Source organism: Clostridium sp. (assembly GCF_029267215.1).
Classification (GTDB): domain Bacteria; phylum Bacillota; class Clostridia; order Clostridiales; family Clostridiaceae; genus Sarcina.
This window is the reverse complement of sequence record NZ_JARIDH010000038.1, coordinates 1-51,165: the sequence shown is the minus strand read 5'-3', so window position 1 is coordinate 51,165 and position 51,165 is coordinate 1. Positions and strand designations below refer to the sequence as shown.

Sequence of the window (51,165 nt, the reverse complement as noted above, 5' to 3'; positions counted from 1 at the left end):
GTTAATATTGGAGTATGAGTGTAAACAAATCCTTGATCTTGGAAGAATTTATGGATAGCGTAAGCTGCAACACTTCTTACTCTGAATGTAGCTGAGAAAGCATTACTTCTTGGTCTTAAGTGAGCTATTGTTCTTAAGTACTCAAAAGTATGTCTTTTCTTTTGTAGTGGGTAATCTGAATCAGACATACCTTCTACTATTATTTCTTCAGCTTGAATTTCAAATGGTTGTTTTGAATCAGGAGTCTCAACTAAAGTTCCTATAACTGATATTGAAGAGCTTATAGGTAATTTAGCTATTTCTTTGTAGTTAGCTATTTTTTCACTATCAAAAACTACTTGGATATTTTTAAAGAATGAACCATCGTTAACTTCTATGAAACCAAAAGCATTTGAGGCTCTTAATGTTCTTATCCAACCTGATACTTTTATTTTTTTATCACTATATTCACTAGTGTTTCTATAAAGACTTTTTACTAAAATTACATCTTTCATTATTGTATCCTCTCTTTCTTTAAATAAGTTTTATCCAAATAAAAAAGCCATTCATCCACATCTTTAATGGGACGAATGGCATTATTCGCGGTACCACCCAAATTGCTATTTTTAAAATAGCCGGCTTTATGAACACGTAATATGTTCTTCAAGTATAACGTCTTGAATACGTCTAAGTCTACTCTCCAAAGTGGATTTCGGTTAGAAACTCAGAGATGTTCTTCAGAATAGGCTTAACTACAGAACTCACACCATAATCTGCTCGCTAAAAGTTATTTCCTAAACTTACTCTTCTCATCACAGTAAATAAACTTTTTAATTTAGTTTGATTAATAATGATTTTACAATAAAACATTAACATTTGCAATATTAACCACATAGAAATATATAGATATATTATGTATTAGAGGAGTTTTTATGTGCAATTTTTTTGATGAAAAGTTTGAACAAATAAATAAATTAAAATATTTAATGACTTTGGCTAGGAATAATGAAAACTTAGATAATTATAAGAATAGGTTAAAGGAAGTTTTAGATAAAATAGAAGTATATAACTCAGAGGATAACAATAAAGATTTACTTATACTTACTAAAGAAGAATTAGCAAGTTTTAATGGAGAAGGAAATAAACCTTCGTATATAGCTTTAGATGGAATGATTTATGATGTAACAAACATAGAGTTATTTAAAAAGAATCCTCACAATGAATTGAAGCTAGGAAGTGATTTAACAGAAGAATTTAATGAATGCCATAAGGATAATACTAACTTATTATCTAAATTGCCTATAGTTGGCATGCTTGCAGAGCCAGAGGAAGTTGAATTTATAGAGGAAGTTGAACCTTATTATGAGGAAAAAAGATTAAGAATAATAGGAACAGAAGAGTTAAAAATATATGATGGAAAAGATGGAAGAAAGGCATATGTAGCCATAGATGGAACAGTATATGATTTAACAGGATCTTCTTTACTAAATGGAAAAATACCAAGTGAATTTGTTTTAGGTACTGATATAACTAGAACCTATAATGAATATTTTAAAGAGGATAAAGAAAAGTTAAAAAGTTTGCCTATAGTTGGTGTACTTTATGATTTCGAAGAGAGTATAAGAGGAAAACATACTTCAAATGATTTAAAAGAATTTAGCCTAGGAGAGTTAGAGATATACAATGGGTATAATGGAAAACCATCATATATTGCAGTTGATGGTTTAGTTTATGATGTTAGTAATATTGATTTATTTAGAAAAGGTTCTTATAATGAATTAAAGTCTGGAAAAGATATGACAAAGGAATTTAATGAGTATTATAAAGGCGATAAAAGCTTGCTTTTAGGAATTCCAGTAGTTGGAGTAGTAAAATATAATAATGATGAACTTGAACTATTAGAAAGTGGTTTAACAAGGGAATTTAGAGTAAATGATTTATCTCAATTTAATGGGAAAGATGGAAATCCTCCATATATAGCTGTATTTGGAACAGTATATGACTTAACAGATGTTGAAGAGTGGGAGAGTAAAGGCATTAAGGCTGGATGTGATTTAACAGGAGAATATAAAGAAGTCTATGGCAATGACAAATCTAATCTAAAAAATCTAAACATTGTAGGGGTTTTAACTTGTAGCTTAAATGATGTCTAATTAAACGAAAAATCACAGTTATATTAAGATGTACCCTTGTCAATGACAGTTTAAAAAAGTCTACACAACATTAAAAATATGATTTAAAAATACCCAATAGAAAATACAATTAAAAAAGTCTATTCTATTGGGTATTTTTAATTCTTTATCATAAATATATTTCTTAATATAAATTAATTATATTTTAATCATATTACAAAAAAATAAAATGTTTTAGTAATTCAAATCAATAATTTAAATTACTCTTTACCAGATTCATAAGAGTAGATTAATTTTTGAGGGAATTTTTTCATTTCCATATCTTTCATGGTTCTTTTATATTCATAAGGAACAGTTTTCATTTCAACTTTCAACTTATATTCAGTAGATATATCTAATATTACATAAGTTGCATGAGGTTTTCCATTTTTAGGTTTACCAACGCTACCATCATTTATAATAACCTTATCACCTATCTTTTTAGCATAAGGAATATGCGTATGAGCACATACTAAAACATCTTCATTTAATTCTCTCATAACTTCCTCAAGTTTATCATAATCCTCTCTTAAATACTCATTTATTTTTCTTTGGCTTCCGTGAACGAATTTAATTGATTTACCACAAATATCCATTGAAAGAGTGTTTGGAAGATTATCAAGATAATATCTGTTAGATGTTCTTAACTCTTCAACAGTCCAAGGAAGTGAGAATGAATTTATTTCAGTATCTCTAATGTATGTAAAATCATTATCAACTACAGATGCATCATAATTACCTTTTAAACACATTATATTTCTTCTTCTAATAAGAGCTATTACTTCATTAGGATGAGGTCCATAACCAACTAAATCTCCTAAACATATTATGGAATCAATATTGTTTCCATCTATATCTTCTAAAACTTCTCTTAAGGCATACAAATTTCCATGTATATCTGATATTACTGCAATTCTCAATTTTATGGCCTCCTTACAGTTATTATTGATTTTATTTACATAGAATATTATATAACAAAAGTTGGACAAAATATAAAAATAAATATTAAAAAAGTAAGTTATTTGTAAATTATTAGATACTTTGAAAATGTGATATAATTTATTTAAAGAATTTTAAATTTTGGAAGGAGTGATTAAGGTGAAAGAAAGAAGATTAGCTAGAATAATAGAGTCTATGAAAGAAAATAATATTCCTCAAATGTTAGTTTCTTCACCTGCATCAATATTTTATTTAACTGGTAAGTGGATAAATCCAGGCGAAAGAATGGTTACACTTTACATAAACATAAATGGAAATAATAAATTTATAGTAAATGAATTATTCCCAATAAACGAGGATTTAGGAATCGATATACTTTGGTATAATGATACAATGAATCCAATAGATAGTTTACATGAAGTAATAAATCATGATGAAACATTAGGAATAGATAAAGACTGGAAAGCTCATTTCTTACTAAGTTTATTAGAGAGAAAATCAGCAAAAAGCTTTGTAAATGGATCACCTATAGTTGATAGAGTAAGAATGAGAAAAGATGAAGAAGAGATTGCTTTAATGAAAGAAGCATCAAGAATAAACGATATAGCTGTAGAAAAAGCTATAAATAGCCTTAAAGAGGGTATGACAGAGAAAGAGGTTGTTGAAGTACTAGGAAAGTGTTATGCAGAGTATGGATGTCAAGGATACTCATTTACACCAATCGTTGCTTTCGCGGCTAATGCTGCTGATCCTCATGCAGAATCAGGAGAACAGAGATTAGAAAAAGGAATGGGTGTATTAATAGATACTGGCTGTAAGAAAGGTTTTTACTGTTCAGATATGACAAGATGTGTATTCTTTGGGGAGCCAACAGATCATCAAAAAGAAATATTCAATACAGTTTTAGAGGCTAATAAAAAAGCTATCTCAATAATAAAACCAGGTGTTAGATTCTGTGATATAGATAAGGCAGCTAGAGATGTTATAGAAGATGCTGGATATGGAAAATACTTTACTCATAGAACAGGACACTCAATAGGAATAGAAACTCATGATTTTGGTGATGTGGGATCAACCAATACTGATGAAGTTAAACCAGGAATGATTTTCTCTGTTGAACCAGGAATATATCTTCAAGGAGATATGGGAGTTAGAATAGAGGACTTAGTATTAGTTACTGAAGATGGATGTGAAAGATTAAATAGTTTAAACAAAGAATTAGCAATAGTAAAATAAATTGTTGATTTAGTGTTAAATTAGGTAAAATAAATAGTTAAAAATAAAAAAATTAGATTTATAAAAATAACAAAAATTATATAAATTAATTTATAAAAAATAAAAATACCATTTTATATTTAAAATGGTATTTTTATATTAATCAAATTTAAATCTTTTAAAAATTAAGCACTAAATAATATACCAGCGATTGTAGCTGTCATACAAGTAGCTAATACACCACCTAAAAGTGCTTTTAATCCTAACTTAGCTATAGTTGGTTTCTTTTCTGGAGCTAACCCACCAATACCGCCTAATTGTATTGCAACTGAACTTAAGTTAGCAAATCCACAAAGAGCATAAGTTAATATCATTATAGTTTTTGGTTCTAATGATCCTTTTGCGATATAAGTTGATAATTGAGAGTAAGCTAAGAATTCATTAACAGCTAATTTAATTCCTAATAAATCTCCAGCTACGAATACATCTTTAGCAGGAACTCCCATTATAAATGCTAATGGTGAGAATATTCTACCAAGAATCCAGTTTAAGCTTAACCAAGGAGCTCCGAAGATTCCGCCGATCGCACCGAATAATGCATTAATCATAGCTATAAGAGCAACGAATGCAAGAAGCATAGCACCAACATTTAATGCTAATCCTAAACCTTCTGCAGCCCCGTTAGCAGCTGCTTCTATAACATTTTCACTTTCAACTTTTAATTCAAGAGTTCCGCCACCTTTAGTTTCTGGTTCTTCGGTTTCAGGCACTAAAATCTTAGCAAGTATTAATCCAGCAGGTGCTGCCATTATTGAAGCTGCAAGTAAGCTACCAGCATTGATTCCCATAGCTACATAACCAGCCATAACACCACCAGCAACAGTGGCCATACCTCCTACCATGATTGCACATAACTCAGATTTAGTCATGTTTTTTATGTATGGTTTAACTAGAAGCGGAGCTTCTGTTTGACCTAAGAATATGTTACCAACAGCACTGAAAGTTTCAGCTCCACTTGTTCCTAATATTTTACAAACACCTTTAGCAATTACCTTGACTACTACTTGAACTATACCTAAATGATAAAGCACGCTCATTAATGATGAGAAGAAGATAATTGTTGGTAATACTTGTAATGCAAATATCATACCAATTTTATCGGTATCAAGTAGTGGACCAAATAAGAATTTACTACCTTCCTTAGTAAAATCTAAAAGCTTAGTTATTCCACCACTAACCCATTCAAATACTGCTCTACCTGCAGGTACTTTTAAGATTAGTAAAGCGAAAATTATTTGTAATAAAAGACCTGTTCCAACAAGTCTCCAGTTGATCTTCTTTCTGTTTTCAGAGAAAAGAACAGCTATACCAAGAATACATATAAGACCTATTACACCAATAATTCTATCCACTTTTATTCTCCTTTTCTTAAGTTTTTATTTCATTTTATACGATATTTACATTTATTAAAAGTTAATAAATGTAAATATCGTTGGCTTTATTAAATTTCTTTAATTATATTTGTCATTAGCTCTATGAAAGTTTTTCTAACTTTAGCTGAAGTTTCCATAACTTCTTCGTGATTAAGTGGCTGTTCTAATATTCCAGCTGCCATATTAGTCATACATGAAACACCTATAACTTTCATTTCGCTATGGTTAGCTATTATAACTTCTGGAACTGTTGACATACCTACAGCATCAGCTCCTAAAGTTCTTGCCATTCTTATCTCAGCAGGAGTTTCGTAAGTTGGGCCACTAAACATAGCATATACACCTTCTCTTACTTCTATTCCTAAGTTGTTAGCTATATTTTTAACTTCTTTTCTTAAATCCTTATCATAAGCATTTGACATATCAGGAAATCTAGTTCCAAATTCACTTAAGTTTTTACCGATTAGTGGATTTGCACCTGATAAATTTATATGGTCTGAAATTATCATTAAATCTCCAGGAACGTAATCTTTGTTTACAGCACCAGCTGCATTAGTAACAACTAATATTTCAACTCCTAATAATTTCATAACTCTTACTGGACAAGTAACTTCTTGCATTGCATATCCTTCATAGTAGTGAAATCTTCCTTGCATTGCTATAACTTCTTTATCTTGGAATTTTCCAATAACTAATCTTCCAGCATGACCTTCTACTGTAGAAACAGGGAAGTTTGGAATTTCGTTGTATGGGTAGTACTCAGCATCTTCAATTTGATCTGCAATAGCACCAAGTCCTGAACCTAATATTAATCCAATTGTAGGTTTATATTTGCTTTTTTCTTTAATATAATCAGCTGCTGTTTTAATTTTTGTTGATAAATCCATAATTATACACCTCTTAATTAAAAAATTTTTTGAAATATTATTATTATGTGGTAACGCTTACTTTAAAATGTATAAAATACTAAAATTAAATTTTTATTATTTAATTAACTTTTCAGAACCTTTTAATACAAGTTCTGGAGTTAGTATTATACTACTTAACTCTTTTTTTGATTTGTTATTTAATGAATTGATTAATAAATTCATTCCAAGAATACCAAGTTCTCTGCTTGGACCATTTATATGACTTATGTTTATGCCTAATGTGTCAAGTACAGGTATGCTATCGAAACATATTATTGAAATATCTTTTGATATTTCAAGATTTGCTTCTCTTAAAGCTTTTAAACATCCTAATGTCATAAGATTATTTGATACAAATATTGCTGTAGGTCTATTTTTAAGTGAAAGAATTTCTTTAGTAAGGATATAAGCAGATTCTTCTTCGTAATCCCCATAAAATATTAAATTAGAATCGACACTTATATTATTCATTATCAATGCTTTTTCATAACCTAACAATCTATCTTGTGCAGGTTTTGATGTCATACGACCTGTTATTATAGCAATTTTTTCATGTCCTTCTTTAATCAATACTTCAGTTGCATCAAAAGCCCCTTTGATATTATCCACGAAAACACCATCAAAATTATGATATTTAAGGCTTCCATCAACTAATATTACCGGTATACATAGGTTAGTTATTGCCTTTAAATACTCACTATTTAAATCATTCTCTACAGAGGTTGGACAGATAATAATTCCTCTAATTCTCTGCTCTTTTAAAGTTTTTATTGCTTTAATTTCTTTGCTTACACTTTCATCTGAGTCACAAAGAATTAAATTAAGATTATTTTTTTCTGCAATAGCATTTATTCCCTTTATTATTGAACCATAGAAAGGATTAGTAATATCGGGAACTATTACTCCTATTGTATTAGTTATATTTTTAGAAAGGCTTCTAGCAATGGCGCTAGGAGTATAGTTATATTTATTTATAACATTCATAACCTTATTGCGAGTTTCTTCTTTTACATAACCAGAATTGTTTATAACCCTTGATACTGTAGCAAGAGATACACCAGCTTCTTTTGCAATATTATTAATTGTTATAGACATAGTGCTTGCCTCCTTCTACAATATTATAGAGTAACTCAATGAATAATTAAACAAATATTTTCATATAGATGAAAATATAAATTGTTATTCTATGTGTTATCGCTTACATAAAATTGTAAGGGGAGATTTGATTAGTATCTATGTAAATGATAACATTGATTTGAATAAATTGCAAATAAAAAAGGCTACTTTATTAAAAAAATAGCCTTAAAATTCATTTACTTTAAGAAAAGGTCACCAACTTTAACCACATCACCAGCACCTACAGTTAAAAGTAAGTCATCTGTTGATATGATTTCCTTAACATATTTCAATGCTTCTTCATGAGAATGAACATTTTTACATTTTATTCCTCTAGCTCTTATAGCATCTCCTAATTGAACAGAGTTTATTTCCCCAAGATCTTTTTCTCTTGCAGCATATATATCCATTAAAATAAGTTCATCAGAATCATCAAAACACTTTGTAAAATCATCAAAAAGTGTTTTTGTTCTTGTGAAAGTGTGAGGTTGGAATACACATATTGTTTTATTATGTGGTATATTTTTAGCTGTACTAAGTGTAGCTTTGATTTCTACAGGATGATGAGCATAATCATCAATAACAGTTATTCCATCTTTCTTTCCTTTGAATTCAAATCTCTTATGAGCTCCACCAAAAGAAGAGAGTCCTGATATAGTTGTTTCAACAGGTACATCAAATATTTCAGCTAGGCATATTGCAGATAATGAATTTGATATGTTATGCATGCCAGGTACGTTTAATGTAAGTGTAAGAAGTTTTTCATCTCTTTTAAATACATCAAAAGTAGCACATCCATTCTTTCCAAATTCGATATTTTTAGCTTGAATATCTCCTGAGTTTATTCCATAAGTAATTACATTACATTTAGCATCCTTGATAACTTCAAGAACTTTTTCATCATCAGCATTTCCTATGATGTATCCATCCTTAGGGATTAAGTTAACAAATTTCTTGAATGTATCTTTTATATGATCTATATCTCTGTAAAAATCTAGATGGTCGGCATCTATATTTAGAATTATTCCAACGTAAGGGAAAAATTTTAAAAAGCTTTGTTTATATTCACAAGCTTCAGTAATAAAGTAATCACTATTACCAACTCTAAAATTTCCTTTTATTATATCTAAATCTCCACCAACTAGTATAGTAGGATCTAAATTTGCACTAAGTGCAACGTGAGAAATCATTGATGTAGTAGTAGTCTTTCCATGGGTACCAGATACAGCAACATTAAATTTATGACCTTTCATAATTTGTCCTAAAAATTCAGCTCTATCCATAAGAATAAGGTTTTCTTCTTTAGCTTTAACTATTTCAGGGTTATCATTAGGTATTGCCGCAGTATATACTACTATGTCAACGTTTTGTAAGTTATCTTTACTATGACCTATGTATATTTGGGCACCTTCTTTTTTTAATTTATTAGTAATTTCTGATTCTTTAGAATCTGATCCTGAAACCTTGTATCCAGCATTTAGTAGTACAGCAGCTAAACCGCTCATACTAACTCCACCGATTCCTATGAAATGAACTTTTTTATTAATATCTTTTAATAAATCGAAAGCCAAGATATCAACTCCTTTACTTATATACACTAATAATTATATACACTTTTTTTGAAAAGCACACAAAAAAATTATTTTTAAAAGTATTTTATGAAAATTTATTTAGTTAAATGATTTAATAGTATAAATTAATGTTAATTTAGTTTCTATATAAACTTAAAGATTAGATTTAAAAATATTATAAAATTCGCATCGTACAATAGATAAGCGGTTAACAGAGGTAATAAAGTTTGTTATAATGAGTTTAAATACAGAATAAAAAGAAAAAATGCATAAAAATATATGTGTTTTATTAATAATAAAACTATTAAATATACGTGGTAAATATATACTGGAAATTTATATAGGTCAGGTGATTAAGATGGAGAAATTAAGTAGAAATAGTAGAGTGTCGATTATAACTAAGGTTCTTATAGAAAATCCAAATAAAATAATAGGATTAAATAAATTCTCAGAACTTTTAAATGCGGCAAAATCAACAATAAGTGAAGATATAGTGATTGTAAGAGAAATATTGGGTAAATTTTCTATGGGAAAAGTTGAAACAATAGCTGGAGCAGCTGGTGGAATAAGATATATTCCTGAAATTGGAGAAGAGGAAAAGAAAAAATTCTTAGAAGAGTTATGTGAAATTGCTAGTGAAAGCGACAGGATTGTTCCAGGAAATTTTTTATATGTTACAGATATAATGTTTAATCCTAATATTATAACAAAGGCTTCAGTTATTTTAGCATCATATTTTCAAAATATGGATATAGATTATGTAATAACAGTTGAAACAAAAGGAGTTCCTTTAGCTTATGAAGTTGCAAAATGCCTAGGTGTTCAACTTATAACAGCTAGAAGAGATAGCAAGGTTACCGAAGGATCAACAGTTTCAATAAATTATGTTTCTGGAACTTCAGGTAAGATTCAGCAAATGTGTCTTTCAAGAAAGTCATTAAAACAAGGAAGCAAATGCATTTTTATTGATGACTTTATGAGAGGTGGTGGAACTGCTAAAGGGTTAGTTGATTTATTAAAAGAATTTGACTCAGAACTTATGGGAATAGGTGTTTTAATAGATAATAAATTATCAACTAATAAGATAACTAAGGATTATGTTTCATTAATTGATATAGTTGAAATAAATGAAGATGGTGTTAAAATGGTACCTTCAATTTAGTTGTATATAATTACTATGTATTAATAAATTTTACATAAAAACCTTAAAAAAGAGGAATTTAAAAATTTTTATAGAATACATATAATAACAACAACTGGAGGTGTATCAAGATGAATATTACAGATGTAAGAATTAGAAAAATATCTACAGAAAGTAAGATGAAAGCAATTGTTTCTGTAACTTTTGAGAATCAATTTGTTGTACATGATATTAAAGTTATTGAAGGGTTAAATGGTCTTTTTATAGCTATGCCTAGCAGAAAGACACCAGATGGAGAGTTTAAGGATATAGCTCATCCTATAAATACAGAAACCAGAGAACAAATTCAAAAGGCTATTCTTGATGAATATGAGAAAGTTAGAAATTTAGAAGTTCAAGAGTAATTGTTTTTAATAAAAGGAAGTAAGCTTCCTTTTATTTTTTTGTGAAAAATATAGTTTTTAGATGGGGTGTTTCTTAGTAAGTTACTGTTGAAATAAGGAAATTATTAAAATATAATTGAAAAAGAGAAAAATGAAGATTTTTAAACTAAAGAAGAGATTGAATTTAAATAGTATAGCTTATATAATAAAATGAGTATCACAAAGAGGTGTTTTTATGAATAAATGTGCTATAATATTAGCAGCAGGACAAGGGACTAGAATAAAATCAAGATTACCAAAAGTTTTACATAAAGCGTGTGGAAAAGAAATGGTTAATCATGTTATTGATGCAATGAGAAATGCAGAAGTAGAAGATGTTAATGTAATAATAGGAAAAGGGGCAGAATTAGTTAAAGATAGAACTGCTTTAAGACAAGTTAGCTATTCATTACAAGCTGAACAGTTAGGTACTGGTCATGCGGTTAAATGTGCTAAAGAATTTTTGGATGGAAAAACTGGAGTTGTTGCAATATTTACAGGTGATGCTCCTTTAATAAAATCAGAAACAGTTAAAAATTTAATTGAAACTCATGTTTCAGAAGGAAATTCAGCTACTTTATTAACATCAGTTATTGAAAACCCAACTGGCTATGGAAGAATAGTTAGAAATGGAGAGTCAGTAGAAAAAATAGTTGAACATAAGGACTGCAATGAAGAAGAAATAAAAATAAATGAAGTTAATGCAGGAATGTATTGTTTTGATATAGAAAGTTTATTATCTTCTTTAGAAAAACTTTCAAACGACAATGCACAAGGTGAGTATTATTTAACAGATGTTATAGAAATACTAAAGAAAGAAAGAAAAAAAATAGGTGCAATGATTACAGATTTTGAAGAAACATTAGGTGTTAATTCAAGAGCTGAACTTGCTAGAGTTGAAAGTATCATGAGAAATAGAATTAATAGAACACATTTAGATAATGGAGTTACTATTATTGACCCTCTAAATACATATATAGAACCAGAGGTAGTTATTGGTCAAGATACTATAATATATCCAGGTAACGTTTTAGAAGGAAAAACTGTTATAGGAGATGATTGTATTTTATATCCTAACTCAAGAATAAATAACAGTATAATAGGCGATGGAGTTGAAATACAAAGCTCAGTTATTTTAGATAGTAAAATAGGATCTGAAACAACTGTTGGACCATTTGCTTATGTTAGACCAGAAAGTAACATAGGAGATCATGTAAGAATTGGTGATTTTGTTGAAATTAAAAAGTCAACAATAGGAAATAATACTAAGGTATCACATTTAACTTATATTGGTGATGCTGAGGTAGGAGAAAGATGTAACTTTGGTTGTGGTACTGTAGTTGTTAACTATGATGGAAAGAAGAAACATAAAACTATTATAGGAAATGATTCGTTCATAGGATGTAATACTAACTTAGTTTCACCTGTTGAAGTTAAAGATAATACTTATATTGCAGCAGGATCAACAATAACTAATGAAGTTCCAGAAGGAAGCTTAGCAATAGCTAGAGCTAAACAAAAGAATATAGAGGGCTGGGTTGAAAAAAAGCTTAAATAAGCGTTAACATATGCTGAAAGCTAGGTTTAATTTTAAGGAGGTCTTCATTAAATGGAAAATCATTTAAAAAATATTAAAATATTTACTGGCAACTCACATCCAGAGTTAGCTAAAGAAATTTCAGAGGAATTAGGTGTACCATTAGGAAAAGCTGAGGTTACTACTTTTAGTGATGGAGAAATTTCAGTAAATATAAAAGAGTCTGTTAGAGGGTGTGATGTATTCATAGTTCAATCAACTTGCAGTCCTGTAAATAATAACTTAATGGAGTTGTTAATAATGATAGATGCATTTAAGAGAGCATCAGCAGGAAGAATAAATGCAGTTATACCTTACTATGGATATGCAAGACAAGACAGAAAAGCTAAATCAAGAGATCCAATAACAGCTAAGCTAGTAGCTGATTTACTGACAGCAGCAGGTGCTGACAGAGTCCTAACAATGGATTTACATGCTGCTCAAATACAAGGTTATTTCAATATACCAGTGGATCATTTATTAGGTTCGCCAATATTAGCAAATTATTTTGTAGAAAAAGGATTAGCTGATAAAGAAGATGTAGTTGTTGTATCACCAGATTTAGGATCAGTAACAAGAGCTAGAAAGTTTGCTGATAAACTTAATTCTCCTATAGCTATAATTGATAAGAGAAGACCAAAGGCAAATGTATCTGAAATAATGAACATCATTGGAGATGTTAAGGATAAGGTTTGTATATTAATAGATGACATGATAGATACTGCAGGAACAATAGCAAATGCAGCCAATGCATTAAAAGATTTAGGTGCAAAGAATGTATATGCATGTTGTACTCATGGTGTTTTATCAGGACCAGCTTTTGAAAGGATAAATAGTTGCGCAATTGAAGAATTAGTTATGTTAAATACAATAGCTCTTCCAAACATAGAAGGCTTAGAAAAATTTAATTCATTATCAGTAGCTCCTATTATGGCAGATGCAATAAGAAGAATTTATGATGATGAACCATTAAGTGGATTATTCCAAGACTAGGAAAAAGAGCGAGTATACGCTCTTTTTTTTATAAAATAATTAAAATTTGAAACTTTTTTTTAACAAAAACCTTTAAATTTGATTAAAATGTAAAAAAAAAATAATTTTGTTAATTATAAATTGATAAAATTGAATAAATGTTTTACACTTTATTTATATACATTAATAATTAGTGAAATGTAAATTTCACTAATTTAAAAGTATTAAAACACATAAAATAAGGATGAATGTACAAAGTTACAGAAAGGATTTTAAGAGGTGAATTTTATGGAAGGTTTATTAGGAAAAATCTTAATCGTAGATGATGATGAAAATATATGTGAAGTTATAAAAATGTATCTGGAAACTACTGGATATAATGTTAGAGTAGCTCATGATGGAAAGGCTGCTAAAGAGGAATTTGTAAACTTTAGCCCAAATCTAGTTGTATTAGATATGATGTTACCAGGAATAGATGGTATGGAAGTTTTAAAATGGATAAGAAAAGATAGCAATGTTCCAGTTATTATGTTAACTGCTAAAGGAGAAACTTTTGATAAAGTTTTAGCTTTAGAAATAGGTGCAGATGATTATGTTGTTAAACCATTTGAACCAAAAGAATTATTAGCTAGAGTAAAAGCTGTTATGAGAAGATATTCAGGAGAAGAACCAGATAATGTAGTATTAAACTTCCCAGGTTTAACTATAGATGCTAATTCATACAAAGTTATATACAACGGAGAAGAAGTTAAAACTCCGCCAAAAGAGTTTGAATTATTACACTATCTTGCAAGTAATAAAAATAAAGTATTTACAAGAGATCAATTATTATGTGAAGTTTGGGGATATGATTATCCAGGAGATTCAAGAACAGTTGATGTTCACATCAAGAGATTAAGAGAAAAATTAAATGGTGGAGAAGATTGGCAACTTGAAACTGTTTGGGGTGTAGGATATAAATTTGAGGTGAAATAATGAAGTATCGTGGCTTAGTACCAAAGTTAATTTTAACACTAAGCATAACAATATGTATTACCTTTTTTATTGTAGGTATTATTCTATCTAGTCTTTTTAAAGAGGAGTATTACCAAGAAAGATTAAAAAGTTTATCAGGGGAAGCTGAGGTAGTTGAACAAGTTGTTAATTCATATATGAAGAATGGATCTACTTTAGAAGAACTTAATAAATCTATAAAGTTTATAGCTAATTCTTTAAATGTAGATATTTATGTGATTGATGGATATGGATATATATATTCAATTTCTAATGATGAGTATGAATATTTGAAATACACTAAAGTTGATGATACAGAAATGAGTAGTTTGAGAGAGGGGAAAACTATTGAACAAAAGGATAAAAAAGAATTTGTTTATTCTAAACCTATATTCAATAAAGGTTTCTTTATAGGAGCAGTTTCTATTGTAACACCACTTAGTGTATTATCCTCTTCATTAGCTAGAATGAATCAAATCGTTTGGATATGTGTTGCTATTGCCATAATATTTTCTAGTTTAGCAATATACTTTATATCTAAGAGAATAATTATAAAACCTTTAAATGTAATAAATAATGCTGCTAAGAAAATTGCTAATGGAGAAATTGGAAATAGAGTTAATCTTTCTTATGATGATGAAGTAGGTGAGTTAGCAGAGTCATTTAATATAATGGCTACTTCATTAGAAGAGGCTGAACTTAATAGAAGAGAGTTTATATCAAATGTTTCCCATGAACTTAGGTCACCGATGACATCTATTAAAGGATTTATAACAGCTATTTTAGATGGGGTTATTCCAAGAGATAAAGAGGGATATTATCTTAATATAGTTAATGATGAGATTGGTAGACTAACTAGACTTATTAATGACTTGTTAGATTTATCTGCTATGCAAGCTGGTAAATTAGAGTTTAATATTTCAGAGTTAGAGTTAAATAGAATAATAGAAACAACTGTATTAAAGATGAAGCAAAAAGCTGCTGATAAAAATGTTAAAATAGAAGTGGTTTTAGAAAGTGATAAACAATATGTTTATGGAGATAATGATAGACTTATACAGGTTGTTACAAATTTAGTTGATAATGCTGTTAAATATTGTGTTGAAAATGGTAAAGTTAAAGTATCAACTAAAACAAAAGGAAGTAAAGTTATTGTTAGTATATTTAACACTAGTAATGGTATTTCTGAACATGATTTAGCTCATATTTGGGATAGATTCTATAAAGTTGATAAGGCTAGAAGTAATAAGACTAGCACGGGATTAGGATTATCAATAGTTAGAAATATAATTTTACAACTTGAAGAGAAGATTTGGGCTGAAAATGTTAAAGATAAAAATGGCGAAATAAAAGGTGTTAGATTTAATTTTACTTTAACTAAAGTTAAATAAAATATTGCATAGGAGGTCTTTATGGGGAAATTTTTAAAAGGCTCTAAAAAGGGGAAGGATCTCCATGACATTAAAGAAAATAACTATGACAATATAGTGATTAAAAAAGATAAAACAAAATTTTGGGTGAAAAGTATTTCAAAATTAATAGGATTTATTCTATTGATTATAGTTATATCATTTCTAGCTTTCAAACATTATACTAAAGATCTTAGTTTGGAACAGCAAAAAAATAGTATTTTGAATAAAATAAAAGATGGTAGATATGATATTACAAAATTAGTGAATCAATCAGCTGATAGTATAGTTACAATAGGTGATAATAAAGAGGGATTGTTTGCAGAAAAAAATAATGGAAATAATGTTTCTGGGATAGTTATAAGATCAGATGGATACATATTAACTAGTTATAGTTCAGTTAAGAATTTTAAAGAAATATATGTTAAATTATCAAGTAATGATGTAAAACCATTTAAAGCTACTAATATTGGATTTAATAAAGAAACTGATTTGGCGGTTTTAAAGATAGAATCTGGTGAGTTAAGAAGTATTTCTACTTCTCAGTTAGAGGCTTTAGAGGTTGGTGAGAGACTTGCAACCATTGGTAATGTTACATCAGAGGAACCTGTAGGTTTTGTAGCTAATGGAATACTTACATCACCAATTAAAAAGGTGACTTTAGGAGAAGAAAATCATTCAGGTTCTAAAGTTTTTGATGTTATCGAAACAACTTCTTTGATAAATGCGGAAAATAATGCAGGTATATTATGTGATTATAATGGAATAGTTGTTGGAATAAATAGTTTGTATTTTACAAATAAATTTCATAAGAATGGAGTATATTATGCATTAGAAATAAATGATGCTTTGAGAGTAGCCGATTCTATAATTAGAGAAGGTGAAGTTAAATTAGGTGTTACACTAGGCATTACAGGAACCACTGTTGATGATGAAGAGCATAATGTCTATGGTATTTATGTAGAAGATGTTGATAAAGGTGGTAATGCATTTAATGCTGAAATACATCCTACTGATATAATAACAGAAGTTGATGGAAAGAAAGTTAAGAACATTGAGGAATTAGCAGAGATTCTAAAGAAACATTCAGTAGGTAATATTATAAAGGTTAAAGTTATAAGAGGAGAAATTGTTAAAGAAATTTCTGTAACTTTACATTAGAGATTTATAGAAAATAATAGCCCTTCACAGTAAGTTTTTTGTGGAGGGTTTTTTATTGTTTTATAGTAATAGTAAAAGTATAATTAAAGAATGGTTTAATTAAAATAAATATAAATTTAATTTAAATATATGGAGGTCAATTATGATTTTAATAGTTGGATTAGGAAACCCTGGAAAACAGTATGAACATACTAGACATAATATTGGATTTGACGTGATTGATTATATGGCAGATAAGTATAAAATTGATGTAAATAGGGAAAAATTTAAAGGTCTTTGTGGTGAAGGATTTATAGAAAATAAAAAGGTTATTTTATTAAAACCTTTAACATATATGAACTTAAGTGGAGATAGTATAAGAGAGTTAGCTAAATTCTATAAGTTAGAGAATGATGAAATAATAGTGGTTTATGATGATATAAGTTTAGAGATTGGAAAATTAAGAATAAGAGAAAAAGGTAGTGCTGGCGGACATAATGGAATAAAGAGCATAATACAAAATCTTGGTGGAGATGTATTCCCAAGAGTTAAAGTTGGTGTAGGACAACCTAAAGATAATTTAGTTAATCATGTTTTAGGTAAATTTGTGAAAGAAGACAGAGAACTAATAGAAAAGGTGATTCCAGTAGTAAGTGATGCTATAGCTGAAATAGTTAAATATGATGCTAAAGAATCTATGAATAAGTTTAATGGAGTTACAGTAGAATAATTTATTTTATTTTTTAGAATGGTGGTGTTTAGATTGAGGTTACAGGGGTTAATGACTCCTTTATTAAATAGTGATTCTTTTGAAAAGGTTAAATCTTTTATAGAAAGAGAAAGTTATCCTTTAATGATAAGTGGATTATCAGATTCAGGTAAGAGTTATTTTATAAATGGAATATATGAAGCGACAAATAGACCAATGGTTATTGTTACTCATAATGATATTGAGGCTAGAAATATATATGAAGATTTATCTTTTTATTTACCTAACGTTTATTATCTTCCCTCAAGAGAGATTGTTTTTTATAACATAGATGCAATTTCTGGTGATTTAAGATGGGCTAGATTAAAAGTAATAAAAGAAATATTAAGAAGTAATAAAAAAATAATTGTCACTTCTATAGATGCTTTCGATGCAATATATACTCCTAAGGAATTATTTAAGAGTCATGTATTAAAGATTAAGCTTGGAGATGAATTAGATTTAAAAGAAATTTCTCAAAAGCTTGTTGAATCAGGATTCGAAAGATTAGAAACAGTTGAAGGTAAGGGAGAATTTTCATTAAGGGGAGGAATACTAGATGTATTTCCACCTAATGCAACAAATCCTTATAGAATAGAACTTTTTGGTGATGAAGTAGATTCTATTAGAACTTTTAATGTGGAATCACAAAGAAGTATTGAAAAGGTTAAGAAAGCAGAAATATTCCCAGCAAAAGAAATAATATTAGATAAAGAAACTATAGATTTTGCTATAGATAAAATGAAAAAAGAACTTAATGAATTTGAAGAAAAAGTTTCAGATAATGAAGTTAAAAGTAGACTAAGAAGTATTATTGAAAGAAATATTGAATCTTTAAAAGAAAATTGGAGTTTTGAAACAATTGATAGTTATCTTCCATTTTTCTTTGAAAAACCTGCGACTTTATTTGACTATTTTAAGAATTATGCTTTTATAATTGATGATGCAAAAAGATGTAAGGGAAAATTAGATAGTACAATTTTTGAATTTCATGAAAATTATGAAGCATTTTTGGAGAGAGGAAATATACTTCCTTCTCAAATAAACTTAAGCTTGAGCGCTGACTTTGTTAAGGAAGAGTTTAAGAGTAATAAATTAATAGCTTTAACTCCTTTTGGAGAAAGTGGTGGTCTTTTTGAAACAATAAATAATATTGAAATTAAGCAAAGTACTATGAGTGGATATCAAGGTCAGCTTGAAATGCTTATAGAGGATATAAGAAAAAAGAAAAAAGATGGGTTTAAAACTCTTATATTATCAGGAACAAGACCAAGAGGAGAAAGACTTGTTAATACCTTAAGAGATCTTGATATAGAAAGTGTTTACAAAGATGAAGTTGATGAAATTTTAGATGGAGAAGTTGTTATAACTTTTGGTGATCAAAATAAAGGATTTGAATATCCAGATTTGAAAATTTCTTTAATTTCAGACAAAGGTGTTTTTGGTGAGAGTAAAAAAAGCAAAAGAACTAAGAAAAAGAAAACTAAGGGTGTTTCTAAAATAAAGAGTTTTGCTGAACTTAAGCCTGGAGATTATGTTGTTCATGTAAATAGTGGAATAGGTGTTTATAAAGGGATTAAACAAATTGAAGTTCAAGGACATAAAAGAGATTACTTAGATATTGAGTATTCAAAGGGTGATAAGCTTTATGTTCCAGTTGAACAGTTAGACTTGGTTCAAAAATATATTGGGTCAGATAGTGCTTCTCCAAAGATAAGTAAACTTGGAGGTAATGAATGGCAAAAGGCTAAGGCTAAGGTTAGAAAATCTATTAATGATATAGCTGGTGATTTAGTTAAACTTTATGCAGAAAGATCAACTGTAAAAGGATATAAGTTTACTAAGGATACGCAGTGGCAAAAGCAATTTGAAGATGAATTTCCATATGAAGAAACTCCAGACCAATTATCAGCACTTGAAGATATAAAAGGTGATATGGAAACAAATAAAGTAATGGATAGATTACTTTGTGGAGATGTTGGATATGGAAAGACTGAAGTTGCAGTGAGGGCGGCATTTAAGGCTGTTATGGATGGAAAACAGGTTGCATTTCTTGTTCCTACAACAATACTTGCAGAACAACATTATAAAAATATGAAAAAGAGATTTGCTGGTTTCCCAATAACTATAGATATGATTAGTAGATTTAGAACTAAAAAACAACAAACAGAAACATTAAAATCCTTAAAAGAAGGAAATGTAGATATTCTAATAGGAACTCATAGATTGGTTTCTAAGGATATTAAATTTAAAGATTTAGGACTTCTTATAGTTGATGAAGAGCAAAGATTTGGAGTTGCTCAGAAAGAAAAAATTAAAAATTTCCAAAAAAATGTTGATGTTTTAACATTGAGTGCAACACCAATACCTAGAACACTTCATATGTCACTTACAGGGGTTAGGGATATTTCTGTAATAGAAACTCCGCCTGAAAATAGATATCCTATTCAGACATATGTTGTTGAACAAAATGATCAACTTATAAGAGATGCAATTTTAAGAGAAATAAATAGAGATGGTCAAGTATTTTTTGTTCATAATAGAGTAGAGAGCATACAGGAGGTAGCAAGTTATATTCAAGAACTTGTACCAGAATGTAAAGCTACTATTATACATGGACAAATGACTGAAAGACAGTTAGAAACTGAAATGATAGATTTTATGGAGAAAAAATATAATGTTTTAGTTTGTACTTCTATTATAGAAACAGGAATAGATATTCCAAATGTTAATACTATGATTGTTAATGATTCTGATAAGATGGGTCTTTCTCAGCTTTATCAACTTAGAGGAAGGGTTGGTAGAAGTAATAAGGTTGCATATGCTTACTTCCTATATCAAAGAGATAAGGTATTAACAGAGGTTGCAGAGAAGAGGCTTAAAGCTTTAAAAGATTTCACAGAACTAGGATCAGGATTTAAGATTGCAATGAGAGATCTTGAAATTAGAGGTGCTGGTAATATGATGGGTTCAGCTCAGCATGGACATATGGCATCAATAGGATATGATTTGTATTGTAGAATGTTAGAAGATACTATAAAAATTATAAAAGGTGAAATTGAAAGAGAACCTGTTGAAACAGTTGTTGATTTAAAGGTAGATGCATTTATTCCATCAAATTATATAAAAGATGAAATTCAAAAAATTGAAATTTATAAAAAGATTGCAGCCATAGAAAATGAAGAAGATTATGAATATGTAAGAGAAGAATTAGAGGATAGATTTGCTAATATTCCAGGTACGGTATTTAATCTTATGGATATAGCTTATATAAAAAGTAAAGCTAAACTTTTAAATATTGAAGAGATAAAAGAGAAGAATGAGGAAATACATTTTACATTTGAAAGTAGAGAAAGAACGGATAAGAATATATTTAAATTCTTAATGGAAAATTATAAGGATGATATATTAATTCAATTTGGTTCAAAACCTATGTTTATGTACAGAGGAAAAGAGAAAAAGAAAGAGGATATATTATCTACATTTAAGGAAATGTTAGATGGTATATTAGTCTTAAATAATTAAGAATTTATAAATTGAAATATTATTGTAACATTGATATACTAAAATGGAATCTGACTAGAATATTATGTAAATTAATAATCGGAGAAAGGCGAGGTATTAAAATGGTAAGTGTAAAAAAAGTAGTAGCATCTGCATTAGTTGGAGCTTTGATGTTCACAGCTGTTGGTTGTGGAATGGTGGAAAAGACTCAGGCAGCTATTGATAAGACTACTGTAGCTACAGTTAACGGAGAAAAGATTACAATAGGAGAGGTTGATACACATTTACAAGGAATGTTTAAGCAATTAGAAACTCAATATGGTAAGAATTATAAAGAAAATCCAGATGTTGCTCAACAAATCCTACAACAAAGAAAAAGTACTTTACAAGGTATGGTTAGTACAAAAGTTTTAGGTATAGAAGCTGAAAAATTAGGTGTCGCACCAAAAGGTGAAGAATTAACAAAACAAGTTGATGATCAATTTAATAACATAAAGAAAGCTTATGGAGATAATTTTGATAAAATATTAGAAAGCGAAGGCTTTACTCAAGATAGTTTTAAAGAGTTTATAAAAGAAAATACAATAGCTGAATCTGCTATTAATTATGCAAAAAAAGATATTAAAGTAACAGATGAAGAAGCTAAAAAATACTATGATGAAAATAAAGCTCAGTTTGTTGCAAAAGATAAAGGTATAATGATAAAACATTTATTATTTGAAAATGAGGCTGAGGCTCAAAAAGCATATGATGAAATAACATCAGGTAAAACAACATTTGAAAAATTATATGATGAGTATTCAAAAAATAAAGAAGAAAATAAAAAACCTATTGCTGAAGATTTAGGTTTAGTAACTTATGAAAATTCAGGAATGGTTAAAGAATTTGAGGATGCAGTGAAAACTTTAAAAACAGGAGAAGTTTCAAAACCTGTAAAAACTCAATTTGGATATCATATAATTAAAGCTGGAAATATATATGATAAAGGTGCTCAAGAATCATTTGATGATGTTAAACCTCAAATCATGAGAGTTTTAAAACAACAAAAAGAAAGTGTTGAATTACAAAAAACTATTAGTAAATGGGAAAAAGAGCTTAATGTTAAAACTTATGATGATAAATTAAGTGAAGGCTTAAAATTAAATAAATAATCTTTTTAGACCTGTAGAATTTTAATCTACAGGCTTTTTTTATTTTGTTTAAAACTTTTCATTAATTGGTTAGTAATATGAAATATAAGATAAATATAATCAATGTGTATAAAATTTCAAATAAATTAAATACTATTAATGTAGACAAAGATTAGTAATTAACATTTATATAGGGAGGTACATAACAAATGAAAGCCACTGGAATAGTAAGACGTATTGATGATTTAGGTAGAGTTGTAATACCTAAGGAAATTAGAAGGACTTTAAGAATAAGAGAGGGAGATCCTTTAGAGATTTTTACAGATAGGGAAGGTGGAGTGATACTTAAAAAATATTCACCTATAGGAGAGTTGACTGATTTTTCAAAAGAGTATGCTGAGGCGCTTCAGCAATCAACTGGGCATATTATTCTTATATCAGATAATGATGCTTTTATATCTGTAAGTGGAACTCCTAAAAAAGAATTTATAGAAAGAAAAATTAGTGACGAATTAGAGGATATAATGGAAAAAAGAAAATCTATTATACTAGGAGTTGACAATAAAAAGGTTATACCTATGTATGGCGATGATGAAGAAAGTAAGTATAGTAGCCAGGTTATAGCTCCTATTTTAGCAGAAGGAGATACTATTGGTTCTGTAACAATTCTTTCTAAAGAAGGTAAAGTATTAGGTGAAGTAGAACAGAAATTAGCAGAAACTGCGGCTTCATTCTTAGGAAAACAAATGGAACAATAATAAAAAATAGTTATTATAATGTAATATTTATATCTTAAACAGTAATAATACCTCTAAATTTACAATAATATAAATTAGTTTAGTTTTTAAATTTGGAGGTATTTTATGAAGAAACAATCCCTTATAAAAGGTAGTCTTGTTCTTGCTAGTGCGGGTATTTTAGCCAAGTTTCTTGGCATATTTTTTAGATGGCCTTTAATAATGCTTATAGGAGATGAAGGGCTTGGATATTATCAGATGACATATCCTTTATATATGTTATTTGTAGCTATTGCAGCGGGAATTCCAATAGCAGTTTCAAAATTAGTTTCAGAAAAGAATGCATTAGGAAGATATGAGGAAAGCTTTCAAGTGGTTAAGGAAGCCTTGAAAATTATGATTTTACTTGGGATTGGGACAAGTATCTTCTTAGCTATAGGTGGAAAGCTTTTATTACCATTTCTTAAATGGGATGATAAGGCTTATTATTCTATTTTAGGAATATGTTTAGCACCTATTTTTATAGGATTAATAACACCTATAAGAGGTTTTTTTCAAGGATTTCAAAATATGACACCAACTGCAATATCACAGATTTTAGAGCAAATAGGAAGAGTGGTTGTTGGAGTTGGACTAGCTTATATTTTACTTAAAAAAGGTATAGAATATTCATCAGGTGGGGCAGCTTTTGGTGCTGTTGCAGGGGCATTCATAGCTTCATTATATTTAGTTCCTAAATATTTGAAAGTAAAGAGAGAATATAATTTTAGAAATTTAAGTGGAAGTCATAAAATATTTATGGAAATAGTAAGTGTTGCATTACCTATTTCAGTTGGGGCAGCAGTAGGAAGTATTATGGGTGTAATAGATTCAGTTTTAGTTCCTCAAAAACTTTTAGAAGCTGGATTAAGTGGACAAGAAGCTACGATTTTATATGCCCAGTTAACAGGAAAAGCCACTGTATTTACTAATATTCCTATGACATTAGCAGTGGCATTAGCAGCTTCTATAATTCCTATAATATCTGAACTTTATGCACTTAAAAATAAAAGGCAGGTTGAAGAAAAGATTAATACAACTATGAAGCTTTGTATGATTGTTTCAATTCCTTGTTTTTTAGGTCTTTTTTTTATGGCAGAACCTATTTTAAATTTATTATTTCCAGGAAAAGCAGATGGATTTATGATCTTAAAATATCTATCTATAAGTGTTCCATTTTTAATAATAACTCATATAACAACTTCTATACTTCAAGGAATGGGCTATTATTATAGACCTATAATTCACTTGTTGATGGCTTGCTTTATAAAAATAATTTTAACTTTGAAACTTGTTCCTATTTCATCTTTAAATATCTATGGGGCTGTTATTGCGACAATAGTATCTTATTCAGTGGTTATGATATTAAATTTAATTTATATGGCTAGAAAATTTGGTTATTTTCCAAATTTAATAAATGTAGTAGTAAAACCATTCTTCGCTTCAGGACTTATGATATGGTGTGTTTTATATTTATATTCAAAAGGGTTAAAATATAGTGGAAATAACGGCATAGCTTGCTTAATAGCTATATTTGTGGGTATTATTATATATATGATATCATTGGTGGTGCTTAAAATATTTAGTATTGAAGAAATTAAAGGACGACTAAAGAATTAAGATTTATAAAGTGCGAAGGAGAATGGAAAATGCTTAAGATAATGGGTCTAGGACCAGGGGCTTATGAAGCCTTAACAATTGGTGCTTTAAAAGAATTAAAAAATAATAAAAACATATATTTTAGAACCGAAAAACATCCAACAGTAGATTTCCTTAAAGAAGAGGGTATAAAGTTTAAAACATATGATCATGCTTATGAAATGCATGATAGCTTTGATGATGTTTATAAATATATTGCAGAAGATTTAATGACAAAAATTAATAAGGATGAGGATTTAATATATGCAGTTCCAGGACATCCCTTGGTTGCTGAAAAATCAGTTTTAAACTTAATAAATCTTTGTAAAGAAAATGATGTTGAATATGAGATATTACCAGCTGTTAGCTTTGTTGATGCAATGATGGAAGCATTACAGGTCGATCCAATAGAAGGGGTTAAGATTGTTGATGCTTTTGATATGAAAAATCAAATTTTAGATAAGAGAGTTGGGACAATAATAACTCAGGTTTACAATAACTTTATAGCATCAGAGGTTAAGTTAAGACTTTTAGAGGGATATGATGAAGATACAGAGATAATATTCGTTAGAGCTGCTGGTATTGAGGGGTTAGAAAGTATAAGAAAAATACCTCTTTATGAATTAGATTGGCAAGAGGATATAGATTATTTAACTTCTATATATATTCCAAAGGATTTAGATAATAAAAAAGATTTTCAAGACTTATTAAATATAATAGAAGTTTTAAGAAGTCCAGAGGGTTGTCCTTGGGATAGAGAACAAACTCATGAAAGTTTAAAATCTGCACTTATTGAGGAGTGTTATGAGGTTTTAGATGCCATAGAAAGTGAGGATGATGATGCTTTAATAGAAGAATTAGGAGATGTATTACTTCAAGTAGTATTCCATGCTTCCATAGCTAAGGAAGATGGATATTTTGATATTATGGATGTAATAGGTGCTATCTCAAATAAAATGATAAATAGACATCCTCATGTTTTTTCTGATGGAAAAGCAGAAAATTCAGAAGAAGTTGTAGCGAATTGGGATGAAATTAAAAAAGAAGAAAAAGGAATTGAAACTTTGACTGAGGAAATGGAAAGCATAGCAAAATCACTTCCTGCAACAACTAGAGCTTACAAGGTTCAAAAGAAGGCTAAAAAAGTTGGATTTGATTGGGATGATGTAAAATCTGCTATGGATAAGGTTGAAGAAGAATTAAATGAAATAAAAGATGTTTATAATTCAGGAGATAAGTCAATAATAGAAGGTGAAGTTGGAGACCTACTTTTCGCTTGTATAAATGTAGCTAGATTCTTAGAAGTTGATGGGGAATTAGCTTTAGATAAAACAATTAAGAAGTTTATAAAAAGATTTTCTTTTATTGAGAGTGAAGCTTTAAAGAAAAATAAGGATTTAAATGATATGACTTTAGAAGAAATGGATGAATTATGGGAAGAAGCTAAAAAGAGAGAAAAACAATAGTTTTTATAAATTTGTAGTTTAGTAAATAATAAAAAAATATAAAAATTTTTTAAAATACAAAAATATCAGTATTTTAGGGTAAAAATTGAAAGTATTGACTATACAAAGAAATATGTATTATGATAATATAAGTTGATACTAGTTGAATTGTATAGCTAGTAAACAATTATTGCAGTAAAGAACTGGAATTTTAAGGAGGATGTAAAAGTGAATAAAGCAGAATTAATAACAAGCATGGCTGAAAAAAGCAACTTAACTAAAAAAGATGCTGAATTAGCTTTAAAAGCATTCATAGAAAGCGTTACTGAAACTTTAGAAGGCGGAGATAAGGTTCAATTAGTTGGATTCGGAACTTTCGAAACTAGAGTAAGAGCTGAGAGAGAAGGAAGAAACCCAAGAACTAAAGAAGTTATAAAAATACCTGCTTCAATAGCTCCAGTATTCAAGCCAGGTAAAGAATTAAAAGAAAGAGTTAACGCTTAATTTATAATAAATAAGTTGTGTTAATCTAACTTTAGAAAAGCCCGAGTCTTACTCGGGCTTTTTTAGCAATATAAAGAGTTTTTGTTTTAATTAAATAGGTTTAATTATATATTATTTTTAAGAAAGGGATGAATAAGATGAGATTAGATAAATATTTAAAAGTTTCAAGAATAATAAAAAGAAGAACTGTTGCCAAAGAAGCTTGTGAAAGTGGAAGAGTAATAATAAATGGAAAAGTTGCAAAACCTTCAAATGATATTAAAGAAGATGATATCATAGAAATTTTATTTGGTAATAGAACATTAAAAGCTAAGGTTGTAAATATAGCAGAGCATGTTAGAAAAGAAAATGCTAAAGATATGTATGTAATATTAGAAGGAGAAGAAGATACTGAATAGTATGGTATTCTTTAAGTTAGTATGGCTAATGACTAATGTAATTTAAGAATTATATTAGTCATTTTTTTTTGTAAAAATGAATAATCTTAAGAGAGGATAAATAATTTGTGCATAGGAGGTTTTCTTATGGCTGAAAAGAAAAATGAAGTTAAACCTATGGAAAGTAACAGTTGTATGTCTTTAGAAAATAGAAAGCTTTTATCAATTACTGGAGTGAATGAAGTTATAAATTTTGATGAGGAAAAAATAAGTTTAAAAACTGCATTGGGACCTCTTTTGATAAAGGGAACTGGACTTAAGATGAATAAGTTAGATGTTCAAAATGGGGAGGTAATAATAGGTGGATATATAACTAATATCAATTATATGAATAAGAAAAAAAAGTTTAAGAGAGGGAGAAATTTAATTTCAAAAATATTCAAATAGGTGGGGAGTATGCTTTTAGATATAAATATTCAATTTAGGATAGTTATTTTTGCAATAATATCTGGAATAATAATAGGATTTTTGTTTGATATATATAGGGAAGTTAGAGGAGCTTGTAAAAGTAAGGTACTAATTATAACAGAGGATATTTTATTTTGGGTTTGGTGTAGTTTATTTATTTTTGTTTTCTTACTTAAATTTAATTTCGCTTTTTTAGGAATGTATGTTTATATTTTTATGGGTTTAACATTAATAATATATTTAAAAACCATATCTAAATATTTTAGAAGAATACAACATAAAATTTTAGCTATACTATTAAAGTATATTAGAATAATATTCAAAAATATAAGATATACATTTAAAAATACATTCACAAGCTAAAAATGTTATGGAGTAAGGGAAAATTTGCTTGAATTAAGGTATAATAGTGTTTACAATAGACTTATACATACATTTAACGTATGGAGGATATAAGTGTGAAAAAAAGAATGACTTTAAAGAATGTGGTAGTAATCATATTGATTTCTATATTCGTTATATCTTATATTAGACAAGAAATTACTATGAATAAAATACAAAAAGATATACAAGCAAAACAAACTCAACTTAATGAGCTTAAAGATAAAAATAAAAAACTACAAAATGAAGTGAGCCAGTCTTCAACAGATGAATACATAGAAAAAATGGCTAGAGAAAGATTAGGTATGATCAAAGAGGGAGAAAAAGTTATAACAAATTCAGATTCACCTCAAGATAATAAAAGTAGTGATTAACAATAGAACAAGCAAAAGAAATAAGGTTATTAGTAAAAATAACATATATTTTATTTATAAATTTAAGGAGGAATCTTTTAAACATGACCTTAATGGCAGGAAACATATTAGAGGGTAGAATAATTAACATCACAAACTTTGGTGCGTTTGTTGAAGTGGAAGGAAAAACAGGTTTAGTTCATATATCTGAAGTAGCTGACACTTATGTTAAAGATATAAGAGAACATCTTAAAGAAGATGACAAAGTAAAAGTTAAAGTATTATCAGTTGATGATAAAGGTAAAATAAGCTTATCAATAAAGCAAGCTATGCCACCAAAGAAAAAATCTGTTAAACCAGCAGAAGTTGATTGGAAAAATGATAGAGAAAGAAAAGCTAAGCCAAAACAAAACTTTGAAGATATAATGTCAAGATTCTTAAAAGATAGTGAAGAAAGACTTCAAGACGTTAAGAAACATCAAGATATTAAACAAAGAAAAAGAAAATCAATATAGTTTTGATTTAAAAATCTCTTAGGTATCTAAGAGATTTTATTTTTTTGCATACATTTTTCAATAATTATAGGCAAAATTATTGTTATATTAAAAGTTGTTTTAGATTTTTATAAAAGTAAAACCTAGTATTTATAAGGGATAGAGAATGTTTAATATAATTTTTGAAAAAAACTTATAAAAATATGTTGACAGTACCTCTATGCTTATGTATAATAAATCTTGTCGTTGGGAAACACACCAACACAAAAATAAATGCCGAAGTGGCGGAACTGGCAGACGCACAGGACTTAAAATCCTGCGATGCTAACACATCGTACCGGTTCGATTCCGGTCTTCGGCACCAAATATCGCGGGGTGGAGCAGTTGGTAGCTCGTCGGGCTCATAACCCGAAGGTCGTAGGTTCAAGTCCTGCCCCCGCAACCACATGGCGGGATAGCTCAGCTGGCTAGAGCATTCGGTTCATACCCGAAGGGTCGCAAGTTCGAATCTTGTTCCCGCTACCATTTAAATTTAATATATGCCGAAGTGGCGGAACTGGCAGACGCACAGGACTTAAAATCCTGCGATGCTAACACATCGTACCGGTTCGATTCCGGTCTTCGGCACCAAAACTCATCTTATTTAAGATGAGTTTTTTTGTTATCAAAAGTAAAATTTTATTTTGATATAAAAATACTACTAACTGTTATAAATAATTCTTTATATAATAAATTTATATTTACTATTATAAGTAAATTCTATATAACTTGTCTAAAAATAATTTCAATATTTTAATAAAACAGAATTCATTTATTCAACAAATTTGAAAAGTAAAAACATAAATATCTTTTTATACGACAATAAGTTAGTTGATAAAATTGTAATTTCCATTAAATTGGTAATTAAATTATAAATTAAATCATAAATATATATAGTTTTAAAATTTATTTGTTTTATTATGTCTTAAAAAAATAAAATACTCCAACAGTAAATTACAAATATTTCCTTTTAATCTTGATATAATGTTGATAAAGATTGAAGGTTAGGAGGGTAAAGATGCAGTATGAGGTTAATTTTGATAATTACAAAAGAGTAAAGAATACGGAAAATGTAAAAAAAGGTGTAAATATAGAGCTTTCTAAGGTGGGATTAATAATAGCTTTAGTTGTAGGGGGGTTAATTAGTAGAGTTTATTTAGATATGAACTTTGGAGCAATACAAGGTTTGGCTCCATTTGGACTAGCTTATTTAATTGCTATATCAAATTATGAAAGAAAATATATAGTTATATCAAGTTTAGGGGTTATTTTAGGCTATGCAACTTTGTTTAGTAAATTAATAAACTTTCCAGCTTACATAATAACTACAGCTTTACTAACTATTTTTTCTATGACAAAAATGAAGAACAAAACAAGTAATTTATCAAATTTTATTTTGATTTTTTTTGTTTTATTTGTTTATGACTTTTTAATTGGAGAAGTTGATCTTGCTATTACATTAATAAGCGCAATCGCAGTTACTGCCTTAGTTTATCCTATTTTTTATATTATAAATTATACTTTAAAATGTGTTGAGGAGATAAACACTCAGCATTTCTTTTCAATGGATGAAATAGTAAGTATAGAATTATTTTTATGTTTAATAATAGTTGGGATTGGAACAATAGGAATTGGTGGTGTAAGCTTTAGAAATATAGTAGCTGTTTTATTTACAATAGTTGTAGCTTTTATTTCAGATACTAATATGGGTGCTGGTGCAGGAATAACTATGGGGATAATTCTTGGGTTTACTACTGGAAATTTGTTAGAGGAAATAGCTATATATGGAGCTTGTGGTCTTGTAGCAGGAATATTTAGAGAGTCAGGAAAGTTATTAACTGCTCTTTCATTTAACATAATTTTTGTAATCGTAACCTTATATTCTGGTTTATTTAATAGTGTTATATTCACTGAGGTTGTAATTGGAACAGTAGCATTTTTATTTGTTCCTAAAAAGATTTATAAAAAAATTGCTTTAGAAATAAATAAAGAAAGAAAAGAAGATCACTTTAATGAAGAGAGGTTTAATAAAATAAAAGATGAGTTAACATATAAATTAAGAGATTTTACGGAAGTTTTAGTGATGATGAGTAGATCATTAAATAGTCTTGTTGGAAATGAAAAACTATCAATAAAGAATAAAGGGCATGCTTTAGTTGAAAATTTATCTGATAGAACATGTAGTGATTGTGATATGAGATATATGTGTTGGAAGAGAGAGTTACATCAAACTTATAATTCTTTTGCAGATTTAATAAGTAATTATGAAAATAATATTGGGGTTTTCCCTAATGAACTTGAGAAGAAGTGTATTAAAAAATATGCTTTAATGAAAAATTTAGAAGATATAATGAATGTTTATATGATAAATGAAACTTTAAGAAGTAGAATGGGAGAGGGGAGAAAAATACTTTCTAACCACATAAATAATATGTCATTAACAATTGGAGAAATTGTTGATGAGTTTGGAAGTGAAATTCACTTATGTACTGACATTGAGAGAAATATTAAGAAATCTCTTTTAAAATATGGAATTCGTTTTGGAGATTTACTTTGTTATAACGATAAAAATGGAAGAATAAAAATAAAAATGCAAGCTGAAAATTGTATGGGGTCTCAAAGCTGTATAAAAACAATACTTCCTATTATAAGTGAAACCATTGGTAAAAAAATGAGTATAGGAAGTGATGGATGCAATATTAATGTTAAAACTAATATGTGTGAGTTTATCATAGAAGAAGCTCCAAAATATCATGTTAATTCTCATGCTGCTGTTGCAACTAAAGAGGGTGAGAAGTTTACAGGAGATTCTTATACTTGGGCTAGAACTAAGGATGGTAATTATATAACTGTAATATCAGATGGTATGGGATCAGGTCCAGAAGCAGGTCTTGAAAGTAAAATTTCCGTAGAGATAATAGAAAAGTTTATGGATGTTGGTTTTGATGAAAAGATAGCAATTGATGCTGTTAATGCAATTATGAGTATAAAATTTAGTGAGGATGAAAAATTCTCTACATTAGATATGAGTAAGATTGATTTATATACTGGTGATGTTAAATTTATGAAGGTTGGAGCCATAGAAAGTTTTATAAAAAGAGGAAACAAAGTAGAAGTTATAAATGCTAACACGCTTCCTTTTGGAGTATTAGAAGAACCAGATATAGATATTGTAGAAAAAAATGTTGGCAGTGGAGATTTCATTATAAATATAAGTGATGGAATATTAGATGTTAAGAATGATGGTAGTTTTGATACTACTTGGCTAATTAAGTTTTTAAAGGAGACTAGTTACAAACAGCCTAAAGAATTATCGGTAGCTATATTAGAAAAAGCTAAAGAATTAAGTGGTGGAAAAGCTAAGGATGATATGACGGTTGTTGTATCAAAGATTTTTGGTATAAATTAAATTGAGTGTTTAATATGTTTTTTGATAAAGTGCATACAACAGCGAGAATTTAATAAATCTTTTAAGTTTAGTTTTGTATGTACTTTATATTTATGTACAAACTAACAAAAGTTAAAAATAATAAATATTAATTAAGTAGAAAAAGGTAATTTTCTAAATACGAACTTTTTCGAAAACATAAGCTTTAATTTATGTGTTATAATATTAAGGCAAAATATAATATTTATGGAGTGAGTTACATGATAAAAAAAGTTAAAGAATTTATAAAGGATAACTCCATGATTCAAAGTGGAGATAAGGTTTTGGTAGCTTTATCTGGTGGACCAGACTCAGCATGTCTGTTACATATTTTAAGTGAATTGAGAGAGTTATTAAATATAGAGATTTATGCGGCACATGTTAATCATTGTTTAAGAGGTGAGAGTGCTTTAGGTGATGAGGAGTATGTTCAAGAATTATGCCAAAAGTTAAATATTAAATGCTTTGTTAGAAGAGTGGATATAAATAAGATAAGTAAAGAAAGAAATATTTCAACTGAAATGGCTGGAAGAGAAGAAAGATATAAATTTTTTGAAGAACTTAAAGAAGAACACTCATTAGATAAGATAGCCATAGCACACAATGCTAATGATCAGGCTGAAACTCTTATAATGAGGGCTTTAAGAGGAACAGGAATAGAAGGCTTAGTTGGAATTAGACCAGTTAGAGATGGAATTTTCATAAGACCTATATTAGTCTTAAGAAGAAATGAAATAGAGGAGTATTGTAAAAAGAAAAATATTAACCCAAGAATAGATGAAACTAATTTAGAAGATATATATTCAAGAAATAAGATTAGATTAAAAGTAATACCATTTATACAAGAAAATTTTAATCCAGATATAGTTACAGCTTTAAATAGATTAGCTTATAGTTGTAGTAAGGATGTTGAATTTATTCAAGAAGAAGTTGAAAAAAGATATCCTAAATTATGCATTTCAGAAAGAAATAGTGTGGTTATAAAAGAAGAAGCTTTTAAAGAGAGAGAAGCTATTTTAAGTAGAATAATAAAGAAAGCTTTAGTTGAAGTAAGTTCAAAACATTCAAATTTTGAATTGAAACATATACATGACATAATATCATTAAAAGAAAAAGGAACAGGAAAACAAATAAACATAACTAATGGTGTTGTTGCATTAAATGAATATGGTCAGATAAGAATAAAACTTATTGATGATAAAAAAGAGAAAGAGACTAAGGTTTTAAATTTAAAAAACGTAAAAGAAGAGTTAGATGTGAACAAAGAAATAACAATTAGTGATGAAATTTTAGGAATTTATGAACTAAAAGTAGAAGATTTTAAAAAAGGTGAGAAATTTTCAAAAGATAGATTTATAAAATCTTTTGATTATGATAAAATTTCCAGTGTAGATATTAGATTTAGAAAAAATGGTGATAAAATAATTCCTTTAGGAATGAAGAGTGCCAAAAAGCTAAAAGATATATTTATAAATAATAAGATACCTAAAGATGAAAGAGATTTTATTCCACTTGTTATATTTAATGATGAAATAAGCTGGATAGTAGGACACAATGTTAGCGAAACTTTTAAAGTTACAAATAAAACTAAAAAGGTAATAAAGATTACTTTTAAAGGAAAGGGAAATTAATTATGAGAAAAGACATAAGAAATGATATTAAAGAGGTTTTATACTCAGAGGAACAATTAGCTAAACGTGTGAAAGAAATGGCTGATGAGATTAGTAAGGATTACGATGGAAAAGATTTATTAGTTGTAGGAATATTAAAAGGTTCAGTTGTATTTACATCAGATTTAATAAAAAATATAACTATCCCATGTGAAATAGACTTTATGGCTGTTTCAAGTTATGGAAATTCAGCTCAAACATCAGGTGTAGTAAGAATCTTAAAAGATTTAGATAGTGATATAGAAAATAAACATATTCTTATAGTTGAGGATATTGTTGATACAGGAACTACTTTAAGTTATCTTTTAGAATACTTAAAAGCTAGAAAAGCTGCTAGTATAGAAATAGTTGCTTTATTAGATAAGGAAGCTAGAAGAACTTCAAATGTGTTTACTAAGTATAAGGGATTTGATGTACCAGATGAATTTATAGTTGGGTATGGAATAGACTATGCTGAAAAGTATAGAAATTTACCTTTCATAGGTTCTTTAAAAGAAGAAATCTATAAAAAATAATAAAAAATATTATAAGATATAGATTCTTATAATAAAATTCTCTAAAACGATAGTCAGAGAGGGGGCCATAGAGATGAAAAAAATACCTAATTTAGTTACTTACATTGCAGGGCTTGCTTTAATAATGATACTTGCATTTGCTTTCTATAGAAATGGCACTCAAGGTAAATTAATACCATTTAGTGAGTTTAAGCAAAGTTTTGTTAGTAATCAAGTTGAAACAATGACAATAAGAGAAGATAAAGATATGATTGATGGTGTTCTCAAAGATGGTAAAAGATTTACAACGTATGTATCTGTAGAAACGATAAATAATCTTATTAAAGATAATAAGGATGTAGATACCATCATAAAATTTACACCACCTAGCAATATGGGAATGTGGTTTAACATAATACCTACAGTTCTTATAATGGGTTTATTCTTATTTGGATTCTTAATGATGACACAGCAAGGTCAAGGCGGTGGAAATAGAGGTGTTATGAATTTTGGCAAAAGTAAAGCTAAAATGGCGAATCTAGATGGAAAGAAAGTAACATTCAAGGATGTTGCTGGTGCTGATGAAGAAAAAGGTGAGTTAGAAGAAATTGTTGATTTCTTAAAACAACCTAAAAAATATATAGAGATGGGAGCTAGAATTCCTAAAGGAGTACTTTTAGTTGGACCTCCTGGAACAGGAAAAACACTCCTTGCTAAGGCTATAGCTGGGGAGGCAGGAGTTCCTTTCTTTAGTATATCAGGTTCAGATTTCGTTGAGATGTTTGTTGGGGTAGGTGCTTCAAGAGTAAGAGATTTATTTGAACAAGCAAAAAAGAATGCACCATGTATTATATTTATAGATGAAATTGATGCTGTTGGTAGACAAAGAGGAGCTGGCGTTGGTGGAGGTCATGATGAAAGAGAGCAAACATTAAACCAATTGCTAGTTGAAATGGATGGTTTTGGTGTTAATGAAGGAATAATCATGATAGCTGCGACTAATAGACCAGACATTTTAGACCCAGCATTATTAAGACCAGGAAGATTTGATAGAAGAATTTTAGTTGGTGCACCAGATGTTAAAGGTAGAGAAGAGGTTTTAAAAGTTCATACTAGAAATAAAAATCTATCTAATGATATAGATTTAAAAACTTTAGCTAAGATGACACCAGGTTTTAGTGGTGCAGACTTAGAAAACTTAACTAATGAAGCTGCACTTCTTGCTGTTAGAAGAGGCAAGATTAGTATTGATATGAAGGATATAGAAGAGGCCATAACAAGAGTTATTGCAGGTCCTGAGAAAAAAAGTAGAGTTGTTAGCGAATATGATAGAAGAATAACTGCTGTACATGAATCAGGTCACGCTGTAGTAAGTAATTTGTTAGAGTATTCTGATCCAGTTCATGAAATTAGTATAATTCAAAGAGGTATGGCTGCAGGTTATACAATGAATTTACCAGATCAAGATAGAACTCATACATCTAGAAAGCAACTTAAGGATAAAATGGTTGAACTTTTAGGTGGAAGAGTAGCTGAGAAATTGGTTATTGGAGATATAAGTGCTGGAGCTAAGAATGATATAGATAGAGCTAGTCACATTGCTAGAAGTATGGTTATGGAATATGGAATGAGTGATGTTATTGGACCTATATCATTTGGTGGAAGCGATGGCGGAGAAGTTTTCTTAGGTAGAGATATTGGAAAGAGCAGTAATATTAGTGAAGAAACTGCTTCTAAGATTGATAAAGAAATCAAAAAGTTAATAGATGAAGCTTATAATAGAGCAGAAGTGTTATTAACAGAAAATATAAGTAAATTAAATGCAGTAACTGATGTATTACTTGAAAAAGAAAAAATTGATGGAAATGAGTTTAGAGAAATATTTAAAAACTCATAAAATATTTTAAAGAGATGCTAAAAGCATCTCTTTTTTATAATTATAATATTAAAATTAATTTATGATATTTTAATAAATTAATTTATGTACTATAATTGATTAAAGTTAAAATTTAAACACACGAACTATATTATATTTTTGTGATTAAATATTCGTTAAAATTCATTGTTTTTTATGGAAATATGGTTATAATATTAAATATATTAGTTAAAATGAGGTGGGAAGTTATGAAGAATGATATTGAAATAGCACAGAGTGCAAAAATGGAGCCAATAGTTGATATCGCTAAGAAAATAGGATTGAGTGAAGATGATATTGAGCTTTATGGAAAATATAAATGTAAGATATCTTTAGAAGCAATAAATAGATTAGAAAATAATAAAATGGGAAAGCTTGTATTAGTTACAGCTATTAATCCAACACCTGCTGGAGAAGGAAAATCAACAGTTACAGTAGGTTTAGGACAAGCTTTAAATAAAATAGGCAAGAATACTATTATTACCTTAAGAGAACCTTCTTTAGGTCCAGTATTTGGAATAAAAGGAGGAGCTGCTGGTGGTGGATATTCTCAGGTTGTTCCAATGGAAGATATAAACTTACATTTTACAGGTGATATGCATGCAATAACATCAGCTAATAATCTTCTATGTGCAGCTATAGATAACCATATTCATCAGGGAAATAAATTAAAAATAGATTCAAGAAGAATTGTATTTAAAAGAGTAATTGATATGAATGATAGAGCTTTAAGAAGTATAGTTGTTGGAATGGGTGGAAAAATAAATGGATTCTTAAGAGAAGATGGATTTATGATCACTGTTGCATCAGAAATAATGGCTATATTATGCATGGCTAAGGATTTAGAAGATTTAAAAGAGAGAATGGGAAATATTCTTGTTGCTTATAATTTAGATGGAGAACCTGTTTATGCTAAAGAATTAGAGGTAGACGGTGCCATGGCATTACTTATGAAGGATGCTATTAAACCAAATTTAGTTCAAACTTTAGAAAACACACCTGCAATTATACATGGTGGACCATTCGCTAACATAGCACATGGATGCAACTCAATAATAGCGACAAAAACAGCATTGAAAATGAGTGATATAACAATAACAGAGGCTGGTTTTGGTGCAGACTTAGGTGCTGAAAAATTCTTAGATATTAAATGTAGATATGGTGAATTAAATCCTGATTGTGTAGTTTTAGTTGCTACAATAAGGGCTTTAAAACATCACGGTGGAGTAAAGAAGGAAGAACTTTCTATTCCTAATATAGAAGCTTTAAATAAGGGAATTGAAAATTTAGAAAAACAAATTGAAAATATAAAATCATATGGAGTTCCAGTTGTTGTTGCAATAAATAAGTTTACAACTGATTCAGATGAAGAGGTTAAAACTATTGAAGACTTCTGCAAAAATTTAGGTGTTGAAGTAAGCTTAACTGAAGTTTGGGAAAAAGGGGGAGAAGGTGGAATAGATTTAGCTAACAAAGTTATAAAAACTATGGAAAACGAACCTTCAAACTTTAAGGTTATATATGATTCAGAAGAAAGCATACAGGATAAGGTTTTAAAAATAGTTCAAACTATATATGGTGGAAATGGAGTTAACTATACTCCACAAGCTCTTAAACAGATAGGTGAGATTGAAAAGTTTAATTTAGATAAGTTGCCAATATGTATGGCTAAAACACAATATTCTTTATCAGATAACCCTAGTCTTTTAGGAAGACCTAAGAACTTTGATATAACTGTCAAAGAAGTTAGGGTTTCAAATGGTGCTGGATTCATAGTTGTTTTAACAGGAGATGTTATGACTATGCCTGGATTACCAAAGGTTCCAGCTGCTAATAAAATGGATATAAAAGATAATGGAGAAATAGTAGGATTATTCTAAATGTTTAGATAATTTTAAGGCTTATATGATGTTGTTAAAAAAATAGTCATATAAGCCTTTTTTTATTTAAAAACTAGTAATTGTAATTGCTTGACAAATGTATAGTAGTTGTTAAAATTAATATTGTTATATAAAGGGGACATGGTATTTTCCGGGCAGCTTTATTAGCTGTCTTTAATTATATTAAGGTGGTGTAAAACACATGATTTTATTAATAGATGTAGGTAATACGAATATAGTTTTAGGTGTTCATGATAATAATAGATACATAGCATCATGGAGAATATCTACAGATTCTAAAAAAACATCAGATGAGTATTCAATACAAGTTATGCAACTATTCAATCAAGCAAAGTTAAATCCAGAGGATGTAGAAGGAATAATTATTTCTTCAGTAGTACCAAATATAATGCATTCTTTAGAGAATATGGTTAGAAAGTGTTTCTGCAAGGAACCGATAGTTGTAGGACCTGGAATAAAAACTGGAATTAATATAAAGTATGATAATCCAAAAGAAGTTGGTGCAGATAGAATAGTAAACGCAGTAGCAGCTTTTGATAAACATAAGAAACCTATGATAATAATTGATTTTGGTACGGCAACAACATTCTGTGCTATTACAGAAAAGGGAGATTATTTAGGTGGAAATATATGTCCTGGAATTCAAATTTCAGCAGATGCTTTATTTGAAAGAGCTGCTAAACTACCTAGAATAGAGCTTGAAAAACCTAAGAGTTTAATTTGTAAAAACACAGTTACAAGCATGCAAGCTGGAATAATATATGGTTATATTGGAAAAGTTGAATATATAGTAAAACGTATGAAGAAAGAAATGATGGATTTAGGAGAAAAAGAACCATTTGTATTAGCTACAGGAGGGTTAGCTAAACTTGTTTATAGCGAAACGGATGTAATTGATGAAGTAGATCGTAGATTAACTTTAGAAGGTCTTAAAGTTCTTTACGAGAAAAACAAGGAGTAGAAATTAATGAAAATATCAAACATAGTTTTAGAAAATAATGTTTTTTTAGCACCTATGGCTGGCGTAACAGATATATCTTTTAGAGGATTATGCAAAGAAATGGGAGCTGGAATTGTTTGTACTGAGATGGTTAGTGCAAAGGCATTGTACTATGGAAGTGAAAATACAAAAGAATTAATGAGAATTGCAGATGAGGAAAAACCTGTATCATGCCAAATGTTTGGTAATGATCCAGAAATAATGGCTTATGTAACAGAAAAACATTTTAATACAAATGATGATATATGTATAATAGATGTAAATATGGGGTGTCCAGCACCTAAAATTGTTAAAAATGGTGAAGGTTCAGCTTTGATGAAGGATCCAAAACTAGCTTATGAGGTTATAAATAACATTAAAAAAGTTGCTACAAAACCTGTAACCGTTAAGTTTAGAATGGGATTTGATGAAAATAATATAAATGCAGTTGAATTTGCAAAAATCATGGAAGAGGCAGGAGCAGATGCTGTTGCAATACATGGTAGAACAAGAGCTCAGATGTATGAGGGTAAGGCTAATTGGGATATAATTAAACAGGTAAAAGAATCTGTAAATATTCCAGTTATAGGGAATGGTGATGTGTTTAATGCTGATGATGCTTTAAAACTTAAAAATGAAACAAATTGCGATGGAATCATGGTTGCAAGAGGAAGCATGGGTAACCCATGGATATTCAAACAGATTACTCAAAAATTAAATGGGGAAGAACCTCATATTCCAACTCCAAGTGAGAAAATAGATATGTGTATAAGACATTATAATCTAGCTTTAAAATATGATGGAGAGTATAAAGCTGTTAGAGAGATGAGAAAACATACAGCTTGGTATATAAAAGGATTAAACAACTGTACAGAAATAAAAAATAGATTGAACCTTGAAAATGATCCTAATAAAGTTATGGAAATACTGAGAGAGTACAAAGAATATTTAAAGTAAAAATACTTTTAATATTTATCATAAATTATATTATTACTGGATATAATAAATAATCAATATAATATTAGATGTTTAATTTATACAAATCCAGTTGATAATGAAATTTAAATAATGTTTTTTATTTAGCAAATTCTATCTTAAGTTATATATAGTTTGACATAATAATTTTTAAGAATTATAATTATTTGAATAATCAGGCATTAATAATTTTAAAGTTTTTATTAACTGTATATTAACATGTTAAGTTTAAATATGATATTATAATAATATGTTCAAAGGGGAGAAAGAAAATGAGCACAAAGAAGCATATAATGACATATGAAGGTGTTAAAAAATTAGAAGATGAATTAGAATACCTTAAAACAGTAAAAAGAAAAGAGATAACTGAAAAGATAAAGGTTGCTTTAGGATATGGAGATTTAAGTGAGAACTCTGAATATGATGAAGCTAAAAATGAGCAAGCATTTACAGAGGGAAGAATAATCCAATTAGAAAACATGCTTAAGAATGCTGTTGTTGTTGATGAATCAGAAATATCAACTGATAGTGTTACAGTTGGATCAATAGTTAAAGTTATGGACTTTGATTTTGATGAAGAAATTGAGTACACAATAGTTGGTTCAGCAGAAGCAGATCCAATGAACTTTAAAATATCAAATGAGTCACCAGTTGGAGAAGGATTAATGGGTAAGAAAGTTGGAGATGTAATAGAGGTGGAAGTACCAGGAGGGACTGCTAAGTTCGAGGTTCTTGGAATAAGAATATAGATAACATAAATGGAGGGATTTTTAAATGTCAAATGAGGAAATAAATATTCACGAATCAGAAGCTCAATTAAGTGAACAAGAGATGTTAAGAAGACAAAAGCTTGCTGAATTACAGGAAGCTGGTAAGGACCCATTTGATGTATACAAGGTAGAAAAAACTCATTCTTCTGCCGATGTAAAGGATAATTTTGAAGAGTTAGAAGGTAAAGAAGTTAAAATTGCTGGAAGACTTATGTCAAAAAGAGGTCAAGGTAAAGTTGTATTCGCTGATTTATCAGATTTAGATGGAAAAATACAGTTATTCGTTAAAATCGATAACGTTGGAGAAGAAGCTTTAAAATCATTTAAAACATTTGATTTAGGTGATTGGGTTGCTGCAACTGGAGAAGTTTTCAAAACAAAAATGGGTGAGGTTTCAGTTAAAGTTACTTCATTCGAATTAATATGTAAATCTTTAAAACCATTACCAGAAAAATGGCATGGATTAAAAGATCCAGATTTAAGATATAGACAAAGAGAAGTAGATATCATAACTAACCCAGAAGTTAAGGATACTTTTATAAAAAGATCTCAAATAATAAAAGCTATAAGAGAATTCTTAGATAACAGAGGATTCTTAGAGGTTGATACACCAATACTTTCACCAATCGCTGGTGGGGCTGCGGCTAGACCTTTCATAACTCACCACAATGCTTTAGACATAGATATGTATTTAAGAATTGCTACTGAGTTATACCTAAAAAGATTAATAGTAGCTGGATTTGAAAAAGTTTATGAAATGGGTAAAAACTTCAGAAATGAAGGAGTTTCAGTAAGACATAATCCAGAATTCACAGCTATAGAGTTATACGAAGCATATGCTGATTACAATGATATGATGGAAATCATGGAAAATATGATTGCATATGTTTGTGAAAAGGTAAATGGATCAACTAAGGTTACTTATGAAGGAACTGAAATAGACTTCACACCACCATGGAGAAGAATCACTATGGTTGATGCTGTTAAAGAGTTTGCTGGAGTAGATTTCAATGAAATTAAGAGTGATGAAGAAGCTCAAGCTATTGCTAAAGAGAAAAACTTAGAATTCCCTAAACCATTAGATAAGGTTACTAAAGGGGAAGTTCTAAACATGTTATTCGAAGAATATGGTGAAGAGCACTTAATCCAACCTACTTTCTTAGTAGATTATCCAGTAGAAATTTCACCTCTTACTAAGAAAAAGAGAGGAAACGAAATGTTTACTGAGAGATTCGAAGGATTTGTATATGGTAGAGAAGTATGTAATGCATACTCAGAGCTTAACGATCCAATAGTTCAAAGAGAAAGATTTGAACAACAAGCTAAGGAAAGAGAATACGGAGATGATGAAGCATACATGTTAGATGAAGAATTCATGAGTGCTTTAGAAACTGGTATGCCTCCAACAGGTGGATTAGGAATAGGTATAGATAGAATGATAATGTTCTTAACTGATTCATCATCAATAAGAGACGTTATATTATTCCCAACAATGAAACCACAAAAATAGTTTTTATAAAAGGAGTTTGCTTTTAAGTAAACTCTTTTTTATTTTTATTATAAAAAATATATAGAAATTAAATCTTTTTATATTAGCTAAATTTTAAAAATAGTAGTTAATATTTAATTATATTTTTAGAGATATTTATGCATAAATTTACTTAGAATACTGAGTGGAAAAAATATAAAAAATTTTATGGAAAATAATAAAAAAACTATTGTTTTTTATTTTAAATATGATATAATAAATTTGTAAATGTTCCTCGGTAGCTCAATGGTGGAGCACTCGGCTGTTAACCGATAGGTTGGAGGTTCGAGTCCTCTCCGAGGAGCCATTTTTTTATTCAAAAATAGATAAAAAGAATTTATAAGTATATAAAATTTATATGTTTATAAATTCTTTTTTTATTGACATATAATTTAGTTTTGATAAAATTAAGAATATAACTTAATATGTACTATGATGAAGAGGAGTAGTTTTAATTTTCTTTTTAGAGAGGTAACGGGTGGTGAAAGTTATCAAGATATTAAAATGAAGGGAGCTTTTGAGTACAATTGTTTTAAGAGAGATGAGCTTTTGCTAAAAAGGGTGGAACCGCGGAATTTAATTTCGTCCCTTTGAATGTAAAGAGCTTTTTTTATTTTATAACAAAGCCCTTATTCTGTTAATCTACATGAGTATTTCTAGCAGATAATTCTGTTAGAAATATTTCTTTAAGGAGTTTAAACTTCTTTTTTTAGAGAAGAATTTAATATAAAAAATAATTTATTTAATATAAATGGAGGTAATTGAAATGGCAGTAGAAAAAACTATGGATAAAATAGTAGCCTTATGTAAGAATAGAGGATTCATATTCCCAGGTTCAGAAATCTACGGTGGACTTGCAAACTCATGGGATTACGGCCCACTTGGAGTAGAATTCAAAAACAATGTTAAAAAAGCGTGGTGGAAGAAATTCGTTCAAGAAAGCAAATATAACGTTGGATTAGATTCAGCTATCTTAATGAATAGAGAAGTTTGGGTAGCTTCAGGTCACGTAGGTGGATTCTCAGATCCTCTAATGGATTGTAAAGAGTGTAAAGCTAGATTTAGAGCTGATAAATTAGTTGAAGATCATATGACTGAAAATGGAGCGGAAGTAGCTACAGCTGATGGATGGACTAATGAAGAATTAATGGACTACATAACTAAGAACAACATAGTTTGTCCTAAATGTGGAAAATTAAACTATACTGATATAAGAAAATTCAACTTAATGTTCAAAACTTTCCAAGGAATAACTGAGGATAGTAAGAACGAAGTTTACTTAAGACCAGAGACAGCTCAAGGTATATTTGTAAACTTTAAATCAGTTCAAAGAACTTCAAGAAAGAAAGTGCCATTTGGAATAGGTCAAATAGGTAAATCTTTCAGAAATGAAATAACTCCAGGTAACTTTACTTTCAGAACTAGAGAGTTTGAACAAATGGAACTTGAATTCTTCTGTAAGCCAGGAACTGACTTAGAATGGTTCAATTTCTGGAAAGAAAGTTGTTGGAACTTCCTATTAAATTTAGGAATAAACAAAGATAACATAAGAATGAGAGATCATGGAGAGGAAGAATTAAGCTTCTACTCAAATGCTACTTCAGATATAGAATATTTATTCCCATTTGGATGGGGAGAATTATGGGGAATAGCTGATAGAACAGACTATGACTTAAATAAGCATGCTGAGCATTCAGGTCAAGACATGACTTACTTAGACCCAACAACTAACGAGAAATACGTACCATATGTTATAGAACCATCATTAGGAGCTGACAGGGTTGCATTAGCATTCTTAGTTGAAGCTTATGATGAAGAAGAATTGGAAGCTGCTAATGGAAAAGTTGATGTAAGAACAGTTATGCATTTACATCCAGCTTTAGCACCATTCAAAGCTGCTGTATTACCACTTTCTAAGAAATTATCAGAGAAGGCTGATGAGGTTTATGCTGAATTAAGCAAACATTTCAATATAGACTTTGATGAAACTGGAAGTATAGGTAAGAGATACAGAAGACAAGACGAAATAGGTACTCCATTCTGTATAACAGTTGACTTCGAAACTGAGAACGATGGATGTGTTACTATAAGAAATAGAGATAATATGGAACAAGAAAGAGTTAAAATAGAATATGTAAGAGCTATAATTGAAAAGAGCTTAGAATTCTAATAAAATTATTAAACAATAAACCTATAGGTAGTGAAAAATTCATTATCTATAGGTTTTATTTTTACAAGTTTATAATTTGAAATATTAATATGTTCTTAATATGGGTACAGTTGTATTTATGATATAATTTAATAAAGTTTATTACATTTTTAGGGAGGCATAAAATTATGATAAATGAAAAAAGAGTTTTAGATAGTTTTTTAGATTATATTCAAATAGATAGTGAAACTTATGAAGAAGGAAATTTTGCTAAGAGATTAGAAAAAGATTTACTTGAAGCAGGATTTGAAGTTGAATTTGATAATAGTGGAGAAAAAGTTGGTTCAAATACAGGAAATTTAATAGCCAGATTAAAAGGAAATGTAGAAGGAGAAACTATTCTTTTTGCATGTCATATGGATACTGTTAAACCTGGTAAAGGAGTAAAGCCAATAATAAAAGATGGCGTTATATATAGTGATGGAACAACTATACTAGGTGGAGATGATAAAGGTGGAATAGCTGCAATTATTGAAGCTATGAGAGTTATAAAAGAAAATAATATAGATCATGCTAATTTAGAAGTAGTATTTACTATAGCTGAAGAAACTGGCCTTTTGGGAGCTAAAAATTTAGATTATTCAAAAATAGAAGCTAAGAAAGCCTTCCTTTTTGATACAAGTGGAGATCCAGGATTTATAACTACAATTGGACCTGCTCATGATACTTTAAAGATTGTTATAAAAGGTAAACCGTCTCATGCAGGAGTTTCACCAGAAGATGGAATAAGTGCTATACAAATAGCTTCTGATGCCATAGCTAATATGAAACTTTTAAGAGTAGATGAAGATACTACTGCTAATATAGGAAAAATATCAGGAGGAGTTGCAAATAACGTAGTTTGTCCTGAAGTTATAATTGATGCTGAGGCTAGAAGTACAGTAACTTGGAAATTAGACGCTCAAACTAAGCATATGATTGAAACTTTCAAAGCTTCTACTGAAAAATTTGGAGGAGAAATTGATATTAAAGTAAATAGAATGTATGGTGCTTTCGTTATAGAAGATAATGATGATATAGTTTTACATGCTAAGAGAGCTTTCAAAAACTTAGGAATAGAAGGAGTAACTAAGGCTTCAGGTGGTGGAAGTGATACAAATATTTTCAATTGCAATGGAATTAAAGCTGTTAATCTTTCAAGTGGAGAAAGAAAACCTCATACTTTAGAGGAACACATGAAAATTGAGGATTTAGGAACACTATCAAAGATTGTTCTTGAGATAGTAAAAGAAAGTATAGCTAAGTAATATTTTATTTATTTTTTTTATTTAAGAATATAAAAGTTTATATTTTGAAAACTTTATATCTAATATATAGAATATGGTTTGATATTATAAAAATAAAATGTTTACTAACTTGGGCATGTATCAAAATAACTCTTATTATTATATTTTGATATATGTCCATTTTTTTGGAGGTTTTTTTATGAATAGCTTTTTAAAAAAAGGAGATAGTATAGGAATAATAGCTTGTTCTAATGGTCTTAGTAGAAAAAATAAGGATATATTAAATATAGTAAAAGAAAATTTAAAAAGTATAGAAATAGAATGCTTAGAGGCTGAAACTTTATATGCTAAAAAATATAATCTTTTTAGTGGATCTGGAAAAGAGAGAGCGGATTCTTTAAAAAAATTATTCTTAAATGAAGAGGTAAAGATGATTTTTGATGTTTCAGGTGGGGATTTAGCTAATGAGGTTTTAGATTACATAGATTTTGAGGTTATAAAAAATAATCCCAAGGCTTTTTGTGGATATAGTGATTTAACTGTATTATTAAATGCAATTTATTCACAGTGTAATATACCTACATATAACTATCAATTAAGAAATTTAGCAGGAAATTATAAAGAAGAACAATTAAAAAATTTCAAAGGTACATTTATTGATGGAAAAAAAGATCTTTTTAATATAACTTATGAATGGATAAATGGAAAAAGTCTAGAAGGAGTAGTTGTTGGAGGAAATATAAGATGTTTCTTAAAACTTGCAGGAACTAAATATATGCCAAGTTTTAAGGATAAAATATTATTCTTAGAAAGTTTTAGTGGTAATGTAGCAAAGATGATTACATATTTAACTCAGTATAAAAATTTAGGCGTTTTTGATGAGATAAAAGGAATTATTTTAGGTGAATTCACTGAAATGCAAAAAAAAGAGTACTCACCTAATATTATAGAACTTGTTAAAAGTTTTGTGGAACATAGAAATATTCCTATAATAAAAACTGAAAATTTAGGTCATAGTCAAGATGCTATGTGCTTACCAGTAGGTGAATATGTAAGTTTTAAATAGAAAGTGACTTTATTAAATTATTTTGATAAGATAATATATTATGAAAACAAAGAAGAAATTTCTTATATAGTATTAAGAAATTAGGGGGTTATTAAATATGACATTAAATGAGCAAAATTTAAAAGAAGAAGCTTTAAGATGCTTTATGTGTAAAAATCCAAGATGTAAAGCTAATTGTCCAATAAGCACTCCTATTCCAGAAGTAATAGGTTTATTTAAAGAAGATAAAATTAAAGAAGCTGGAGATATATTATTTGAAAACAACCCATTATCTGTTGTTTGTTCAATAGTTTGTCCTCATGAGAATCAATGCAAAGGAAATTGTATAAGAGGAATAAAAGAAACACCAGTAAATTTTAGTGAAATAGAGAGATTGATTTCAACTGAGTACTTAGAAAATTTAGAACTTATTCAAAGTGAAATTCTAGAAGACAAGATAGCTATTATAGGAGGAGGCCCAGCAGGAATAACTGCAGCATTTATTTTAGCTAAAAAAGGATATCAAGTAACTATTTTTGAGGAAAATGATAAAATAGGTGGAGTTTTAAGATATGGTATTCCTGATTTTAGATTATCAAGAGAAATAATAGATAAATATGAAGAAGCATTACTTAAATTAAATGTAAAAATAAGACCTAACACATTAGTTGGTAAAGTAATAACATTGGACATGCTAAAAAATGATGGATATAAAGCAATATTCATAGCAACTGGTGTATGGAATCCTAAGACTTTAAATGTTAAGGGAGAAACATTAGGAAATGTTCATTACGCTATAGATTATTTAAAAGCACCAAAATCATATAATTTAGGAGAAAAAGTTGTAATAATAGGAGCAGGTAATGTGGCTATGGATGCAGCTAGAACTGCCAAGAGAAATGGTGCTGATACTTATGTTTTATATAGAAAAAGTTTTGAAGATATGCCAGCTACAAAGGTTGAGATAGAAGAGGCTAAAGAAGATGGGATTAAATTTGAACTATATAAAGCACCATTAGAAATATATGAAGATGGAATCAAGTACATAAAAACTGAAAGAATTGTTTCAGAAGATGGAAGAACATCATTTAGAAGTATTGAAGATAGTGAAGATATATTTAAATGTGATTCAATAATAGTTGCTATAAGTCAGGCACCAAGAGATAATATAGTTTCAACAAGTAAAGAGCTTTCAATTAATAAATGGGGATTAGTTGAAACAGATGAAAATGGAATAACAACAATGAATGGAGTATTTGCTTCAGGAGATGTAGTAAGTGGTCCTAAAACAGTTGTTGAAGCTGTTGCAAATAGTAAAAAAGTTTCTGAAGCTATAGATGAGTTTTGTAAAAATAATTAATTAAAAATTACGCTTTATAAAAATTGAAGTTAATATTTTAAAACAATAAATACTAAATTTAAAAGGACTTTAGAATTGAAACTTATAATTCTAAAGTCCTTTATTATATATTAATTAAGATAAAATTATAAATATAAATTTTTGTTTGAAAATAAAAAATTATATTTATTTAAGTTTATTTTTAGGACCAAAACCATTATCTCTAAAACCAGGTCCATCAGATACAATTCTACCTATACCTCTAATTTTTCCAGAAATACATCCTCTGCAATGAGCAGGAGTATCTCCAGTACAAATTTTACCTGGGTATAAAGCATAAAGCTTTCTATATTCTCCCTCTGTAACATTAGGCATAACTACGTTTGCTCCACATTTAAGCGCAATAACTCTTCCTTGTTTATTTAGAGTTTCCATGGCAGTTGTTGCAGGAATATTTATATCAGGTAAAAGAATTCTAACTATTGCCATGACCTTTAATGCTAATTCAAATTGACCACCCTCTGCATTGGCAAGAGGAGTATCTTCATTTGGAATAAATGGACCTATACCATTCATATCAACATCAAGTTCCTTAAAAAATAAAATATCATCAGCTAATGATTCAATTGTTTGTCCAGGAAGTCCAACAAGACATCCACTTCCAGTCTCATATCCTAATTTCTTTAAGTTTCTTAGACATTCCATTCTATTCTCATGACTCATACCAGGATCTAACTTTTCATATAATTCTTTATCAGTAGTTTCAATTCTTAATAAGAATCTATCAGCACCAGCTTCTTTTAATGCTTTATATTCTTCATAAGGTCTTTCACCAATACTTAAAGTTAAAGCTACTCCTAATTTTTTGATTTCCTTTACTATTGGAACTAATCTTTCAACTGTAAACCAATCATCTTCTCCACCTTGAAGGACTAAAGTTTTATAACCATAACCAACAGCTTTATTTGCAAAATCCATAATTTCTTCTGGAGTAAGTCTATATCTATTAAGATTTTTATTATCTCTTCTAAGACCACAATACATACAATTTCTTTTACATATATTCGTGAATTCAATAAGACCTCTTAAGTGAACTTCATCACCAAGACGTTCTTTTCTGACTTCATCAGCAGCATTAAAAAGTTCTTCATTTATTGAATCATCCTTTAATAAAGCTATGATTTCATCTTTTGAAAGCTCATGAGTTTTCTTTGCTCTCTCTATAATTTCGTTCATAATAATCCTCCTATTTGATTTATTTACAAGGATTTTTAGTTTCTACCTAATACCTTTTTTAATCTAAATTAATTATTGATTAATAATTATACTTCAACATTAATTTTAAAACAATACAAAGAAAAATAGATTAATAATTATTATAACATGAATATTTTTATAAAATTAGCAATAGAACGAAATAGAAAGCTAGAGAATAAGCTATAATAATATGGAATGGGGATTTCCATAGTGATATAATTAGAAAGAAATGGGATATAATTTATAATGAACCATTAAAATATTGGTGAAAATTTTGGAGGCCATAATAATGAAGAAAGACTTTAATGAGTTTAAAGAATTTATAAAAGAAAAAAATGTAGCCGTTGTTGGTATAGGGGTAAGCAATATACCACTTATAAAGTTTTTAGTTAAACTTGGTGCAAAAGTAACAGCTTTTGATATGAAGTCAGCAGAAGACTTAGGTGAAATTGCAAAAGAGTTTGAAAAAATGGGTGTAAATTTAGAACTTGGAAAAGGTTATTTAGATAGATTAACGGGTTTTGAGGTTGTATTTAAAACACCATCTATGAGAATAGATAGTGAAGCATTAGTTAGATGTAAAAATGAAGGTGCATATATAACTTCAGAGATGGAGGAATTTGTAAAATATTGCAAAGCTAAAGTTTACGCAGTTACAGGTAGTGATGGAAAAACAACAACTACTACAATAATATCCAAATTATTATCAGAACAAGGCTTTAAAACTTGGACAGGTGGAAATATAGGAACACCTTTATTCTCAAACATAGAAGAAATAAAAAAAGAAGATAAAGTTGTTCTAGAATTATCAAGTTTTCAACTTATGACTATGGATACAGAAGTAGATGTAGCTATAGTAACAAATATAACTCCAAACCACTTAGATATGCATAAAGATATGCAAGAATATATAGATGCTAAAAAGAACATATTAAAATATCAAAGAGAAAATGATCTTTTAGTAATAAATGATGAAAATGAAATAACTAAAAATTTAGATAAAGAAGCTAAAGGAAAAGTTGTTAAATTCAGTTCAAAGAAAACTGAAGGGGAAGATGCATACTATAAAGACGGAAAACTATATGTTCATGGAAAAGAAGTGTGCAAAAAAGAAAATATAGTAATAAAAGGAATGCATAATGTTGAAAATTATTTAGCTGCATTCTTAGCTGTATATGATGAAGTATCAATAGAATCAATGAAAAATGTTGCAGAAACATTTGGTGGAGTTCAACATAGATGTGAATTTGTAAGAGAATTTGAAGGGGTAAAATACTACAACGATTCTATAGCTTCAACACCAACAAGAACATTAGCAGGATTAAAAGCTTTTGATAAACCTGTTATACTTTTAGCAGGTGGATATGATAAACATGTTCCATTTGAACCATTAGCTTATGAAGGATATGAAAAAATAAAAGCAATAGTACTATTTGGTGCAACTAAACAAAAAATAGAAGATGCTTTTAATAAATTAAAAGAAGAAAAAGGTATAGAAGTACCTATATACAGTGGAAAAGACTTAGAAGAAGTTGTTATAATAGCAAAAGAAATAGCTAAAGAAGGAGATATAATAACTCTTTCACCA

Annotated in this window: 42 protein-coding genes, 5 tRNA genes and 2 other annotated features; of the genes, 40 read left to right on the top strand and 7 right to left on the bottom strand. The window is 28.8% G+C overall.

What is annotated here, in order from left to right; translation table 11 throughout:
• A partial coding sequence (locus tag Q1K13_RS06365; protein ID WP_300348593.1) for an OB-fold nucleic acid binding domain-containing protein occupies nt 1-494 on the bottom strand: 494 nt, incomplete at its 3' end.
• A 64-nt stretch (nt 495-558) separates the two neighbouring features.
• Nucleotides 559-804: a binding site (T-box leader), on the bottom strand.
• A 107-nt stretch (nt 805-911) separates the two neighbouring features.
• On the opposite strand from Q1K13_RS06365, the gene Q1K13_RS06360 reads away from it, so the two are divergent.
• A complete protein-coding gene (locus tag Q1K13_RS06360) occupies nt 912-2,132 on the top strand; it encodes a cytochrome b5 domain-containing protein (protein ID WP_300348591.1) in 1,221 nt (406 codons plus the stop codon).
• Nucleotides 2,133-2,371: 239 nt separating this feature from the next.
• On the opposite strand, the gene Q1K13_RS06355 is transcribed toward Q1K13_RS06360, so the two are convergent.
• The gene (locus tag Q1K13_RS06355; RefSeq protein WP_300348589.1) at nt 2,372-3,070 is read right to left on the bottom strand and encodes a metallophosphoesterase family protein; all 699 of its coding nucleotides are present in this window, start codon (nt 3,068-3,070) and stop codon (nt 2,372-2,374) included.
• Nucleotides 3,071-3,248: 178 nt separating this feature from the next.
• Between Q1K13_RS06355 and Q1K13_RS06350 the strand changes: the two genes are divergently transcribed.
• Complete coding sequence (locus Q1K13_RS06350; RefSeq protein ID WP_300348588.1) at nt 3,249-4,325, top strand: M24 family metallopeptidase; 1,077 nt, start codon at nt 3,249-3,251, stop codon at nt 4,323-4,325.
• Nucleotides 4,326-4,489: 164 nt separating this feature from the next.
• On the opposite strand, the gene Q1K13_RS06345 is transcribed toward Q1K13_RS06350, so the two are convergent.
• The 4 genes from Q1K13_RS06345 to murC form a co-directional block, all read right to left on the bottom strand.
• On the bottom strand, nt 4,490-5,716 hold the full coding sequence (locus tag Q1K13_RS06345; protein ID WP_300348587.1) for a NupC/NupG family nucleoside CNT transporter: 1,227 nt from the start codon (nt 5,714-5,716) through the stop codon (nt 4,490-4,492).
• Between the two features lie 89 nt (nt 5,717-5,805).
• Entirely contained in the window at nt 5,806-6,624 is an 819-nt protein-coding gene (locus Q1K13_RS06340; RefSeq protein WP_300348586.1) for a purine-nucleoside phosphorylase, read from the bottom strand.
• Between the two features lie 96 nt (nt 6,625-6,720).
• Nucleotides 6,721-7,740 (bottom strand): LacI family DNA-binding transcriptional regulator, encoded by a 1,020-nt coding sequence (locus Q1K13_RS06335; protein WP_300348584.1) that lies wholly within the window; start codon nt 7,738-7,740, stop codon nt 6,721-6,723.
• Between the two features lie 218 nt (nt 7,741-7,958).
• Complete coding sequence (gene murC / locus Q1K13_RS06330; protein ID WP_300348583.1) at nt 7,959-9,332, bottom strand: UDP-N-acetylmuramate--L-alanine ligase; 1,374 nt, start codon at nt 9,330-9,332, stop codon at nt 7,959-7,961.
• Between the two features lie 358 nt (nt 9,333-9,690).
• Here murC and purR point away from each other — a divergent pair, with 358 nt between their 5' ends.
• The 37 genes from purR (at nt 9,691) to Q1K13_RS06145 (ending at nt 48,341) form a co-directional block, all read left to right on the top strand.
• On the top strand, nt 9,691-10,494 hold the full coding sequence (gene purR / locus Q1K13_RS06325; RefSeq protein ID WP_300348582.1) for a pur operon repressor: 804 nt from the start codon (nt 9,691-9,693) through the stop codon (nt 10,492-10,494).
• Nucleotides 10,495-10,604: 110 nt separating this feature from the next.
• Nucleotides 10,605-10,877 (top strand): septation regulator SpoVG, encoded by a 273-nt coding sequence (gene spoVG / locus Q1K13_RS06320; protein ID WP_300348581.1) that lies wholly within the window; start codon nt 10,605-10,607, stop codon nt 10,875-10,877.
• Between the two features lie 214 nt (nt 10,878-11,091).
• Entirely contained in the window at nt 11,092-12,453 is a 1,362-nt protein-coding gene (gene glmU / locus Q1K13_RS06315; RefSeq protein ID WP_300348580.1) for a bifunctional UDP-N-acetylglucosamine diphosphorylase/glucosamine-1-phosphate N-acetyltransferase GlmU, read from the top strand.
• Between the two features lie 51 nt (nt 12,454-12,504).
• Nucleotides 12,505-13,464 carry a ribose-phosphate diphosphokinase gene (locus tag Q1K13_RS06310; protein WP_300348578.1) on the top strand — a complete coding sequence of 320 codons (960 nt, stop codon included), beginning with the start codon at nt 12,505-12,507 and terminating at the stop codon, nt 13,462-13,464.
• A gap of 267 nt (nt 13,465-13,731) precedes the next feature.
• Nucleotides 13,732-14,418, top strand: coding sequence for a response regulator transcription factor (locus Q1K13_RS06305; protein ID WP_300348576.1), 687 nt, complete (start codon nt 13,732-13,734; stop codon nt 14,416-14,418).
• Nucleotides 14,418-15,827, top strand: a complete 1,410-nt coding sequence (locus Q1K13_RS06300) for a sensor histidine kinase (RefSeq protein ID WP_300348575.1) — start codon at nt 14,418-14,420, stop codon at nt 15,825-15,827. The genes Q1K13_RS06305 and Q1K13_RS06300 overlap by 1 nt, the downstream gene beginning before the upstream one ends.
• A gap of 21 nt (nt 15,828-15,848) precedes the next feature.
• Nucleotides 15,849-17,006 carry a S1C family serine protease gene (locus tag Q1K13_RS06295; protein ID WP_300348574.1) on the top strand — a complete coding sequence of 386 codons (1,158 nt, stop codon included), beginning with the start codon at nt 15,849-15,851 and terminating at the stop codon, nt 17,004-17,006.
• Nucleotides 17,007-17,148: 142 nt separating this feature from the next.
• On the top strand, nt 17,149-17,715 hold the full coding sequence (gene pth, locus Q1K13_RS06290) for an aminoacyl-tRNA hydrolase (protein WP_300348573.1): 567 nt from the start codon (nt 17,149-17,151) through the stop codon (nt 17,713-17,715).
• Between the two features lie 33 nt (nt 17,716-17,748).
• Nucleotides 17,749-21,258 carry a transcription-repair coupling factor gene (mfd, locus tag Q1K13_RS06285; RefSeq protein ID WP_300348572.1) on the top strand — a complete coding sequence of 1,170 codons (3,510 nt, stop codon included), beginning with the start codon at nt 17,749-17,751 and terminating at the stop codon, nt 21,256-21,258.
• A 101-nt stretch (nt 21,259-21,359) separates the two neighbouring features.
• Entirely contained in the window at nt 21,360-22,388 is a 1,029-nt protein-coding gene (locus tag Q1K13_RS06280; RefSeq protein WP_300348571.1) for a peptidylprolyl isomerase, read from the top strand.
• Nucleotides 22,389-22,576: 188 nt separating this feature from the next.
• Entirely contained in the window at nt 22,577-23,125 is a 549-nt protein-coding gene (spoVT, locus tag Q1K13_RS06275) for a stage V sporulation protein T (protein ID WP_300348570.1), read from the top strand.
• Between the two features lie 105 nt (nt 23,126-23,230).
• The gene (locus Q1K13_RS06270; RefSeq protein WP_300348569.1) at nt 23,231-24,763 is read left to right on the top strand and encodes a putative polysaccharide biosynthesis protein; all 1,533 of its coding nucleotides are present in this window, start codon (nt 23,231-23,233) and stop codon (nt 24,761-24,763) included.
• A 29-nt stretch (nt 24,764-24,792) separates the two neighbouring features.
• Nucleotides 24,793-26,247 carry a bifunctional methyltransferase/pyrophosphohydrolase YabN gene (yabN, locus tag Q1K13_RS06265; RefSeq protein ID WP_300348568.1) on the top strand — a complete coding sequence of 485 codons (1,455 nt, stop codon included), beginning with the start codon at nt 24,793-24,795 and terminating at the stop codon, nt 26,245-26,247.
• Between the two features lie 207 nt (nt 26,248-26,454).
• Nucleotides 26,455-26,730 carry an HU family DNA-binding protein gene (locus tag Q1K13_RS06260; RefSeq protein WP_300348566.1) on the top strand — a complete coding sequence of 92 codons (276 nt, stop codon included), beginning with the start codon at nt 26,455-26,457 and terminating at the stop codon, nt 26,728-26,730.
• A gap of 137 nt (nt 26,731-26,867) precedes the next feature.
• On the top strand, nt 26,868-27,128 hold the full coding sequence (locus Q1K13_RS06255; protein WP_300348564.1) for an RNA-binding S4 domain-containing protein: 261 nt from the start codon (nt 26,868-26,870) through the stop codon (nt 27,126-27,128).
• Between the two features lie 126 nt (nt 27,129-27,254).
• Nucleotides 27,255-27,554 carry a sporulation protein YabP gene (gene yabP, locus Q1K13_RS06250; protein WP_300348563.1) on the top strand — a complete coding sequence of 100 codons (300 nt, stop codon included), beginning with the start codon at nt 27,255-27,257 and terminating at the stop codon, nt 27,552-27,554.
• 9 nt (nt 27,555-27,563) lie between these two features.
• Nucleotides 27,564-27,938, top strand: a complete 375-nt coding sequence (yabQ, locus tag Q1K13_RS06245; RefSeq protein ID WP_300348562.1) for a spore cortex biosynthesis protein YabQ — start codon at nt 27,564-27,566, stop codon at nt 27,936-27,938.
• A gap of 95 nt (nt 27,939-28,033) precedes the next feature.
• Nucleotides 28,034-28,330, top strand: a complete 297-nt coding sequence (locus Q1K13_RS06240) for an FtsB family cell division protein (RefSeq protein WP_300348560.1) — start codon at nt 28,034-28,036, stop codon at nt 28,328-28,330.
• A gap of 83 nt (nt 28,331-28,413) precedes the next feature.
• Nucleotides 28,414-28,824, top strand: a complete 411-nt coding sequence (locus tag Q1K13_RS06235) for a S1 domain-containing RNA-binding protein (RefSeq protein WP_300348559.1) — start codon at nt 28,414-28,416, stop codon at nt 28,822-28,824.
• 254 nt (nt 28,825-29,078) lie between these two features.
• Nucleotides 29,079-29,167: transfer RNA gene (locus tag Q1K13_RS06230), tRNA-Leu, on the top strand.
• A 5-nt stretch (nt 29,168-29,172) separates the two neighbouring features.
• Nucleotides 29,173-29,248: transfer RNA gene (locus tag Q1K13_RS06225), tRNA-Met, on the top strand.
• A 3-nt stretch (nt 29,249-29,251) separates the two neighbouring features.
• A tRNA-Met gene (locus Q1K13_RS06220) sits at nt 29,252-29,328 on the top strand.
• A 16-nt stretch (nt 29,329-29,344) separates the two neighbouring features.
• Nucleotides 29,345-29,433: transfer RNA gene (locus tag Q1K13_RS06215), tRNA-Leu, on the top strand.
• A 427-nt stretch (nt 29,434-29,860) separates the two neighbouring features.
• Complete coding sequence (spoIIE, locus tag Q1K13_RS06210; RefSeq protein WP_300348557.1) at nt 29,861-32,251, top strand: stage II sporulation protein E; 2,391 nt, start codon at nt 29,861-29,863, stop codon at nt 32,249-32,251.
• Between the two features lie 239 nt (nt 32,252-32,490).
• Nucleotides 32,491-33,900 (top strand): tRNA lysidine(34) synthetase TilS, encoded by a 1,410-nt coding sequence (gene tilS, locus Q1K13_RS06205; RefSeq protein WP_300348556.1) that lies wholly within the window; start codon nt 32,491-32,493, stop codon nt 33,898-33,900.
• Nucleotides 33,901-33,902: 2 nt separating this feature from the next.
• Nucleotides 33,903-34,454 carry a hypoxanthine phosphoribosyltransferase gene (gene hpt / locus Q1K13_RS06200; RefSeq protein WP_300348554.1) on the top strand — a complete coding sequence of 184 codons (552 nt, stop codon included), beginning with the start codon at nt 33,903-33,905 and terminating at the stop codon, nt 34,452-34,454.
• Nucleotides 34,455-34,527: 73 nt separating this feature from the next.
• The gene (gene ftsH, locus Q1K13_RS06195; protein WP_300348553.1) at nt 34,528-36,330 is read left to right on the top strand and encodes an ATP-dependent zinc metalloprotease FtsH; all 1,803 of its coding nucleotides are present in this window, start codon (nt 34,528-34,530) and stop codon (nt 36,328-36,330) included.
• A 227-nt stretch (nt 36,331-36,557) separates the two neighbouring features.
• Entirely contained in the window at nt 36,558-38,228 is a 1,671-nt protein-coding gene (locus Q1K13_RS06190) for a formate--tetrahydrofolate ligase (RefSeq protein WP_300348552.1), read from the top strand.
• A 202-nt stretch (nt 38,229-38,430) separates the two neighbouring features.
• The gene (locus Q1K13_RS06185) at nt 38,431-39,210 is read left to right on the top strand and encodes a type III pantothenate kinase (protein ID WP_300348551.1); all 780 of its coding nucleotides are present in this window, start codon (nt 38,431-38,433) and stop codon (nt 39,208-39,210) included.
• A 6-nt stretch (nt 39,211-39,216) separates the two neighbouring features.
• A complete protein-coding gene (dusB, locus tag Q1K13_RS06180) occupies nt 39,217-40,185 on the top strand; it encodes a tRNA dihydrouridine synthase DusB (protein ID WP_300348549.1) in 969 nt (322 codons plus the stop codon).
• Nucleotides 40,186-40,475: 290 nt separating this feature from the next.
• Entirely contained in the window at nt 40,476-40,952 is a 477-nt protein-coding gene (gene greA / locus Q1K13_RS06175; protein WP_300348548.1) for a transcription elongation factor GreA, read from the top strand.
• 25 nt (nt 40,953-40,977) lie between these two features.
• Complete coding sequence (gene lysS, locus Q1K13_RS06170) at nt 40,978-42,483, top strand: lysine--tRNA ligase (protein ID WP_300348547.1); 1,506 nt, start codon at nt 40,978-40,980, stop codon at nt 42,481-42,483.
• A gap of 250 nt (nt 42,484-42,733) precedes the next feature.
• Nucleotides 42,734-42,808 (top strand) — tRNA-Asn (locus tag Q1K13_RS06165).
• A gap of 116 nt (nt 42,809-42,924) precedes the next feature.
• Nucleotides 42,925-43,094, top strand: a binding site (T-box leader).
• Between the two features lie 173 nt (nt 43,095-43,267).
• On the top strand, nt 43,268-44,671 hold the full coding sequence (locus tag Q1K13_RS06160; protein WP_300348545.1) for a glycine--tRNA ligase: 1,404 nt from the start codon (nt 43,268-43,270) through the stop codon (nt 44,669-44,671).
• Between the two features lie 167 nt (nt 44,672-44,838).
• Nucleotides 44,839-45,957, top strand: a complete 1,119-nt coding sequence (locus Q1K13_RS06155; RefSeq protein ID WP_300348544.1) for a M20/M25/M40 family metallo-hydrolase — start codon at nt 44,839-44,841, stop codon at nt 45,955-45,957.
• A 178-nt stretch (nt 45,958-46,135) separates the two neighbouring features.
• Nucleotides 46,136-47,002, top strand: coding sequence for a S66 family peptidase (locus tag Q1K13_RS06150; RefSeq protein WP_300348543.1), 867 nt, complete (start codon nt 46,136-46,138; stop codon nt 47,000-47,002).
• 97 nt (nt 47,003-47,099) lie between these two features.
• A complete protein-coding gene (locus tag Q1K13_RS06145; protein ID WP_300348541.1) occupies nt 47,100-48,341 on the top strand; it encodes an NAD(P)-dependent oxidoreductase in 1,242 nt (413 codons plus the stop codon).
• Between the two features lie 165 nt (nt 48,342-48,506).
• On the opposite strand, the gene hydE is transcribed toward Q1K13_RS06145, so the two are convergent.
• Nucleotides 48,507-49,556: a [FeFe] hydrogenase H-cluster radical SAM maturase HydE gene (hydE, locus tag Q1K13_RS06140; protein WP_300348540.1), complete on the bottom strand. Its 1,050-nt coding sequence runs from the start codon at nt 49,554-49,556 to the stop codon at nt 48,507-48,509.
• 310 nt (nt 49,557-49,866) lie between these two features.
• Between hydE and murD the strand changes: the two genes are divergently transcribed.
• Nucleotides 49,867-51,165, top strand: a 1,299-nt coding sequence (murD, locus tag Q1K13_RS06135; RefSeq protein ID WP_300348539.1) for a UDP-N-acetylmuramoyl-L-alanine--D-glutamate ligase, incomplete at its 3' end; no start/stop codon positions are given.

What these genes read in the sequence shown, in the direction of transcription:
- Q1K13_RS06360 (WP_300348591.1), top strand. Translation starts at nt 912, where the DNA reads ATGTGCAATTTTTTTGATGAAAAGTTTGAACAAATAAATAAATTAAAA.
- Q1K13_RS06340 (WP_300348586.1), bottom strand. Translation starts at nt 6,624, where the DNA reads ATGGATTTATCAACAAAAATTAAAACAGCAGCTGATTATATTAAAGAA.
- Q1K13_RS06335 (WP_300348584.1), bottom strand. Translation starts at nt 7,740, where the DNA reads ATGTCTATAACAATTAATAATATTGCAAAAGAAGCTGGTGTATCTCTT.
- purR (WP_300348582.1), top strand. Translation starts at nt 9,691, where the DNA reads ATGGAGAAATTAAGTAGAAATAGTAGAGTGTCGATTATAACTAAGGTT.
- spoVG (WP_300348581.1), top strand. Translation starts at nt 10,605, where the DNA reads ATGAATATTACAGATGTAAGAATTAGAAAAATATCTACAGAAAGTAAG.
- glmU (WP_300348580.1), top strand. Translation starts at nt 11,092, where the DNA reads ATGAATAAATGTGCTATAATATTAGCAGCAGGACAAGGGACTAGAATA.
- Q1K13_RS06310 (WP_300348578.1), top strand. Translation starts at nt 12,505, where the DNA reads ATGGAAAATCATTTAAAAAATATTAAAATATTTACTGGCAACTCACAT.
- Q1K13_RS06305 (WP_300348576.1), top strand. Translation starts at nt 13,732, where the DNA reads ATGGAAGGTTTATTAGGAAAAATCTTAATCGTAGATGATGATGAAAAT.
- Q1K13_RS06300 (WP_300348575.1), top strand. Translation starts at nt 14,418, where the DNA reads ATGAAGTATCGTGGCTTAGTACCAAAGTTAATTTTAACACTAAGCATA.
- Q1K13_RS06295 (WP_300348574.1), top strand. Translation starts at nt 15,849, where the DNA reads ATGGGGAAATTTTTAAAAGGCTCTAAAAAGGGGAAGGATCTCCATGAC.
- pth (WP_300348573.1), top strand. Translation starts at nt 17,149, where the DNA reads ATGATTTTAATAGTTGGATTAGGAAACCCTGGAAAACAGTATGAACAT.
- Q1K13_RS06280 (WP_300348571.1), top strand. Translation starts at nt 21,360, where the DNA reads ATGGTAAGTGTAAAAAAAGTAGTAGCATCTGCATTAGTTGGAGCTTTG.
- spoVT (WP_300348570.1), top strand. Translation starts at nt 22,577, where the DNA reads ATGAAAGCCACTGGAATAGTAAGACGTATTGATGATTTAGGTAGAGTT.
- Q1K13_RS06270 (WP_300348569.1), top strand. Translation starts at nt 23,231, where the DNA reads ATGAAGAAACAATCCCTTATAAAAGGTAGTCTTGTTCTTGCTAGTGCG.
- yabN (WP_300348568.1), top strand. Translation starts at nt 24,793, where the DNA reads ATGCTTAAGATAATGGGTCTAGGACCAGGGGCTTATGAAGCCTTAACA.
- Q1K13_RS06255 (WP_300348564.1), top strand. Translation starts at nt 26,868, where the DNA reads ATGAGATTAGATAAATATTTAAAAGTTTCAAGAATAATAAAAAGAAGA.
- yabP (WP_300348563.1), top strand. Translation starts at nt 27,255, where the DNA reads ATGGCTGAAAAGAAAAATGAAGTTAAACCTATGGAAAGTAACAGTTGT.
- yabQ (WP_300348562.1), top strand. Translation starts at nt 27,564, where the DNA reads ATGCTTTTAGATATAAATATTCAATTTAGGATAGTTATTTTTGCAATA.
- Q1K13_RS06235 (WP_300348559.1), top strand. Translation starts at nt 28,414, where the DNA reads ATGACCTTAATGGCAGGAAACATATTAGAGGGTAGAATAATTAACATC.
- spoIIE (WP_300348557.1), top strand. Translation starts at nt 29,861, where the DNA reads ATGCAGTATGAGGTTAATTTTGATAATTACAAAAGAGTAAAGAATACG.
- tilS (WP_300348556.1), top strand. Translation starts at nt 32,491, where the DNA reads ATGATAAAAAAAGTTAAAGAATTTATAAAGGATAACTCCATGATTCAA.
- hpt (WP_300348554.1), top strand. Translation starts at nt 33,903, where the DNA reads ATGAGAAAAGACATAAGAAATGATATTAAAGAGGTTTTATACTCAGAG.
- ftsH (WP_300348553.1), top strand. Translation starts at nt 34,528, where the DNA reads ATGAAAAAAATACCTAATTTAGTTACTTACATTGCAGGGCTTGCTTTA.
- Q1K13_RS06190 (WP_300348552.1), top strand. Translation starts at nt 36,558, where the DNA reads ATGAAGAATGATATTGAAATAGCACAGAGTGCAAAAATGGAGCCAATA.
- Q1K13_RS06185 (WP_300348551.1), top strand. Translation starts at nt 38,431, where the DNA reads ATGATTTTATTAATAGATGTAGGTAATACGAATATAGTTTTAGGTGTT.
- dusB (WP_300348549.1), top strand. Translation starts at nt 39,217, where the DNA reads ATGAAAATATCAAACATAGTTTTAGAAAATAATGTTTTTTTAGCACCT.
- greA (WP_300348548.1), top strand. Translation starts at nt 40,476, where the DNA reads ATGAGCACAAAGAAGCATATAATGACATATGAAGGTGTTAAAAAATTA.
- lysS (WP_300348547.1), top strand. Translation starts at nt 40,978, where the DNA reads ATGTCAAATGAGGAAATAAATATTCACGAATCAGAAGCTCAATTAAGT.
- Q1K13_RS06160 (WP_300348545.1), top strand. Translation starts at nt 43,268, where the DNA reads ATGGCAGTAGAAAAAACTATGGATAAAATAGTAGCCTTATGTAAGAAT.
- Q1K13_RS06155 (WP_300348544.1), top strand. Translation starts at nt 44,839, where the DNA reads ATGATAAATGAAAAAAGAGTTTTAGATAGTTTTTTAGATTATATTCAA.
- Q1K13_RS06150 (WP_300348543.1), top strand. Translation starts at nt 46,136, where the DNA reads ATGAATAGCTTTTTAAAAAAAGGAGATAGTATAGGAATAATAGCTTGT.
- Q1K13_RS06145 (WP_300348541.1), top strand. Translation starts at nt 47,100, where the DNA reads ATGACATTAAATGAGCAAAATTTAAAAGAAGAAGCTTTAAGATGCTTT.
- hydE (WP_300348540.1), bottom strand. Translation starts at nt 49,556, where the DNA reads ATGAACGAAATTATAGAGAGAGCAAAGAAAACTCATGAGCTTTCAAAA.